Annotated in this window: 35 protein-coding genes, 1 tRNA gene and 2 pseudogenes; 24 read left to right on the top strand and 14 right to left on the bottom strand. The window is 43.0% G+C overall.

Annotated features, from left to right (window positions below):
• Window positions 1–142: 142 nt before the first annotated feature.
• The 9 genes and pseudogenes from malQ to IM485_RS23085 form a co-directional block, all read right to left on the bottom strand.
• Window positions 143–1,645: a 4-alpha-glucanotransferase gene (gene malQ, locus IM485_RS19160; protein WP_104396749.1), complete on the bottom strand. Its 1,503-nt coding sequence runs from the start codon at window positions 1,643–1,645 to the stop codon at window positions 143–145.
• 253 nt (window positions 1,646–1,898) lie between these two features.
• On the bottom strand, window positions 1,899–2,354 hold the full coding sequence (locus IM485_RS19155; protein WP_104396750.1) for a DUF29 domain-containing protein: 456 nt from the start codon (window positions 2,352–2,354) through the stop codon (window positions 1,899–1,901).
• A gap of 262 nt (window positions 2,355–2,616) precedes the next feature.
• Window positions 2,617–2,687, bottom strand: a tRNA-Gly gene (locus IM485_RS19150).
• An 85-nt stretch (window positions 2,688–2,772) separates the two neighbouring features.
• The gene (locus tag IM485_RS19145; RefSeq protein ID WP_104396751.1) at window positions 2,773–3,510 is read right to left on the bottom strand and encodes an HAD family hydrolase; all 738 of its coding nucleotides are present in this window, start codon (window positions 3,508–3,510) and stop codon (window positions 2,773–2,775) included.
• A gap of 454 nt (window positions 3,511–3,964) precedes the next feature.
• Window positions 3,965–6,562, bottom strand: coding sequence for an AAA family ATPase (locus IM485_RS19140; RefSeq protein ID WP_287745028.1), 2,598 nt, complete (start codon window positions 6,560–6,562; stop codon window positions 3,965–3,967).
• 197 nt (window positions 6,563–6,759) lie between these two features.
• Window positions 6,760–8,055, bottom strand: a complete 1,296-nt coding sequence (locus IM485_RS19135) for a S1 family peptidase (RefSeq protein WP_287745026.1) — start codon at window positions 8,053–8,055, stop codon at window positions 6,760–6,762.
• A gap of 9 nt (window positions 8,056–8,064) precedes the next feature.
• On the bottom strand, window positions 8,065–8,370 hold the full coding sequence (locus IM485_RS19130; RefSeq protein WP_271937189.1) for a CU044_2847 family protein: 306 nt from the start codon (window positions 8,368–8,370) through the stop codon (window positions 8,065–8,067).
• 295 nt (window positions 8,371–8,665) lie between these two features.
• Window positions 8,666–8,917 (bottom strand): DUF4926 domain-containing protein, encoded by a 252-nt coding sequence (locus IM485_RS19125; protein ID WP_287745023.1) that lies wholly within the window; start codon window positions 8,915–8,917, stop codon window positions 8,666–8,668.
• Between the two features lie 3 nt (window positions 8,918–8,920).
• A pseudogene (locus IM485_RS23085) lies at window positions 8,921–9,055 on the bottom strand (DUF6883 domain-containing protein); the annotation flags it as partial.
• A gap of 236 nt (window positions 9,056–9,291) precedes the next feature.
• Here IM485_RS23085 and IM485_RS19120 point away from each other — a divergent pair.
• From IM485_RS19120 to IM485_RS19090, 7 genes are all read left to right on the top strand, one after another.
• Window positions 9,292–9,558, top strand: a complete 267-nt coding sequence (locus IM485_RS19120) for a hypothetical protein (RefSeq protein ID WP_287745021.1) — start codon at window positions 9,292–9,294, stop codon at window positions 9,556–9,558.
• 13 nt (window positions 9,559–9,571) lie between these two features.
• A complete protein-coding gene (locus tag IM485_RS19115; RefSeq protein ID WP_287745019.1) occupies window positions 9,572–11,119 on the top strand; it encodes a bifunctional pantoate--beta-alanine ligase/(d)CMP kinase in 1,548 nt (515 codons plus the stop codon).
• Window positions 11,104–11,538, top strand: a complete 435-nt coding sequence (locus IM485_RS19110) for a type II toxin-antitoxin system VapC family toxin (RefSeq protein WP_002773869.1) — start codon at window positions 11,104–11,106, stop codon at window positions 11,536–11,538. Before IM485_RS19115 ends, IM485_RS19110 begins: the two co-directional genes overlap by 16 nt.
• A gap of 17 nt (window positions 11,539–11,555) precedes the next feature.
• On the top strand, window positions 11,556–12,107 hold the full coding sequence (locus IM485_RS19105) for a type II toxin-antitoxin system VapC family toxin (protein WP_002796199.1): 552 nt from the start codon (window positions 11,556–11,558) through the stop codon (window positions 12,105–12,107).
• Between the two features lie 62 nt (window positions 12,108–12,169).
• The gene (locus IM485_RS19100; protein WP_287745017.1) at window positions 12,170–13,993 is read left to right on the top strand and encodes a phosphodiester glycosidase family protein; all 1,824 of its coding nucleotides are present in this window, start codon (window positions 12,170–12,172) and stop codon (window positions 13,991–13,993) included.
• 14 nt (window positions 13,994–14,007) lie between these two features.
• Window positions 14,008–14,331 (top strand): phasin family protein, encoded by a 324-nt coding sequence (locus tag IM485_RS19095; RefSeq protein WP_002746237.1) that lies wholly within the window; start codon window positions 14,008–14,010, stop codon window positions 14,329–14,331.
• 6 nt (window positions 14,332–14,337) lie between these two features.
• Window positions 14,338–14,856: an FKBP-type peptidyl-prolyl cis-trans isomerase gene (locus tag IM485_RS19090; protein ID WP_287636594.1), complete on the top strand. Its 519-nt coding sequence runs from the start codon at window positions 14,338–14,340 to the stop codon at window positions 14,854–14,856.
• Window positions 14,857–14,939: 83 nt separating this feature from the next.
• On the opposite strand, the gene psb28 is transcribed toward IM485_RS19090, so the two are convergent.
• Complete coding sequence (gene psb28, locus IM485_RS19085; RefSeq protein WP_002755988.1) at window positions 14,940–15,278, bottom strand: photosystem II reaction center protein Psb28; 339 nt, start codon at window positions 15,276–15,278, stop codon at window positions 14,940–14,942.
• Between the two features lie 186 nt (window positions 15,279–15,464).
• Here psb28 and IM485_RS19080 point away from each other — a divergent pair, with 186 nt between their 5' ends.
• Window positions 15,465–16,973: a helicase C-terminal domain-containing protein gene (locus tag IM485_RS19080; protein WP_287745015.1), complete on the top strand. Its 1,509-nt coding sequence runs from the start codon at window positions 15,465–15,467 to the stop codon at window positions 16,971–16,973.
• A 241-nt stretch (window positions 16,974–17,214) separates the two neighbouring features.
• On the opposite strand, the gene IM485_RS19075 is transcribed toward IM485_RS19080, so the two are convergent.
• Window positions 17,215–18,762 (bottom strand): FAD-dependent oxidoreductase, encoded by a 1,548-nt coding sequence (locus IM485_RS19075; RefSeq protein ID WP_287745013.1) that lies wholly within the window; start codon window positions 18,760–18,762, stop codon window positions 17,215–17,217.
• A 66-nt stretch (window positions 18,763–18,828) separates the two neighbouring features.
• Window positions 18,829–19,164 (bottom strand): hypothetical protein, encoded by a 336-nt coding sequence (locus IM485_RS19070; RefSeq protein ID WP_002783895.1) that lies wholly within the window; start codon window positions 19,162–19,164, stop codon window positions 18,829–18,831.
• A 176-nt stretch (window positions 19,165–19,340) separates the two neighbouring features.
• Between IM485_RS19070 and IM485_RS19065 the strand changes: the two genes are divergently transcribed.
• The 11 genes and pseudogenes from IM485_RS19065 (at window position 19,341) to IM485_RS19015 (ending at window position 35,522) form a co-directional block, all read left to right on the top strand.
• Entirely contained in the window at window positions 19,341–20,942 is a 1,602-nt protein-coding gene (locus IM485_RS19065) for a 2-isopropylmalate synthase (RefSeq protein WP_287745011.1), read from the top strand.
• A 702-nt stretch (window positions 20,943–21,644) separates the two neighbouring features.
• Window positions 21,645–22,895: an RNA polymerase sigma factor RpoD gene (gene rpoD / locus IM485_RS19060; protein WP_104396765.1), complete on the top strand. Its 1,251-nt coding sequence runs from the start codon at window positions 21,645–21,647 to the stop codon at window positions 22,893–22,895.
• A 207-nt stretch (window positions 22,896–23,102) separates the two neighbouring features.
• Window positions 23,103–23,942, top strand: coding sequence for an Rpn family recombination-promoting nuclease/putative transposase (locus IM485_RS19055; RefSeq protein ID WP_104396766.1), 840 nt, complete (start codon window positions 23,103–23,105; stop codon window positions 23,940–23,942).
• A gap of 69 nt (window positions 23,943–24,011) precedes the next feature.
• Complete coding sequence (locus IM485_RS19050; protein ID WP_287745008.1) at window positions 24,012–25,484, top strand: BCD family MFS transporter; 1,473 nt, start codon at window positions 24,012–24,014, stop codon at window positions 25,482–25,484.
• A gap of 114 nt (window positions 25,485–25,598) precedes the next feature.
• Window positions 25,599–26,036: a pentapeptide repeat-containing protein gene (locus IM485_RS19045; protein ID WP_104396768.1), complete on the top strand. Its 438-nt coding sequence runs from the start codon at window positions 25,599–25,601 to the stop codon at window positions 26,034–26,036.
• A gap of 104 nt (window positions 26,037–26,140) precedes the next feature.
• Window positions 26,141–27,247 (top strand): hybrid sensor histidine kinase/response regulator, encoded by a 1,107-nt coding sequence (locus IM485_RS19040; protein ID WP_104396769.1) that lies wholly within the window; start codon window positions 26,141–26,143, stop codon window positions 27,245–27,247.
• 130 nt (window positions 27,248–27,377) lie between these two features.
• Window positions 27,378–30,164, top strand: coding sequence for a cation-translocating P-type ATPase (locus IM485_RS19035; protein WP_287745005.1), 2,787 nt, complete (start codon window positions 27,378–27,380; stop codon window positions 30,162–30,164).
• A gap of 468 nt (window positions 30,165–30,632) precedes the next feature.
• The gene (locus tag IM485_RS19030) at window positions 30,633–31,037 is read left to right on the top strand and encodes a Het-E N-terminal domain-containing protein (protein WP_287745004.1); all 405 of its coding nucleotides are present in this window, start codon (window positions 30,633–30,635) and stop codon (window positions 31,035–31,037) included.
• Window positions 31,038–31,068: 31 nt separating this feature from the next.
• Entirely contained in the window at window positions 31,069–34,731 is a 3,663-nt protein-coding gene (locus IM485_RS19025; protein WP_287745002.1) for an nSTAND1 domain-containing NTPase, read from the top strand.
• Between the two features lie 381 nt (window positions 34,732–35,112).
• Complete coding sequence (locus tag IM485_RS19020) at window positions 35,113–35,319, top strand: type II toxin-antitoxin system HicB family antitoxin (protein WP_002758550.1); 207 nt, start codon at window positions 35,113–35,115, stop codon at window positions 35,317–35,319.
• Window positions 35,316–35,522, top strand: a pseudogene (locus IM485_RS19015) (type II toxin-antitoxin system HicA family toxin). The gene IM485_RS19020 and the pseudogene IM485_RS19015 overlap by 4 nt, the downstream one beginning before the upstream one ends.
• Window positions 35,523–35,866: 344 nt before the next feature.
• Here the strand turns inward: IM485_RS19015 and IM485_RS19010 are convergent.
• Window positions 35,867–37,507 carry a calcium-binding protein gene (locus IM485_RS19010; protein WP_104396775.1) on the bottom strand — a complete coding sequence of 547 codons (1,641 nt, stop codon included), beginning with the start codon at window positions 37,505–37,507 and terminating at the stop codon, window positions 35,867–35,869.
• 402 nt (window positions 37,508–37,909) lie between these two features.
• On the opposite strand from IM485_RS19010, the gene IM485_RS19005 reads away from it, so the two are divergent.
• The 5 genes from IM485_RS19005 (at window position 37,910) to IM485_RS18985 (ending at window position 41,589) form a co-directional block, all read left to right on the top strand.
• Window positions 37,910–38,398 (top strand): helix-turn-helix domain-containing protein, encoded by a 489-nt coding sequence (locus IM485_RS19005; protein WP_287744999.1) that lies wholly within the window; start codon window positions 37,910–37,912, stop codon window positions 38,396–38,398.
• A gap of 53 nt (window positions 38,399–38,451) precedes the next feature.
• Window positions 38,452–38,637 carry a hypothetical protein gene (locus tag IM485_RS19000; RefSeq protein ID WP_104396776.1) on the top strand — a complete coding sequence of 62 codons (186 nt, stop codon included), beginning with the start codon at window positions 38,452–38,454 and terminating at the stop codon, window positions 38,635–38,637.
• Between the two features lie 481 nt (window positions 38,638–39,118).
• Window positions 39,119–39,334, top strand: a complete 216-nt coding sequence (locus tag IM485_RS18995; RefSeq protein ID WP_104396778.1) for a hypothetical protein — start codon at window positions 39,119–39,121, stop codon at window positions 39,332–39,334.
• Window positions 39,335–39,360: 26 nt separating this feature from the next.
• The gene (locus IM485_RS18990) at window positions 39,361–39,936 is read left to right on the top strand and encodes a hypothetical protein (RefSeq protein ID WP_238142007.1); all 576 of its coding nucleotides are present in this window, start codon (window positions 39,361–39,363) and stop codon (window positions 39,934–39,936) included.
• Window positions 39,937–40,152: 216 nt separating this feature from the next.
• The gene (locus IM485_RS18985) at window positions 40,153–41,589 is read left to right on the top strand and encodes an NADP-dependent isocitrate dehydrogenase (protein ID WP_104396779.1); all 1,437 of its coding nucleotides are present in this window, start codon (window positions 40,153–40,155) and stop codon (window positions 41,587–41,589) included.
• A gap of 617 nt (window positions 41,590–42,206) precedes the next feature.
• On the opposite strand, the gene IM485_RS18980 is transcribed toward IM485_RS18985, so the two are convergent.
• Window positions 42,207–49,181, bottom strand: coding sequence for a Calx-beta domain-containing protein (locus tag IM485_RS18980; RefSeq protein ID WP_287744998.1), 6,975 nt, complete (start codon window positions 49,179–49,181; stop codon window positions 42,207–42,209).
• Window positions 49,182–49,587 lie beyond the last annotated feature (406 nt).

Below are 49,587 nucleotides of genomic sequence, written 5' to 3'. Positions count from 1 at the left end.
GTTGCGGGGATCGGGGGGAAAATTCAGGTACTTTTTCCCTGAAAATTAGGTAATTGACTACCTCAAAATCGGTAAAACCCCACACCCCACACCCCACACCCCACACCCTGCCCCCAGGAAAAGCTTTTTCAGCAAACCCTATTTAACGATTTCTGCCAAAAAGATTGACTAAATCTCGCAATCTATCGCTATATTCTCCGGTTAAAGCTTCCTGACGATAGCGCCATGACCAATTCCCTTCTGCGACACTGGGGGTATTCATACGCGCATCCGATCCTAAACCTAACACATCCTGTAACGGTACGATCGCCTGATTAGCCACGGAACTATAGGCCAGTCGAATCAGATCCCAAGCCACTCCCTGACCACTGGGAGCGCCAAGATATTGATATAGTCGCGCTTTTTCGTAGTCGTTGGCGTTATCCTGAAACCAGCCCACAGTAGTATTATTATCGTGAGTGCCGGTATAAATCACACAGTTGCGTTCGACGTTGAAAGGAAGATAGGGATTACCCGCATCACCCCCAAAAGCAAAGTGGAGAATCTTCATCCCCGGGAAAGCAAAGTGATCGCGAAAATCTAGAACTGCTTGGTCGATATCGCCCAAATCTTCGGCAATAATCGGCAATTTACCCAAACGAGCGCCAATAGTATTAAAGAGATCATAACCCGGGGCCTTGAGCCAATGACCATTAATAGCATTTTCCTGGCCAAAAGCCACCGCCCAATAGGCCTCTAATCCGCGAAAATGATCGATACGGATGATATCGACTAGGGAAAGAACCGCTTTTAAACGGCGTACCCACCAGTCAAAGCCCGTATTTTTGAGATAATCCCAGTTATAAAGAGGATTTCCCCATAATTGCCCCGTTTCTGAGAAATAATCCGGGGGGACCCCCGCCACTTCCAAGGGATTACCGGTTTGCGGATCTAGTCGGAAAACCTGCGGATTTGCCCAAACATCGGCACTATTATGGGAGACATAAATGGGGATATCACCGATAATCTCGATACCGAGGGAGTTAGCATAGCGTTTTAGGGCTAACCACTGCTCAAAAAACTCAAATTGCAGGAATTTGTGCAGAAAAATCTCCTCTTGTAACTCCTGTTTCGGTGTTTCCAACGCACCCCAATGACGTTCGCGAATTTCTGTCGGCCATTCCATCCATGGTTTACCCTGGTAAGCGTGGGATAAAGCCATAAATAGGGCGTAATCCTCTAACCAATCGGCATTGCCAGCACAAAAGCCGGCAAACTGTTTGTAAAGAATTGTGTCAGAACCCTTGACAAAATTGCTCGCCGCCTTTCTAAGTAGGGGAATTTTCCAAGCGATCAATTTATCAAAATCCACTTGATCGAGGGGAAAATCGGGAATATCCTCGAAATCTGCGTCACTAAGCAGGTTTTTCTCCCGAAGAAGATCGAGACTAATCAGGAGATGATTGCCGGCAATGGCGCTAAAACTCATGTAGGGAGAGTTACCGTACCCTGTGGGGCCTAAAGGGAGAATTTGCCAGAGTTTTTGACCACTTTGAGCCAAAAAATCGATAAATTGATAGGCTTCCCTACCTAGTTCTCCAATCCCGTAACGGCCGGGGTGACTGGTGGGATGAAGCAAAATACCGCTAGAACGGCTAAAAGCCATGAAAAAACCCCCTTATCAGTGATTCGGTTAGCAGTTATTAAGTGTTTAAAGCTGAATGCTCACTGCTATCTCCAAGCTAACCCGATCTCGATCGATAACGGCAATACTTAACAACTTTATTAGACCTATAATGTAGGGTCTGCTGAAAAAGTTTGTTGGTGGGGTTAGGGTGTGGGGTTTTATCGATTAAGATTCTTTTGTCTTTGCGAGTGGTTCGGTAAGTCTGATCCAGTGATTAGGTTTTTCAGTATAGTTATTTTCTCTCTTGCCAAAACTTTTCAGTTAACAGAGTATCCACATCCTTCGCAAAAGGACAAACATCAGGAAAACTGGTATCAGGATAATCCTCGCGCACCGACTCCAACGCTTCCCCGTAGGATTCCCCAAAGATCTCGACTAGAAAGCTTTTTAAACTCGGTGAGTATTTAAACTCTTTTTTTAACTCGTTGCGAAAATTCCGGATCTCGATCTCCCATCCCCGATAACAATCCGGGAGAGCGACATAACACCGTTTTAAGAGATGCTCCAGTAAACGAACCAGAAAACTATGAACCGATTTACGCTGACCAATTCCCAAGGATTCCACCTCCTCGATTAAATTGTCCAGATCGATCGCAGCGAAATCTCCGGCTTTTAATCGATCTACTGTTTCGTCGATCCAGAGAGCGAAATCGGTATCGTAGAGCGTTTTCGTGGTTGTTGGTGTCATGCTCACGTCCTCTCGGTATTCTTTCACTATCCTAGCCGAACCGACTCAAAACTTTTTTTAATACTTCCAACTCCTCTAAGATTATAGATATCTTGTGAGAACCAAACTCCGTTTTGCCTTTTGCATGAGTAGAAAACGGGTTTCTCCGAGAAACCCGTTTTCTGTGCGTTACTCACTGAACTTCTCCCATACATATCTACTACAATAGCCGAAAACCCTTATCCATCAGACGACAGATAATCTATCACTGGACAACAACTTAAGCGGGTGAGGGGAATCGAACCCCTATCATTAGCTTGGAAGGCTAGGGTTTTACCACTAAACTACACCCGCATTTTCTTAGCACTTTCGTTAGCATAACACGAATTGCCGATTTTTACAAGTAGGGATTTTCAGCTTGTTAATCGCCCCTAGATGGTTATAAATTGCCTAAAAATCCCGATCGCTCCTTTTTATCCCCGATTTGGCTAAAAGTTTCTTCCACGCGATCGAGGTCTAGTTGGGAGAAATTATCGATCGCCCAGTTGGACACTCTCTGCATAAAATGGAAGGGATAGGTATGAGCGATTCCCACCACCTGCATTCCCGCTCTTTTTGCCGCTTCGCAACCGGCAAAAGTATCTTCAATCACCAGACATTCCCAGGGTTGCAACTGTAGATTAAAATTCCAACGATTGAATCTTTCTACGGCCAGTAAATAACCATCCGGTTGGGGTTTACTGGTGCTGATCTCATCACCGGTGACAATGACACTAAAGTAATCCCAAAGGCCCGTCTGTTGCAAGATTGATTCTACTTCCGAGCGTATTGCTCCCGTCACCAAACCGATTTGTAGATCCCTGGCCTTAACCCGTTTTAAAAAAGAGTATATCTCTTCATAAATAGGAAGTTTCTCTAATTTTCCTAATCTTTCTCGGTATAAACTGGTTTTTTTGTTAATTAACTTAGTCAGATACTCCTCGGTTACTTGACGACCGCGACGGGTGAGAACATTACGCAAACAGACGCGATCGCTTCTTCCCAGACATAACTCCGCAAATTCCGACCCTAGGGGCAGTAAATTTTCCCCGAGCAAGATTTCATTAATTAACTCTTGATGGATCGGTTCATCATTGATGATCACCCCATTAAAATCGAACAGAACAGCCTTTAACATCAATCTTAGACAGAAAAGCTAATAAATACTCAGTGTTCTTGATTATACTAAAGTTTTTCGTCGGGGCCGGGCGGGTCTTGTCCCTGACCCCATCTCAACAAACAATTTTAACCGGAAAATTGCCAAGGCCTTGACAAATTTCCAGATTTGTTCTATTATTTTGTTGTAGTGGGAATCCGTGCTGCCCTGTAACCCCCCTATTTTGGGTTTGCTAAAAAAGTACGGGCGAAGCATTCGGATAGAAAATCTACGGTTTCAGTGATAGGTTATTGCCCGAATGCTTCGCCCCTACAGGACGCGGGCCGATGAAGACGCAAGGTTTTGAAGCACGATTCTCTCCTTGCACCTGTTTCGCAAGACAGACCCCCAAAACCCTTGCCTTGCCTACATTTCACATTTATTAAGCAAGCCCCATTCTGGGCTGAGATATTAGCCAAAAATATAACAAAAGAATTTAGGTCATTGTTTCTTGTTTCGTTTCCGATACCCAACGACGGAATAATTCCACAGCAATCCGATAACGAGAGTCTTGGCATTCGATGACATGATGATTTTCAAGGGTTTTTAGGGCCCAGTCGAGAGTTGTGGCAGTTAATCCGGTGCTGGACAGTAAATCTGCCCGGGTTAATCCTTGCAGATGGGGAGAAAGAACTATTAAAATTTCCTGTTGTCCGGCCGCATCTTGTTTAGCCTGTTTCCAGACACCCGTAAAATAATAATTCCCCCTTTGGAAAAACTCAGCATCGATGGCTTTTTCCACATCTTCCACCTGAAAACGAATATCTTGGGGACGTTGCAACTCAAAGACCTGTTTATTATAAAAACGTACCAGATGAAAGCCGATCAGTTGTACTAAATAGGGTTGACCGTGGGTAAATTGATAAATTTTGTCCAAAGCGGATGGGGTATAGTCTAGGGGAAAATCCTCGTCTTCCCCAACGGGATTAGCGAGGATAACGCGAGTAGATTCAGGAGAGAGGAAACTGACCGGAATCGGGTAAACACTGCCAAAAAAAGGATGAAAATAATCGGCAGTCATCTCCTCTAGGGTATGTAATCCGGCAAAAACAAAAGCTAGACGCGGACTACTCTGGACAAGGGAACGCAGATAGCCGAGGAAATTCCGGGGGAGGGTATTCGCTTCGATTAAATCCTCAATTATCTCGAACTCATCGAGGGCAATAATTAAACCGGTTTTAGCTTTTTCCGGCAGAATCTGGCGCATCAGACGGTCTAAATAACGATTAAAATACATTTCTGGATGTTGGGAGATTTTTTCCTCTTCTGGGGCATCAATTGCCAAAGTTTGGGCGATTTCCTCAGCCATAGTCAGGAGAACTTCGGCTAGGCTGGTTACTGTGGCCAAGCGCTGTAAATTAATGTAGATAACCGAGACATTTGGTGGGAGATAGGCCTCCAGATTGCGTAGAATCGAAGTTTTACCCATGCGACGATGACCATAGAGAACTACGGAGGATAGGTTATCTCCGGACCACATTGACTGAAGTTCCCGCAGGATATCCCCACGACCAACAAAGCGTTTACCGATCACCGGATCACCGATAGTGTAGAGATTAGGAATCTGTTGGGTAATAGTTACCGTTCCCACCGTTTTCGCGATGGATGTGCTAATTTTTGCCCATTTTTCGGCGATAGAAAGGATTAATTCTTTTTCTGCTTGGGGTAAATTGGCCGCCTTTTGGTCGGTTATATCCCTTAATTCCCCGATAATCCGATTAAGAGCGAGGGATCTGGTCTGTTGGGAGTAACTTCCCTGGACTAAAGCTATTTCTGTGATAACTCGATTTAAACTGCTGATAGCTTGCCAAGTTTGCGGACGTAATGACGGTTCTGGGGCAATGGGGGCAACCTCCAGGGAAGCGATACTATCGGGAGTTGCTGCCAGACTAAATCGGTGTAAAGTTTGGGCGAGGCTATACATTTCTTCCCCGTAGGCGAGGGAACGTACCACAGCAAAGGCTTTTTCGGCTTTTTCGGTGTCCTGTTGGTGAAGATACCAAAAACCAGCGGCGGCGGCACGAGCAGGGGTATCTAGACGGATTTTGCTGTCAGTAAGAAAAAACAGTTTCGCGGACGCATATTTTAACAATTGCCAATCGGAGGGATTTTCTGCCAGACGGGACACCCGATAGATAATTTCTGCCTCTGGGAATTGCGATAAAACGCGGTTAATGGCGACAAGGACAGGAATAAACTGGCGGCTGTACCGAAAGTATTGATTGAGGTTATTAATAGCCGTTTCCCAGTCTTGCTGTAACCATTGTTGTAGAGTCGAGGTTAACCCCGGCAGCGGTAGAAAGGTAATACGGGGAAAAAGTCGCCCTTGAGGGCCAGCAAAAAGCCCGATTAGCCAATTATCAGGACGGAAAAAGGCGAATATAAACCCCACGCCGTGCCCCACGCCCAACACCACGCCGTGCCCCACGCCCAACACCACGCCGAACACCACGCCGGACACCACGCTGGACACCACGCCGGACACCACGCTGGACACCACGCTGGACACCACGCCGGACACCACGCTGGACACCACGCTCGACACCACGCCCAACACCACGCCCAACACCACGCCGGACACCACGCCGAACACCACGCCGGACACCACGCTCCACACCACGCCCAACGCCACGCCCAACGCCACGCCCAACACCACGCCGGACACCACGCCGAACCACACGCCGAACACCACGCCGAACACCACGCCGGACACCACGCCCACCCAATTAACAGAAAGTCCTAAATTTGCCGCTATGCTACAGATAATCAGAGGGGTAATTACAGTTAAGAGAAGACCCTGAATCCCTAGACGCAATTGTACGGGATGGTCGCGGAGAAATTGCCTTGTATCGCGCCATGTTTTCTGTTCTTTTAATTTATCGCCGCCGCCTCTCGTTTCCACATACCAGCGCACTGCTTGGGGAAAATAAAACACCCAGTACAACAGCAAAAGATAATCAAAGGGATTCCATAAAGATAAATCGCGTTTGAGTTTAGGAGCGAGATTAATTCTAGGGACGGTGCTTTCCTTCATAATTTTTATCTCTAGCTATTTACCCGGTGATGGTTTATTAAGTAGTTAGGTGTTACTCAAGGTAGGATCAAACCCCCCTTATCAAGGGGGGTAGGGGGGATCAAACCCCCTTATCAAGGTAGGATCAAACCCCCCTTATCAAGGGGGGCAGGGGGGATCAAACCCAAAATTAAATCAACTTATTGTTTAGTTATAACCTAAGTTCGGGATGCTGAGTTATTGACTTTGGTTTGATAAAGTTTAAAACAACTTTGCATCACCTCTCGCGGCTTTCCTTGACTTTGCCTAACAAGAGAACTTATTTCCTCCTCAGTAAAAGTCACTCCAGTTTGAATTAGACGATGACTAATAAACTCTTTAATTTTAGCTTCATCCCATAATTTAATCGGAAATTGTTGACAAATTCCCTCGAAAGGTGAATCACCTCCTTTATTATCAGGAAATAAAACATCAAGGGAACGATTAGCCGCTACTACTAATCTTAAAGGTGGATCGGGACGATTGGCTAACTCTCTTAATTGACTTCTAAGCTGATAGCTGAAATATTTTTGAGTCATATTATCTACCACATCCAATAATAACAGGATTTTATGTTTTTCTAATTCCCTAGTTAATCTAGTTCCTTTGAGCGGTTTATCGTAATTCGCAGCTATACCAATCTGATGACATAATTCATAATAAAAATCCTTATCTCCTGCTAATCCTTCTAAGTTTAGATATAAGGGTTGTCGATGACTAAGCAAATACTCCCTTGCTTGATGGTAAATTCCCCAAAGCAGGGTGGTTTTTCCCGTTCCCCTTTCCCCGATAATAGCAGCACTACTGCCGGAATTTAAAACCTCAAAAATATCTTTAATTTCTTGTTCTCGGCCAAAAATCTGCTGAATTTCTTTAATACCTCCGGAAGTGGGTTTAAAAGGATTATGGGCATTTTTTTGGGGTTGTAATTGCGGAAAATATTTAAAAATAGTCTGAACTGGAATCGCTCTTCCTCCTAAATCACTATACTCATCTCTGGTTATATTCACCACTCCGCACACTTTCCCCGTGCGTAAATTTAACAGAGGTGAACCACTAAAACCGGGTTGTACTTGCCCTAATTTAAACTTGATTAGGGGGTTTTCATCCCCCGTTAAACCTATATACTCAAAGTCACTAGGATCACCGTTCGGATAATCGTTGGTATAGCCGAAAGTGTATAATTTATCTGTTAATTGTAAATCGTGATCAAAATCGACATATTTGTGATCTAAAGACGAGTTTAATTGTAAAAGAGCCAGATCGATCCCATCTAGATTCGGTAAGTTGATAATTTTAGCCCCAGAAATTTGACCTTGCCAAATTATCTCGATAGTCTCGCGATTATCCCGCGCATCTTTCACCACATGAAGACAGGTCAAAATTAACCCTTGTCCCACAAAAAAGCCTGTTCCTGACCCATAGATTAACTTTAACCTGACAGTGTACGGAGGTAGAGATTCCGGGGTAAGCATTTAATCAATTTATCCTCCCCATTCTAGGGTAATTTTTAAATTTCCCTTTCCTTCACCTTCCACAATTAAAGCGGTTAGTTTACCAGATTTTATCCTGACTTCTACCCCAAATTCTACGGTGGCCTTTTTGGGCTGCACTTTACTTATCGTAGCAGCGATCGATTCAGTAACTGCCTCAATTGTATCAGCCACACTTTGAAAGTCAAATATTTGATCGGATACTTCCCGTTCACCACCGAAACTTCTCGCTTCCACTAACATGGTGACATTTTCTTTAACTTTAACTGAAATAATCTCAGATTTAGATTCTGGCATAAGGCTCCTCCAATGACCCGTTTATGGTTTTCTCGATTGCTTCTCGGACAAACTTATAGCGGAAGTAAAAAGGCTTATATATATTTCGGCACGGATTCCCATTATAATAAAAAGTATAGGTCAAATCGAGGAATTTTGTCAAGTCTTTTTTGCCATTAATCTATTTGTGTTATGCAGTGGAGGGGGTTATAAGGAATGAAACCCCGATAGAGACAGACATTGCTGCGATTTTTGTCAATTGTTTTCGCTCTAGAACAAACTAATCAATTAAGTCTCTTGCCAGATAAGGATTTAGTCAATTTATGCCCCCATATCGAACCATACCAAGTAACGAGGAACCTTCTTTTTCCTCTTCTTGAATCGCCGATTTCGGGACAATGACGACGTTAACCGATTCCTCGGCTTCGTTGAATAGTTCTAAAACATATCCTTCCTCACCCCCCTTCGGATGGGGAACTATATCGACAAGAATCGCCGAATCACCCTGCTTAAGATTGTATTCGGGAACGTCGCGGGCTAGGGTCACTTCTTCGTAGAGTTGCGCCATGGTTTATTTTTCCTTTCGGGGTTTGAGGGTGATAAATTGAAATTGATGATCTAGGTTTCGTTTTAGCCAAATCGTGACAACGAATAGGGGAACTTGATTACTGCTGATTAATTCCCCCTCGACTCGATCGAAGGTTCCCTATTCGATTCACCGATCAAGTGTATTAATTGATATTGTTTCAAGTTTTTTTTGGGGTTGTAATTGCATAATTTTTTTTTGAAATAGTCTGGACTAAAAAGGCTTATATATATTTCGGCACGGATTCCCATTATACTAGAAAGTATAGGTTAAATCGAGGGATTTTGTCAAGTTTTTTTTGCCATTAATCTATATAATTTTCGGGCTGCTCACCAGTCATTGTCCTGAAAAAAATTATGCCCCGGTTTGTTAAACAAGCATATATGCAGCGTTTAATCAAGTCAGTCCCGATGAAAAAATTTTCACCCCCACAGATGAAAGAGGTTTCTTTCCCTACACCCCACACCCTACACCCTCTTTCAAGACAGCACAGGAGGCAAAAAACGAGTTATTGGACAGAAAGAGGCGATGGGATGTTATTATTTAAAGCCGATTCCCCGGAAGCAGCCGAATCGATCATCGGGCAGCATCCCCTGGCGAATAGTAGTGGAATAGGCTATTAAAGGAGTGAACCCTGTGCAAATATTCACAACAATCCCTGGTTTACGCACTTTTTTGGCTGATTATCGCCATGATCATAGTATTGCCCTCGTGCCAACCATGGGCGCCCTCCATAAAGGTCATGCTAGTCTAATTCGACGCGCAGTGACGGAAGCGGAGGTAACTGTGGTCAGTATTTTTGTTAATCCTCTACAATTTGGCCCCACAGAGGATTTTTCTCGCTATCCCCGCAGCCTTGACAGCGATCGCCAATTGTGTGAATCTTTGGGAGTTGCTGCTATTTTTGCTCCCAGTGCGGAAACTTTAGGAATTGGTAATTCTGAGGAGATAACCGCAGTTGTTCCCCCGATTTCTCTGACTAGCGGGTTATGTAGTGCTTTTCGTCCGGGACATTTTCAGGGAGTAGCCACAATTGTCACGCGGTTGTTTAATATTATTGCACCGACGATCGCCTATTTTGGCGAAAAGGATGCCCAACAGTTAGCGATTATCCGGCAATTAGTCAGGGATTTAAATTTAGCGATCGAGATTCGCGCTTGTGCTACAGTGCGAGAAACATCGGGATTAGCAGTTAGTTCTCGCAATCAGTATCTATCGGCCGCAGAAAGGGAAAAAGCGACAATTATCGCCCAAAGTTTGCAATTAGCCCTCGAAAGTTTTCGTTTAGGGGAAAGACAAAGGGAAAAATTACTGGCTATTGTGCAAAAAAATCTCGACAGAGTGCCAGAATTTCGCCCTCAGTATCTGGATTTAGTCCATCCCCAGAGTTTACAACCGATCGAGCAGATCGAGACAGGGGGACTGTTAGCGATCGCTGGATCGGTCGGCCAAACCCGTTTAATTGATAATATTATCTTGCGTCAACGTCGGGCAGTTATCGCTATTGATGGACCTGCTGGAGCAGGAAAATCGACGGTAACGCGCTTAGTAGCCGAAAAATTGGGGTTAACCTATCTCGATACCGGTGCGATGTATCGCGCGGTGACATGGTTAGTGGTGAATTCCGGTCTGGATTTGTCCGCAGAAGCGGCCATCGCCGAGTTATTATCTTTAGCGAAGATAGAAATAATCCCGGCCGATAGTCCCGAAAATGTGACTATAGTGAAGATTAACGGGCAGGATGTGACTTTAGAGATTCGCTCTCCCGCAATTACCTCGCAAGTGTCCAGAATTGCCGCTCAAAAAGCGGTGAGAGAGCAGTTAGTCACCCTGCAAAGACAGCTGGGAATGTCGGGGGGAATAGTTGTGGAAGGTCGGGATATTGGTACTAATGTTTTCCCAGAAGCGGAATTAAAGATTTTCTTGACAGCGACACCCGAAGAAAGAGCCAGAAGGAGATTAAAAGACTTAGAAGCGCAGGGAAATGGTGGGATTAGTCTCGCAGAATTAACCCAAGAGATTGAAAAAAGGGATTATTTGGATAGTAATCGCTCCCTAGCACCCCTGCGAAAAGCCACAGATGCGATCGAAGTTAATACCGATCATCTCACTATTACAGAAGTCACGGAAAAAATCATTGCTCTTTATCATCAAGGAGAAGAAAATCAATGGAGAAGCCTCTAGTTTTTTTAGATACTGATGTTTTGATTTCTTATCTACGAGGAGATCTTGCCAGTGTGCATTTATTTGATCGAGAAATACTCGATCGCGTTTGTCTTGCTATTAATGCGATCGTTTTACAAGAGTTATTATTTTTGGCAGAAGTTCGTAATCATCCTGAAATAGTCGATCGGATTCAAGAAAAGGTGACTATCTTGGATTTTGATTTAGTAAAACTTGATCAATATTGGCAAAATGCTAGAGATATTCGCAATATTTTGGTACACTCGAATGATGTTTTAATTTTAAGTAGTGCCGCTAATTGTGATTATTTAGTTACCTATGATCAAAAACTTAAAAAAGCCTCTAGTTATCTATATAACTCTAAACCGATGGTAGTAACACCTGAAGAATTATTAGCTCAACTTGAAAGTAAAGTTTAGTGTAAAGGTTGACAAAATTGAAAATCTATTTAGATACAGGTGTTTTTATTGATTACCTGAGTCCCTTGATCTTGGGAGGAATAAATTTACGTCCTACAAATCGCCGTGGTCGCACTCCTGCTCAACTATCTCAAGATGCCGAAAGTGTACTTAAAAAAATCGCTTCTTCACACTTAGCAGCAACATCCAGTCTGACCTACTATGAAGTCGAAGAAGCACTATTTAAGCAATTTACTTCTGTGACTATAGGGATGGAAAATGCTAGTAACTTTAGGGTTTTAGCTGCTCGTTCAATTGTAGTGCAAACTTTTAATGTAGTGAGGTTTTTCGGAATCACTGCTCTCGATCTTACTTCTACAATCGTAGAATTACAATTAAATTGTTTGGAACTACAAATGAGAGGTATTAGAGCTGCTGATGCGCTCCATGTAGCGACGGCTATTCACTTTAACGCAGAAGTATTTATTTCAGTAGATGAAGATTTGCTGAAACTCAATACATTAATTACTAATAATCAAGGAAATGCTATTAATTTTTGTGATACTGATACGGCTTTGTTACTTATATAATTTTATCAAGTTTGTTTGGGTTCCCTAATGTAAATTCTAGGTGATAATCATCACAAAAACTTATGCTTATAAATTCCCTTACTATCAAATCTATCTGTTTAACGGTAACTTCCTTGATAATTATCGGCAGTCCAGCTATATCTTTAGCCGATCACAGATCACCAATAACTTTAGCTTCTCGGGATTTATCAAACCAGCAACAGGGAAAAAAAATTATTCTTAATGGTCGTTCTTTGCCCGTTTCTTGGCGACAGTGGACAGCAGCAAATAGTACCAGAATCGCCATGGGTGACACGGGAGCAAGACAATTATTCGGCATGGATTTTCTTAGCACAAATGATCCAAAAAAGCAACCGATAAACTGGTTTAATTTACAAACTTTATCAGCTAATTTGATCAATTCCGATCGCTGGCTGGACGTTACAGATATTTTACTAAAAATGGGGGCAACAACCACTATTAATGGTGATAGTTTAACTATTAACTTTCCTGCTCCTCAGATGCAAGATATTCAGCTAGAAAATTATGGAGCAGTACAAAGGATTATTATTCAACTCGATCGCCCGACCTTTTGGCAAGTTAGTCAGGCAAAAAATCAAGCAGTGATTACCCTAGAAGGAAATGCCCAGCAATCCCTTATCTCTAAGTTTCAACCCCAAACTATCAGCAACAGTAATCAAAATAACGATGAAGATGATCTCGGTAACTCCAATAATAACTTAGCCACTCAGATCACTTCCTTAGAAAATAATGGAGTTATCAGTCGTTTAAAAATTAACCTTCCCACTGCCTACGGATTACAGATCAGCAGTGTGGATAATCCTCCCCGAATTATCATTGATTCTCGTCCCGATGCTATGGATGAAAAGCGCATTGTTTGGCAAACAGGGTTAATCTGGAATCAAAAATATATCCAGTTAGACAAAGATTGGTTTCCCGTGACTTGGTTAGAAATCGATCCCAGAAATCCCCAGATAACTATTAAACCAATCACCGCTAATTCCACCTCAATGCGCGGCACTAATCCCCTGATCACGATTAATAGCGAAAGTAACGCAGTAGCGATGATTAATGGCGGCTTTTTTAATCGTAATAATCAGTTACCTTTGGGAGCAATTCGTGTGGATGGCAAATGGTTATCTGGACCAATTTTAAACCGAGGAGCGATCGCATGGGATAATCGTGGTAAAATCAGGATCGATCGCCTCAGTTTAGAGGAAACCCTCATTACTGCCACCGGACAACGTTTTCCCCTAACCCATTTAAATAGTGCTTTCCTAACAGCCGGCTGCAGTCGTTATACTCGCGATTGGGGAAGTAATTATCATCCCCTCACCGAGCGCGAAACCGGGTTAGTCGTCCAAGGCGATCGCGTAACGGAGAAATTAAATAATCTTTCCCCACAGAACAGTATAGACATACCAGAAAATGGCTATTTAGTCATCTGCCGAAAGACAGATATTAATTTAAAGATTGGTGAAAGAGTCAACCTCGATAGCGTCACCCTACCGGGAGATTTTGCTGATTATCCCCAGATTTTAGGTGCAGGTCCCCTATTATTGCAGAATGGACGCATAGTTTTGGATGGAAATGCCGAAAAATTTAGTCCGGCATTCCAAAATCAACAAGCTTCCCGCAGTGCGATCGCAGTTAGCCAAGAAGGAAAAATTTTGCTAGTTGCTATCCATAATCGCGTCGGGGGAAGGGGGGCAACTTTAGGCGAATTAGCCCGAATTTTGCTGTTAATGGCGGCAAAGGACGGTTTAAACCTAGATGGGGGTAGTTCCACCGGGATAGCCTTGGCGGGTTATCTGCTCGATCGCTCTGCCGTTACCGCCGCAAAAGTCCATAATGGAATAGGAATATTTTTATCCCCGTCTCCTTGAAAGGTGTGAAAACAATGGATAATAGCGACTGGATTAAACAATTGCTGCTGATGGGTATTGGCACCACTTCCATGGTGGCAGAAAAGATCAAAGAAGTGAGCGACGAATTAGTCAAAGACGGTAAAATCAATTCTGATCAGGCTAAAAACTTTGTCGATGATCTGATGACACAGATGAAGTCTGAACAGGGGAGCTTCGAGAACAACTTAGAACGCTATATTCGCCAGATTTTGCAGGATTTAGGGGTTCCCCGACAATCGGAAATGGACGAACTGCGGGGAAGGATTGATAGATTAGAACGACAGGTGAGAGACTTAGAGAATAAACTCTGGCGTTAGGGAACTATGAAATCAATGCGCGAAATCTTGCTCAGTTTTGCTATCATTGCGGTTTGTGGCTTATTTTTAATCCTTGCTTCCCTCTTTGGTGGAGGGGAAAAAGCCAATGCGATCGCCGCAGAAATAGATCCACCCGCTATCACTCAAACTATTAATAAGGAAATCATCTCCATGGATTTAGATCAAGCAGTTACCACCGATTCGGGACTAAAATACATCGATATCGTGGAAGGAACTGGAGAAACTCCCCAAAAAGGTCAAAAAGTAACTGTTCACTACACGGGAACCCTGACAGACGGCAAAAAATTCGATAGTTCTAAGGATCGCAATCAACCTTTTACCTTTACCATTGGAGTTGGTCAAGTGATCAAAGGATGGGATGAGGGAGTCGCATCGATGAAAGTCGGTGGGCAGCGTACCTTAATTATCCCCCCGGAATTGGGTTATGGTGCGCGGGGTGCCGGTGGGGTGATTCCTCCCAACGCGACTTTACTTTTCGATGTGGAATTGTTGGGAGTTAAATAGGTTTTTCCTCTGATTTTTCACTTCTACCCGCATCGATCCTGAATGCGGGTTTTTTGACAAATTGCTGGAAGCTAAGGGTAAAATCAGGAAGATTTAGTAAATTCTAGACCGTTTTCGCTACCGTAACGTTCCATAAAACGCATAAAACGATCCCACTCTGCGGGAGAATTAAAAATAACCGTAGCTTCGATCGCCGTGGGTTTACCGTTGATGAATTTGCCTTTTACTTCCCTGGTGACGATTTCTCCTTCTTCATCGACGAGATACATCCCCGTGATTTCCTCGGTTTGTTGATCTCCGAGGATAGTCGGTTGATCAAAATAAAATTTTGCCGATCCCTTCTCTCCCGTTTTAGTGCGACTTAAGCGGATATCGGGAACAACTGGTTCTTTTAACCCCCTGGAAAACTGAATTTCTGCCATTACTTTTCTTTATCCTTCTCATAAAATAGACATTTCTAGATCATCTCACACCAAGTCGCAAGTAAAAAGCAGATGGGACACCATAAACTTAAAGTATCCACGGTAAACTCGCGGGGGTGGGTTTGACTGATGAAAGATCACTTGTAAACCTCTCCCTTCCCACTGATAACCAATAACTGAGATGAGATGGTTTTATTAGAAGCAGCGGTTCATTCTTCCCTACGCGCTTTTTTACGCGAACAAGGACGCTTTTACTGGTCTCATCATCTCACTATGGGGCGACTGGTGGCTAGAGCTTTACGCTTAAAACGGTCCTCTCTGATACAAACTGGAACTACTCTCACCCGTTATTGTCTCAGTTATCTCACCCCGGCTCTTTTGGGTGATACACCTGTTCTGATTGTTGCCCCAGAGTCGGAAGTAAACCTACTGTTAGAAGTGGAAATCCCCCATCTGCAAGCATGGTTACAAACTCAGCGAGATATCCTCAAAAGCGATCGCTTTCCCGCTAATTTTACCGGTTTACTCCTCACCACACCCCAACAATGGTTAGAGGATAAATTGGGCAATCTCGGTCATTTTCCCCAGAATATCGCCACTATAATCGATCGAGCCGAAGATTTAGAAACTTGTCTAGTAGATTATCTCACCGTCACCATTACTCCCGAACAATGGTCTGCTTTAGAGTCAGCATATCCCCAGCATAGAGAGTTTATAGACTTAATTAAAGCACAACTTGGCCAAAGTATTCTTGGTCATCCCATTAATCCCTATAATTGCTATCTTATTGATGCCAAAGAAAAAGAATATATAATTGCTCTCCTGCAACGCTTACATCAAGATTTAGCCACTGATTCTGCTTGGCAACTTTTAGCGGCAAAAATCCCCGAGCATAATTATCTCCTCTGGACATCGGTAGATCGAGATCGAGAAGAATTTACCCTAAAAATCAGTCCTTTGGAGGTGGCTAGTTTTTTCAAACCAATTTGGCAGCAACAACCCTTTGTTTTAATCGGCAGTTTTTTAGATAGCGAAAAATCCGCTAATTTATACCGTCAAAATCAGGGTATCGGAGATATTTTAACTTTAAAGTTTGCAGCTGATCGCGAAAGTGAATATATTCATTTATATCTACCCGATCGCATCAGCGCCCCCAATACCCCCGAATTTCAACCGATGTTATTAAAGCAAGTGCGGGAATTAGTTAGTGCTAATCATACCAGTGAACAACCGATAGTAATTCTGATTGAAGATGTTCCCCTCAAGGCACAAATTGCCACCCAAATGGCAGCCGATTACGGTTCGCGAGTGCAAGTGGAAAAAACCGAGATTAATAGTAATACTATTCTCGTTTGTGGTTGGCAATTCTGGCAAACCCATCAAGAAAAATTTCCGACTCCCAGTTTATTAATTATCGCTACTTTACCCTTACCCTCCCCCGAAAATCCTCTCGTTGCTGGCAAAATTGCTTACTACAAACGACAACATCTCGACTGGTTTCGTGCCTATCTTTTACCCACAGCAGTGAGGGAAATTCAGAAATCTGTTCAGTCTCTCCGGGAGTGTCAGGGTTGTGTGGCTGTCCTCGATAATCGTGTCAATGCCCGCAGTTATGGCCGACAAATTCTCTCCGCTTTAGAACCCTATGCTAAAGTTAATTATCTCGATCAACAATTTTTTCAAGATAAAGATTAAATCAGTTATCAGTTATCAGTTATCAGATGGGGTGCATCTCAATTTTGTAGAAATATCTATATTACATTTGGGCGCACGCAGTGCGCCCCTACCATTGACGCGATAATATTATTGTAGGGGCGAATTGCATTCGCCCTCTTGGAATAACTTCTGCTGCTCACCAATATGTGAGAGAATGTCACCAATAAGAGATGCACCCTATCAGTAATCAGTTCACTGTTCACTGTTTACTGATCACTGATCACTGATTACTGATAAAATCTCCCCCAGAGCCATATTTCCAACTATCCAAATAACGATGATAAAGATATTTTTGCTTGTCGGGTAACTTTTCTAAAACAGGTTTTAAGCTGGTTGCTAAGGGATATAAAGCACTATACAAAGCTAAATTAAAATAATGTCCTGTCCAATCGATAAAAGGACTGATACCCACTTGCGGAATCATCGGTAAAACTAATTGAGGATTAACCAAAGGCAAAGTTTTTGAGAGGGAAGAAAACTGCACCACATCCTGTAAAAATGGTTTTAATACCTCATCTCCCAACTTATCCATTACCCGAAAAACTCCACTCATTAAGTGATTAATTTGATTGGGATTAGGGTTAGCAGACATGGCAACACTCATAGTTTTTTGAAATAGCCAAGTTACCGATATATTCGGTTGATAGGGTTGTAAAAGGGCTAAATCTTCTCGGTTTAAAGCATCGATTTGTAAAGCTTCCTCGATGGCAAAAGTTAGCCTTTTTAAATGCCTAACCATTGCCCCAAAACCGCCAAAACTTACCGGAGATTGACTACCGCTACTATCTCCCACTGCCAGAATTCTTGACCAAGGCATTTTTAAAGGACTTTGACGATAGGCAGGGAAAAAACCCGCTAGAAAACGCTGAAATTTGACCGCTTCTAAATCTACCTTTTGATACTCCGGCAGTAATCTTAAATACTCCTCCATCAAAAATTCTAAACTAAAGCGATCGGGATGGGTATCAAGATAGGTAAATAAATAAGTTGTCCGACCATCCCTAGCGGGAAATGCTTCCCAAAAGTATTGACATTGGTGCAAGATTGGGGTAAAAGAATAAATCAAATCACCAGTTTCATTACTGGGAAAACCCTGACCGCAACTACCCACCACTAAACAAACTCCATCGGGTTTTTCTCCTTTTCTGGCCTGTTTTGCAATTGGCGAAAAATGACCCATGGCATCGGTTAATAAACGGGTTTTTAAAGTTACTTCTCCCGTTTTAACCATTACTCCATCGGGATGAATAATTGCCCCGCTAAACCCCGAATTTTCTAATAACTTTCCTCCCGCTTGCAAAAACTTATTTTTTAAAGTCTCTAGCAAATAAACTGGATCAACACCAATATTTAAAATATCTCTAACCCAAAGCTCATAACCTTGATAAAATCCCACCCTAGCAGGATTATATTCCGTCGCTATCGCTTGATTTAATTCTGCTTCGGTCAATAAATCTAACTCTAAAAAACTGCTTAATTCTAAACGTGAAATATTCCACTCCTGCTCACGACCGCGCAGAATACCTCTTTCTAATAATGCCACACGCCAGCCCCTAGTTTGCAAAGCAGCCCCGATGAAAATTCCCAAGGTTCCCCCCGCAATAACTAGATCAAAATCCGTCTCTCCTAAAGATTCTTGACTTTGATTAATTACCGTGGGAATAACTAGATTTTCTAAACGCAAAGCTTGCCAAGCTCGATCGCTGGCTCGCAATTGTTGTAAACTCTGAGAAGATACTCGATCGAGTAAAGATGCAACTAAAGACATAATCTTATATCAGTTATCAGTTATCAGTTATCAGTGATTAGTTATCACCATATCCAGAGGAGAAAACTACTTAGATTGGAAAAACTTTTTCCCTTCTTCAATGAGTTTATTAATATCCTTGAGAGAAACCCCAAAAATTGCCAAAACTCCCGTAAAAACTAATAAAAAACCGATAAAACTATTCCGATCATAGAGAAATAAACCCACTAAAACGATAAAATAGGGAGAGAGAATTTTACTAATATTTTCAACTACAGTAACCACCTCTGGCGGGGGAGTCTCAACAAGATTAATATCAGTTTTATCCTGATCTGGTTCGAGATTTTGCTTAATTGAAAACATCACCTCCTGTAAGTCTTTTACCTCCGGTGGGTTCGGTTCCTTCGCTGGTTTGCCAAACATTGTTAACTACCTCGCCAATTTATCTATATCCTCTATGGTAGCCAAAAAAAGGGCAAGCCGGAAAAGCGCGAGCAAGTCGAGAAATTCTCAGCGCAATTTTCCTTAACAACCCCCTCGGCCTCGGCTGCTATAATCAGAGGAACAACTCCCAAGTTCGTTAACGGTACAAAAAAACTATGAATACCAGTCCAGACCGTGTGATTATCTTCGATACCACCCTTCGAGATGGGGAACAGTCCCCGGGTGCCGCTTTAAATGTGGATGAGAAGCTAACCATAGCACGCGCACTGGCACGACTGGGAGTTGATGTCATTGAAGCAGGTTTTCCCCACGCTAGTCCGGGGGACTTTGAAGCTGTGCAGAAAATTGCCGCCAGCGTCGGCAGCGAAGCTGATAGCCCGATTATTTGCGGATTAGCCCGCACTACCCAAAAAGATATTAAATCAGCATCCGATGCGCTCAGACCCGCCGCCAAGCCCAGAATTCACACCTTCCTAGCCACATCTGATATACACCTCCAATACAAACTTAAGAAGACTCGTCAGGAAGTTCTTGAGATTGTGCCAGAAATGGTGGCCTATGCCAAATCCTTCCTTAATGATGTGGAATTTTCCCCCGAAGATGCCGGCCGCAGCGATCCGGAATTCCTCTATCAAGTCCTCGAAAGAGCGATCGCCGCAGGAGCCACCACTGTTAATATTCCCGATACCGTCGGTTATACCACCCCTAGCGAATTTGGGGCTTTAATCCGTGGTATTAAGGAAAATGTCCCCAATATCGACCAAGCGATTATCTCCGTCCATGGTCACGACGATCTAGGGTTAGCGGTGGCTAATTTCCTCGAAGCAGTTAAAAATGGCGCTCGACAGTTGGAATGTACCATTAACGGTATCGGTGAGCGTGCCGGTAATGCTTCCCTAGAAGAATTGGTGATGGCTCTTCATGTGCGGCGCTCCTATTTTAATCCTTTCCTCGGTCGTCCAGCAGAGTCCACGGAACCTTTAACCAAGATCAACACCAAGGAAATCTATCGCACTTCTCGCTTAGTTTCTAATCTTACTGGCATGATCGTGCAACCGAATAAGGCGATCGTCGGTGCTAACGCTTTCGCACACGAGTCGGGAATCCATCAGGACGGGGTGTTAAAACATAAACTCACCTATGAGATTATGGACGCAGAATCGATCGGTTTAACTAATAATCAGATCGTTCTCGGTAAACTCTCTGGCCGCAACGCTTTTCGCTCTCGGTTACAGGAATTGGGTTTTGAGCTTTCGGAAACGGAACTTAATAACGCTTTTATCCAGTTTAAGGAAATGGCCGATCGCAAAAAGGAAATCACCGATCGCGATCTAGAAGCTATTGTTAACGATGAAATCGATACGGTTCCCGATCACTTCCGCCTTGAGCTAGTACAAGTGTCCTGTGGAAATAGTGCCAGACCCACGGCCACGGTGACGATTCGCACTCCCGACGGTAGCGAGTTATCCGATGCGGCCATTGGTACAGGGCCAGTAGATGCTCTCTGCAAAGCGATCGATCGAGTGGTGCAGATTCCGAACGAATTAATCTCTTTCTCGGTGCGAGAAGTTACCGAGGGAATCGATGCTTTAGGAGAAGTGACTATCCGTCTCCGTTACGAAGGACGCACCTATTCTGCTCGCGCGGCCGATACCGATATTATTGTCGCCTCCGCTCGTGCCTACGTCAGTGCCTTAAACCGTCTCCACGTCGCACTGCAGCAGAAGGAAAAAACCCCCGAAATGCTACAAGTCTAGATAGGGTGTTAGGGTGTTAGGGTGTTAGGGTGTTACTTGAAATTCCGCCACTACCCCATCACCCCACTTCCCCACTTCCCCCCGCAACGCGCACGCAGTGACCACCCCACTTCATAATTCATAATTCATAATTCCCACGGTGCTGTTGGAGAAAATCTTAAATTTGTCTCGCAAATTTCTAAAATGTTGCTAAGTTAATATTATGAGTTTGCGCTCTATTATCATGGTGCGAATGTACCAAGACCAGATTCGCGTAAAAGCAATGAGGGATGAAATTTATCCGTAAGAATCCGATCAAATTAAATACAATAGCTAAAGACTAAAGGAATTAGCCAAGGCAAATAGGGATTATGTTCCCCTTGCCAGTGGGAACAGTTAACCCACCCCATAATTCCCTTGATACTTAGCTATCTGGTCAACACCGCAGACAAACCCGCGATCGGATTTCAGTCCTCCAGCCATTTACCCAATTTTTGCAGGAGCCAGATTATGAGTTGACCGAGCTAAAACGGCATTCCGTGTCGCTAAAATCGCATCGACACAAGGAAATTTAAGCAAAAATCTTCTCCCATTTGTTGTAATTAAAGCTACAATCGGAAAAGTCTTTCCCCGTCTCGGATTTGAGACACAAATTTGTTCAGTATCACCTAGATTGAGATTCGATCTTCTAGTTTTGCACAGAAGGAGCAAGAGGAAAACGGCATGATGCAGGCCCACGATGTACTAACCCTTACCGAGCCGCCATTGGATTTAGATTTGATTGACCTAGACGAAGACTTCGATGATGAGGATATCGAGTTAGAGCTAGAAGAAACCAGCGATAGCAACGATGGCAAAAAAACCCGCCGCCTTGCCAGCGCTCGTCGTCGCGACGCCGCTAGAAAAAAACCCTATACAGAAGATTCGATTCGGATTTATCTGCAAGAAATCGGCAGGATTCGGTTATTGAGAGCGGAGGAGGAGATCGAATTAGCGAGAAAAATCGCCGATCTACTGAAATTAGAACGCATTCGCGAAGATTTTTGCCTCTATAGCGATGCTGAATGGGGAAAACAGGTTTTCTTGTTCGAGCGCATCGAAAAAATTATCGCCGAAAAATCGGAAAAAGAACCGAAATTATCGGATATTAAGGCTTATTTAGGTAAGACGGAGCTAACGGCTCCCATGGTAGAAGAATGGCTGGCCAAATCAAAGGAATACTTATCGGCCTTTAAGCGTCGTTTGTACCATGGTCGTCGCGCTAAGGAAAAAATGGTACAATCGAACCTGCGTTTAGTGGTTTCGATCGCCAAGAAATACATGAATCGCGGTCTTTCCTTCCAAGATTTAATTCAAGAAGGTTCCCTCGGTTTGATCCGCGCCGCCGAAAAATTCGACCACGAAAAGGGTTATAAATTCTCCACCTATGCCACTTGGTGGATTCGTCAAGCCATCACCCGCGCGATCGCCGATCAATCCCGCACCATTCGTCTTCCCGTCCACCTCTACGAAACCATCTCCCGGATCAAAAAAACCACCAAGATTCTTTCTCAGGAAATGCGTCGCAAACCCACCGAGGAAGAAATCGCCACCAAGATGGAGATGACCATTGAAAAACTGCGTTTTATTGCCAAATCTGCCCAATTACCTATTTCTCTAGAGACTCCTATCGGTAAAGAAGAAGATTCCCGTTTAGGAGACTTTATCGAAGCGGATGGGGAAACCCCAGAAGATGAAGTTTCTAAAAATTTATTACGCGAGGATTTAGAAAACGTCCTCGATACCCTTAGTCCTCGCGAACGCGATGTGCTGCGGCTGCGCTACGGTTTAGATGACGGCCGGATGAAAACACTCGAAGAAATCGGCCAGATTTTCAACGTCACTCGCGAGCGCATTCGTCAAATAGAAGCCAAGGCTCTGCGGAAACTGCGTCACCCTAACCGTAATAGTATCCTCAAAGAGTACATTCGTTAATTTCCCGTCCTTAAAAAACTAGAAACTGAGTCTCCTTGAGGCTCAGTTTTATTGTTATCTGCACCTACCTCGATCGAATTTACAGCAGTTATCTTAATGATGAGGTACAAAGTTTTTCTTTTGGGGAGTCGCTCGTCGATACCAAATTAGGTTAGACTTCATCTTGATGAGAAACACTATAAATATCTCATTGATTAGAATCAAGAAATGTATGATAATGTCTGTAAATTTCTCGCCGAAAATTATAGTCGTGACTTCGCCCAATGGTTATTAGGAGAACCTCTCTCCTTCACCCAATTGAGTCCCTCGGAACTGTCTCTAGAACCGATTCGGGCCGATGCCCTGATTTTGTTAGAATCAGATCAGATGATTCTTCATCTCGAATTCCAGACCGATCCTGACCCAAAAATGTCCTTTCGGATGTTAGATTATCGCACTAGAGTCTATCGTCGCTTCCCCAAAAAAACCATGCGACAAGTGGTAATTTACCTGAAAGAAACCTCATCACCTTTGGTGCAGGAAAACGCTTTTATTCTTCCCAATACCCGTCATGAATACGAAGTGCTTCGTCTCTGGGAAATTGCTGCTGAGAAAATGTTAGGATTATCAGGATTGTTACCCTTGGCCAATCTAGGAAAAACCCCTAATCGTCCCGAAATTCTACGACAAGTAGCCGCAAAAATTGATAATATCGGGGGTAGAACTGAAAAAAGCAATTTAGCCGCCGCTACAGCAATTCTGGCGGGGTTAGTATTAAGTAAGGAAATCATCGGAAGCTTATTAAGAGAAGAAATTATGCGCGAATCAGTTATTTATCAGGATATCCGGGAAAGTGGAAAAGCACAAGGAAGAGAGGAAGGAAGACGAGAAGAAGCGGTTTCTTTGATTCTACGGCTACTTAACCGTCGTTTAGGTGAAATATCCTCGACTTTAGGCCAACAAATCCAAGAACTATCTCTAGAACAATTAGAAACTTTAGGAGAAGCGCTGCTCGATTTTACCAGCTTGACAGATCTGACCGCTTGGTTATTGGAGATAGAAACTTAAATCCCCAGAAGATGTCTGCTCGTCCTGCGTTAAATTTTTAAATACCGGCTTTTTTGTATTGATTTAACTATGGCTACCAGCGATATTCCCTATTCTACTCACTCATCCCCAAAACCCCTGCCAAAACTGGGACTTTTCACCATGTTTCGCTTAGGACTCTTTCAAATGGGACTAGGTATTATGTCCCTGCTGACTTTGGGGGTTCTCAATCGGATTATGATCGATGAGTTAAAAGTTTTACCCTTTCTCGCCGCAGCTGCGATCGCTATGCACCAGTTTGTTAGTCCGGCGCGCATCTGGTTTGGACAAAGATCCGACGGTAAAACTATTTTCGGTCATCATCGCAGCGGTTATGTCTGGATTGGGGCGGCAGTTTTTACCGCTTTAGCTTTTATTGCTTTGCAGGTAGTCTGGCAATTGGGACTTAGTATTCAAACTTCGGGATGGAATACCATTTCCTACGCTTGGATTGCCCTCTTAGCCTTAATTTTCGCCCTCTACGGACTAGCTTTAAGCGCCAGTTCTACCCCTTTTGCTGCCCTCTTAGTGGATGTGTCCGATGAAGATAATCGATCGCAATTAGTTGCTATAGTTTGGTCAATGCTGATGGTGGGAATTGTCGTCGGGGCGATCGTTAGTTCTCGTTTGCTGGATACTCCCAATATCTGCGGTACAAATATTTTGACCTATGATCCGACTCAATCAGCCCCCATAGCCAATATTCCGCAACTACAAGCGACAATTAACCCCGTGTTCACGATTATGCCCGCTATCGTTTTCGTTCTCTGTATTTTAGCGACTTTTGGCGTAGAAAAAAAATATTCTCGTTTTAGTAGTCGGTCCACTCTTGTGCAAAGAGAGGATCAAATTACCTTTAAGGATGCGTTACAGGTTCTCACCGCTAGTCGGCAAACCGGTTTATTTTTCACCTTTCTGCTGATGATGACTTTGAGTTTATTTATGCAGGATGCAATTATGGAACCGTTTGGGGGCGAGGTTTTTGGGATGTGTATCGCCCAAACCACCCAATTAAACGCTTTTTGGGGAACCGGAACCCTTTTTGGTATTGCTGCCACGGGATTTATGCTAATTCCCCGCATCGGTAAACAAAAAACCACTAAATATGGCTGTATTTTTGCAACAATTTGTTTTATTCTCTTGATTTTTGCCGGCTTTTCTGCTGACCAAAGTTTATTAAAATCAAGCTTGCTCTTTTTCGGTTTAGCTTCGGGAATGATTACCGCTGGCGCTACCAGTTTAATGTTAGATTTAACCGCCGCCGAAACTGCGGGAACTTTTATCGGCGCTTGGGGATTATCACAAGCGATCGCCCGGGGATTAGCCACAGTTTTAGGCGGTACGATTTTAAATATCGGTAAAGTTATCTTTTCTAGCCCGGTTTTAGCTTATGGCTTAGTTTTCCTCGTGCAAGCACTGGGAATGATCCTAGCAGTTTGGTTATTAAGTCGCGTCGATGTCAAGGAATTTAAGGAAAATGCCCGAGCAGCGATCGCAACGGTAATGAAAGGAGAGATCGACTAGCAAAAGCAAGCAAAAGTGAGATAACAGGAGAATTAGCCCGATCGGGGGAAGTTAGTTAGCAGCTTTTTTCCTATCCTAAAAGTAGAGAGGAAAACGAAAGAGGAGGCTAAAACGATGAAAAGGACTTTAATGATTGTTCTAGGTTCCCTAGCCTCCTTACTGCTGATTAACCCCGTCGGTGCGGAAAATCCCCAACAGGTGCAACGATTATTGAATACGCGGGAATGTCCGGGCTGTGATCTCCGGGGTGCAGATTTAAGAGGGGCGCATCTAATCGGTGCTGATTTGAGAGAAGCGAATTTACAGGGAGCTAATCTGGAGGAAGCTAACTTAGAGGGCGCAGATTTGACCGATGCTAACCTAGAAGGCGCAAATTTAACCGCAGCTTTTCTGACTAATGCCAGTTTGAATCAAGCTAATCTCAATGGAGTCAATTTCACCAGCGCCATGATTTATGATGCTGATGTGACGGGTGCATCGATGGAGAGAATTAACTTGACAAATGCTCAGATTTATGGTACTGGCATCGCTGTGGGTGGTGAAAGTCCTTAGATGTTCTTGTCCTCAAAATATAGTTAATTTTGTAACAGATGCGAGTGTCGCGTCTGTTTTTTTATACACTTTTACTAAATAGTTTGAGTTATAAAATAACCGGCATGACTCAACTCACATCGCGCCCTAGTGTCTTAATTGTCGATGATTTGCCCAATAATGTGCGGCTATTGTCGATTATGCTCACCGAGAAGGGATATCAGGTACGGAAAGCGATTAATGGACAGATGGCCCTGAATACAGTGCGATCGCTAATTCCCGATCTGATCCTCCTCGATATTAATATGCCCGATCTCAATGGTTATCAAGTTTGTGAACAGTTAAAAGCTGATGAAAAAACCAGAGAAATTCCCGTGATTTTTATCAGCGCTCTTGATGATGTCTTCGATAAAGTCAAAGCTTTTCAAGTGGGAGGTGTCGATTATATTTCTAAACCTTTTCAAGGGGAAGAAGTCATGGCCCGCATCGAAAATCAATTAACTATTTGCCGTCAAAAAAAACAACTACAAAACGAAATTAAAGAACGTCAAAAAACTGAGGAAACTTTAGAAATTTATCTTCATGCTGTCTCTCACGATCTCCGCAATCCCGTGATCGGGATGTCAATGATCTTAAATAATTTAATTAAAAATTCTCAGGGAGAAACTAAAGAAGTATCCCGGAAGATTTTACAACAGATGGCCAACAGTTGCGATCGACAATTAACTTTAATTGATTCTCTTGTCGAAACCCGACAGAATGATCTTTGGGGAGTTTCCCTAGAACTAAAGCCTTTATCTCTCTACGAAATTGGTCAACAGATCGGCCAGGAATGGGAGTTAAGATTAAGGGAAAATCAAGCAACTTTAATTAATAACTTTTCCCCCGATTTACCCTTAGTTAATGCCGATGCTCACCATCTCTGGCGAGTTTTTGAGAATTTATTAGCCAATGCCCTTAAACACAATCCCCAGGGGATAATTATCACTTTCTCGGCTAGACTAGAGGGTAATTATCTCCGGTGTAGCATTGCCGATAATGGGGTAGGAATTAGCGAAACCCAGAGAAAACAATTATTTGATCGCTATCAACGAGGCAATAATAATAATCAGATTAGTTTAGGACTAGGTTTATATCTATGTCGTCAAATTATCCATGCTCACGGGGGCGAAATTGGCATTATGAATAATGACGAAAAAGGTTCACAATTTTGGTTTACTTTACCCTACTAAGCTGTTGACTATCTACATTACTCGTTAAGACTGTCTATGAGCAGGAAGAGCCAGTTTAAACATTTGTTTTTTTCTGTGACTGCGGAAAGAAAGGGCTAAGATCTATCTAGATCAACTATCTTCACTTGCCATGGCCGCTAATGCCGACTATTCTGCCCATTCTAGACTTAACTTGCAACAACCTTGGCATACCTATCCGGTGGAAACCACCCTATCTATCCTCGGTAGTTCAGCTGTTAATGGCCTCAATAGGGAGCAAATCGCCGAAAGAATTAAATATTATGGCAAAAATGAACTACAAGAACGTCCAGGGCGCAGTAATTGGCAAATTCTCCTAGATCAGTTTACCAATATTATGCTCCTCCTCTTAATTGCCGTGGCCATAATTTCCGGAGGACTGGATTTACTGGAATTGCAGCGCGGTCATCTGGCTAAAATTGGTGTTCCCTTCAAAGATACGATCGCTATCTTAACAATTGTCATCCTCAATGGCATCCTCGGCTATCTGCAAGAAAGTCGCGCCGAAAAAGCTCTGGCCGCTTTAAAAAAACTTTCCTCTCCCCAAGTTAATGTTATCCGCGAGGGTCAACGCAGAGAAATAGACGCGGTTAATCTCGTCCCCGGGGATATCATGCTGATTGAAGCGGGAACCCAAATCAGCGCCGACGGCCAAATTATCGAAGCTTTTAACCTGCAAATTCGCGAATCGGCCTTGACAGGAGAGGCAAATAGTGTTAATAAATCCGCCTCCATTGACCCCTTAGACAGGGATACTCCTCTTGGCGATCGCTTAAATTTTGTCTTTACCGGAACAGAGGTACTGCAAGGCCGGGCCAAGGTCATCGTTACCAATACGGGGATGACAACGGAATTAGGCAAAATCGCTCAAATGTTAGCAACAGTCGGCAATGAACCCACTCCTCTCCAAAAAAGAATGACTCACTTGGGTAATGTCCTTGTTGCTGGTTCTCTCATTTTAGTTGCCCTGACTATTACCATCGGCCTGATCAATGCCGGTTGGTCGGCCCTACAGGAATTAGTCGAAGTTTCCCTTAGTATGGCAGTAGCCGTCGTTCCCGAAGGATTACCCGCAGTTATCACCCTAACGCTCGCCCTAGGTACCCAACGCATGGTCAAACGTCAGGCCTTGATTCGTAAACTGCCGGCAGTAGAAACCCTTGGTTCTGTTAATGTGATCTGTTCCGACAAAACTGGGACGCTAACGGAAAATAAAATGACCGTGCAGGAGATAGAGACAATTAATCGCAATTTTTCGGTGACTGGGGAAGGATATAGCCCAAAAGGACAATTTTTAGACTCCAAGCAACGGGCGATCGATCCCAAAACCGATCTAGAATTGCATCATCTCTTAATTGCCAGTGTCCTCTGCAACGATGCCAGTTTAAACCTCGATAACGGTCACGATAGCATTTTAGGCGATCCCACGGAAGGAGCCTTATTAGTTTTAGGGGCGAAAGCGGGCTTAAATTTATCCCTAACCAAGCAAGAGTTCCCTAGAATCGCTGAAATCCCCTTTTCTTCCCAAAGAAAGCGAATGTCGGTCATTTGTCAAGGAGTCAATCGCGTACTATTTACCAAAGGTTCCCCGGAATTAATCCTTGAACAATGTCTCTCCTACCAATCGGGATTAGAAAGTCTTCCTTTTGGGGATAGGGAAAAAGAAAAAGTCTTAGTCGCTAACAATGCTATGGCTAACAGGGGTTTACGAGTCTTAGGATTAGCCTATAAAACACTAATTTATCCGCCAGAATCAACTGAAATAAGCGAAGATGAGCTAATTTGGTTAGGAATGGTCGGTATGATCGACGCAGCGCGACCGGAGGTACAAATCGCCGTGGCTAGGTGTCGAGAAGCGGGAATCCGTCCGATTATGATCACCGGCGATCATCAATTAACTGCTCTAGCGGTGGCTAAAAGTCTTGGTATTGCCCAAGCGGGAGCTTTAGTCATCTCAGGACGAGAATTAGATAAATTATCACCAATTCAGCTAGAAAACATCATTGACAAAACTAACATCTATGCCCGTGTCTCCCCCGAACATAAATTAACCATTGTCCGCGCCTTGCAAAAAAAGGGTAAATTTGTTGCTATGACCGGAGATGGGGTGAATGATGCTCCGGCCCTGAAACAAGCAGATATCGGCATTGCCATGGGAATCGCCGGCACCGATGTCACCAAAGAGGCTAGTGATATGATTCTCCTTGATGATAATTTTGCCACCATCGTCGCTGCCACGGAAGAAGGGCGAGTGGTTTATAACAATATTCGCAGTTTTATTAAATATATTCTCGGCAGTAATATCGGGGAAGTGATTACTATCGCTGCTTCGCCTCTTTTGGGTTTAGTTACTCCCCTAACTCCCCTACAAATTCTCTGGATGAATTTAGTTACTGATGGTTTACCCGCGTTAGCTTTGGCAGTGGAACCCGCTTCTCCTAATATTATGCGTCGCCCTCCTTTTAGTCCCCAAGAAAGTATTTTTGCTCGCGGTTTGGGCAGTTATATTGTGAGAATTGGGATTATTTTTTCGATTATTAATATCACTCAAATGTTAATCGCTGTGCGCTTGGATCCACTTTTTGGTAATACTGGTTCATGGAAAACTATGGTTTTTACTACTCTCTGTTTAGCTCAGATGGGTCATGCCATTTCCGTGCGATCGAGCGATCATCTTACCATAGAAATGAATCCTTTGACTAATCCCTATCTCTGGGTAGCAGTAACCCTGACGACAATTTTTCAACTGATGTTAATCTATGTTCCTGCCCTGCGGGATTTTTTCGGCACTCAATTTTTAACTAAAGAAGAATTATTAATCTGTTTGGGATTTAGTACCTTGTTATTCGTTTGGGTGGAGTTAGAAAAATTATTTACCCGTTGGTATCATCGGCGATAATCAGGGGGCTTTTTTCATTGTTCAGTAAACAGTGAATTGAAAACTCAAATCCCATAACTGATAAACCCCATCCACAGGGAAAACCGTAGTTTGGCTTTTTCGGCTAAGATTCTTATATAGGGTTTGCGGCAAAAAGTACGGGCGAAGCATTCGGATAGAAAATCTACGGTTTCATCGATAGGTTATTGCCCGAATGCTTCGCCCCTACAGGACGCGGGCCGATGAAGACGCAAGGTTTTGAAGTACGATTCTCTCAAAATCTTGCACCTGTTTCCAGAGAAAAGCCAGAAAGCCCCTACCTTGCCTACATTTCACATTTATTCAGCAAATCCTACATAGTAATAATTTTAAGGTTTAGTGCCTTGGCCGTGAAATTCCAGTTCTCTAGCTGATTGCGGTTTAGCTTACTATTAAAAACTGATTTGATCTAAAATTGAGTCAGCAATATTTTATTGAGAGTATCAAACAATGGAACCAGTTTCTCTGATTGTCGCCGCCTTGACTGCCGGTGCGGTTGCTGCGGCTAAAGATACGGCGGAAAAAGGTGTTAAAGATACATATCAAGGTTTGAAAACCTTGATTAAGCGTAAGTTTGCTAATGATGCTTTAGCACAGGCAATGGTAGAGGCAAAACCAGAGGATATCAAGAAAGCTGAAGGTTTGTTAAAAGATAAAATTGTCGAAGCGGGGGTTGATAAAGATAATGAAATCACTAAATTAGCCCAAGATTTACTAGACAAGCTCCAAGAACAACCCGGTGGACAACAAATTATCACCCAAAATATCAGTAATTTTAAATATGCTGCTACCTCTGGCACGGGTAATGCTAGTATTAGCGGCATCACCGAGCATGGCACATCTAAGGATGACTGAGACTGTATTTTAATTAATCAGGATGGTTGATATGTCAGAACCAAGCGAAATTCAACAAAATATTACAGAAGCTCAATATGCTGCTGCCTCTGGGACTGGCAATGCAACCATCACGATTACCAATTACTATTATCGAGAAGAAGCAAGAATAGCACCTGCTGATTCTGCCGATGTTGCCGATGATAAACTGCCCTGTCCCTATCGTGGCTTGTTTCATTTTGGGCCAGGAGATGCAGAATACTTTTTTGGGCGCAAAAGCTTTATCACAAACCTATTTCAGGCAACCCAAACCCGTAATTTTATCCCCCTATTAGGTGCGTCGGGAAGTGGCAAATCCTCGGTAGTTTTTGCGGGATTAGTCCCAAAATTGCAACAAGAAAGTCACTGGCAGTTTACCCATTGTCGTCCTGGTTCTGACCCTTTTCATGCCCTAGCTTTAGCATTAGTTCCCCTTTATACAACTAATTTAAATGAGACAGAACGCCTCGCCCAAGCGCGTCAGTTAGCCAATTATTTGCGTGATGGCGATATTTCTTTAGCTGACGTTGTTGCCCAAATCCAACAGAATTATCCCAGTGAACGGGTGCTGGTAATTGCCGACCAATTTGAGGAACTTTATACCCTCTGTCCTGATGAAACAATCCGTCGTAATTTTCTCGATAAATTAACTACATCCCCTTTTGAAAGGGTAGGAATGGTGTTGGTATTAACGATGCGGGCGGATTTCTTGGGGAATGCTCTTTCCTATCGTCCCTTTGCTGATGTCTTGCAAAATACCGACTTGAAATTGGGGCCGATGAACCGAGAAGAACTCACAGAAGTTATTGAAAAACCGGCGCAAAAATTGGGGGTGACATTGGAAGCGGGACTGGTGGAGCGCATCCTCGATGATGTGGAGAGTGAGCCGGGGAATTTGCCATTACTAGAGTTTGCCTTAACGGAATTGTGGCAGCGGCGACAGGGCAAAGAATTAACCCATCTGGCATATACAGAAATTGGCGAAGTGCAGGGTGCTTTGGCCCGCCATGCCAATGAAGAATATCACAAGTTGAGTGAGGCGCAACGGGAACAGATGCGGCGCATTTTCATCCAATTGGTACGCCCAGGAGAAGGCACAGAAGATACGCGGCGGCTGGCGACAAAAGCGGAATTGGGGGCGGTAAATTGGGCGCTGGTGAAACAATTGGCGGATGCGCGTTTAGTTGTCACCAGTCGCAGTGAAGAGGCACAGGTGGAGACGGTGGAAGTGGTGCATGAAGCACTGATTCGCAATTGGGGGGAATTGCGGGGCTGGATGGACACAGACAGGGTTTTTCGCGCTTGGCAAGAGCGTTTGCGGGGGGCGATGGGGCAATGGCAAAAGACGCAGGGGGATGAAGGCTCATGGTTGCGCGGGGCGGCGTTGGCGGAGGCGGAAGAACAATTGAAGCAACGCCCAGAAGATATCAGCCAAAGTGAACAGGATTTTATCAGGCAGAGTCTCCAAGAGCGAGAACGGATAAAACAAGCCGAAGCAGCCCGCAGGCGGCGCGAAATTAGAACCGCTTGGGGGATTGCGGCGGGTTCCTTGGTAGCGGTGGTGGTTAGTACGGGATTGGGTTTGATGGCTTGGAAACAAACACAACAAGCGGAACTCAATCTGGCAAATGCTCGCGGGTTTTCTTCCTTGTCTTTGTTTGATAGAGGAAAAGAATTAGAGGCTTTTGTTGAAGCGATTAAAGCAGGAAAAACCCTACAAAAGCAGCAGGCATCCGACACGAAGGTGACGAATGCCTTACAGGAACTTCTCAACCGCAAAAGTGAACGCAATCGCTTAGAAGGGCATGGTAGCTATGTCCATAGCGTTAATTTTAGTCCTAACGGCAAGACTTTGGTGAGCGGTAGTGATGACAAAACTATCAAACTCTGGAATGTAGAAACAGGACAAAAACTCCACACCTTCGAGGGGCATGGTGGCCCTGTCTATAGCGTTAATTTTAGTCGTGACGGCAAGACTTTGGTGAGCGGTAGTGATGACAAAACTATCAAACTCTGGAATGTAGAAACAGGCCAAGAAATCCGTACCCTCAAGGGGCATGGTGGCACTGTCTATAGCGTTAATTTTAGTCCTGACGAGGGCAAGACTTTGGTGAGCGGTAGTGATGACAAAACTATCAAACTCTGGAATGTAGAAAAACCCCAAGAAATCCGCACCCTCAAGGGGCATGAAGGCCCTGTCTATAGCGTTAATTTTAGTCGCGACGGCAAGACTTTGGTGAGCGGTAGTGGTGACAAGACTATCAAACTCTGGAATGTAGAAACAGGCCAAGAAATCCGTACCCTCAAGGGGCATGGTGGCCCTGTCTATAGCGTTAATTTTAGTCGCGACGGCAAGACTTTGGTGAGCGGTAGTGGTGACAAGACTATCAAACTCTGGAATGTAGAAAAACCCCAAGAAATCCGCACCCTCAAGGGGCATAATAGCCGTGTCAGAAGCGTTAATTTTAGTCCCAACGGCAAGACTTTGGTGAGCGGTAGTTGGGACAACACCATCAAACTCTGGAATGAGTCAACAGGCCAAGAAATCCTCACCCTCAAGGGGCATGAAGGCCCTGTCTGGAGCGTTAATTTTAGTCCTGACGAGGGCAAGACTTTGGTGAGCGGTAGTGATGACGGGACTATCAAACTCTGGAATGTAGAAATAGTCCAAACCCTCAAGGGGCATGATGACCTTGTCAATAGCGTTGAGTTTAGTCCTTACGAGGGCAAGACTTTGGTGAGCGGTAGTGATGACGGGACTATCAAGCTCTGGGATGTAAAAACAGGCGAAGAAATCCGCACCCTCAAGGGGCATGATTACCCTGTCAGAAGCGTTAATTTTAGTCGCGACGGCAAGACTTTGGTGAGCGGTAGTGATGACAAAACTATCATACTCTGGGATGTAAAAACAGGCAAAAAAATCCACACCCTCAAGGGGCATGGTGGCCTTGTCAGAAGCGTTAATTTTAGTCCCGACGGCAAGACTTTGGTGAGCGGTAGTTGGGACGGGACTATCAAACTCTGGAATGTAGAGACAGGCGAAGAAATCCCCACCCTCAAGCGGCATGATGACCGTGTCAGAAGCGTTAATTTTAGTCCCGACGGCAAGACTTTGGTGAGCGGTAGTAATGACAAAACTATCAAACTCTGGGATGTAAAAACAGGCAAAGAAATCCACACCTTCGAGGGGCATGAGGGTCCTGTCAGAAGCGTTAATTTTAGTCCCAACGGCGAGACTTTGGTGAGCGGTAGTTATGACAAAACTATCAAACTCTGGGATGTAAAAACAGGCAAAGAAATCCACACCTTCGAGGGGCATGAAGGCCCTGTCAGAAGCGTTAATTTTAGTCCTAACGGCAAGACTTTGGTGAGCGGTAGTGATGACAAAACTATCAAACTCTGGAATGTAGAAAAACGCCAAGAAATCCGTACCCTCCATGGGCATAATAGCCGTGTCAGAAGCGTTAATTTTAGTCCCAACGGCAAGACTTTGGTGAGCGGTAGTTGGGACAACACTATCAAACTCTGGAAGGTAGAAACAGACTCGAATTTATTGAATTTAGATGCTTTAATGGGGCGTAGTTGCGATTGGGTGCGGGTTTATTTGCACAATCCTAATTCTGGTGTCAGGGAGGAGGATAGGGGTTTGTGTGATGGCATTGGTACAAAGAATTAATTGTCAGCTAAGTTAGTTCGGACTAAGGAGATTTTGCCATGACTTTCACGAAAGAATAGAGCTAACCAGCTACGGTAAAATTAGGGTTTCGGCTTATCCTCAACTCAGGTTAACTAGGAATAGGCCGATTTATCTTGCTAAGGCTATATTTTGAGCAACTTTTGTCAACTTAGCCACAAACAGAAACATAAATCGTAGGTGCGTTAGCCAAAGCGTAACGCAGCAATTTAATAATCAAGTTGGTGCATGGGGCAGATTATTAATTTGTTTTTTTGTTAGAGATTATCGCCGCAAACACGCACCCTACAAGATCAGGCTTACACAAAAAAACAAGTTTATGTTATTATTAAAATCAATCTCAGTCAATAAAAAATATTTATTATGAATATCAAAGTGGTTGTCTGGCAAGAAGACGATGTTTGGTGTGCAAATGTACCAGCTTTGTCTGGTTGTCATACTTGGGCAGAAAATTATGATGATTTGATGGTCATGGTTAAAGAGGCAATAGAAGGCTGGTTAGAAGTTTCTCATGAAAAAAAATTACTTGATCGAAAAGAGAATCAGCAATTAGTGGAGATTTCTGTATGAAGTCAATCTCAGGTAAAAAATTATGTAAAGTCGTTGAAAGATTTGGCTAGAAATTGGCAAGAATTAAAGGAAGTCATTATATATATACCAAAGAAAATGTTTCTGCAATTATTGTTATACCAACCCATGGAAATCGAGATTTACCGATAGGAACATTAAAAGGTATTCTCAAAGATTCAGGATTAACTGAAGATGATATTTGACAACGTAACGCACCAATTTGATGATAAATTTGGGCGTTACGGCCGATTATTAATTTTAGTTTTTCATCAGAATTAGTAACCGCAAACACGCACCCTACAAGATCGGCGATCGCAGTAGCTTCACAGTTTCAATCAATGTGCATGGTGCGTTCCCCAAAATTGATAGCTGGAGCGATAGGACTGACCTTGGGGAACGCACCCTACGGCTGCCTCTTGCCTCTCCTCATAAGTAGCCTAGGCTCAACGGATTTAGTATGACATCTTCCCAACGCTGATGGCAAACAATACAGCGTGGGAAGTAAATCGCTCCTCACTCCCCTGAAAGGTTAAGGAGAACTTTAATTTTAAGCGATCACCAAGTTATTCGCAGTCTGTAGTAAAGAAACATCTTCAAGGTTCGGTTGAGCAAAAATACTGGCAATCTCTTTAGGAAGAGTTTCAACCGTGAAGACTGAGCCAAGAGATTCGTTTTCCTTCAATTCAGGAAGCTTAACCTGATTTTTCAGCGCGAAATTGAACACTTCGTCTATTGTTTGAAATTGTAGCTGGCTCTCGCTTACAACGTTGGTAGCATCCGATGTGGCGTTTACTACAGTGGCACCAGTTAGTTGACCAGTAGTGGCACCAGTTAGTTTATCAGTCACCAGTGCTGGCTCAATTGCTGTTTCTGGAGCTAAGATACCCTGTGAGGACTTCAAACTGCTTAACGCGGGGGGAACTGGCAAATTTACAGGAGAATTAAACAGGACTCGGGCCAGTAAATCATCTCGGCTGTCTAAACCCTGAAATCTACCAATATTGGCATAGATATCAACACCAAAACCAAATGAGTTAAACAAGTATTGATTGGTGAAGCTTAAAGCCAGTTGATCAGCACCGATAGTAAAGTCGACAATCAAAGCGTAGTCATTGTCCCCGAACGAATCGAGAATTGTACTCTGAGACAAGTAGTAGTCTTTGCTGAAGAAATCTCCAACAATAAAGGAATCCGACCCCGAGCCGCCAACCAATATATCTAACTCGTTTTGACCAGGCTTTAGACTAGTTTCATTAACCCCTCGGATGATATCATTACCCTGCTGTCCGAGGAGAATGTTGTTGCCAGCATTACCTTCAATTGCATCGGAATTTGCTGTCCCTATGACATTGACAAAATTGGCGACCTTAATCGTACCAATTCCTGAAACAGTGAGTGTCTCCTGTGCTAGATCAACATTGAATGAAGTTGTTGTAGTACCAGAAACGCGCCCATCAATAAGATTGCTAAAACCAGTAGCACCAACAATGCGATCAATGCTGGGAGTAAAAATAGTTGGGTTGCCTAGCAGTTGGTCAACACCAGCACTTCCCTTATCAACAATCCCCTGTGCTTTCAGTGTAATTGATTGACCTAATTGGCTGTAATCAACCGTGTCAAAACCAGCAGCACCGCCATCATAAATGTCATGCCCCCGACTGCCAAAAAAGACATTGTTATTTTGATTACCAACAATCTTGTCATTATTGTCAGTACCCCGAACATTATTGAAATTAAAGACTTGGAAATTTAGGGGCGAGGGTGCGCCAGTACCGTTAACTATCAAACTATTCCCGCTTAAGTTCACGTCTAAAGAAGCAGTGCCAGAACCAGAGCCATCAATGGTGTTGACAATACCAACTCCCACATCTCCCACAATCGACTCAATACTGACAAGGAGATCGGAACCACCACTAGCTTTCTGAAGAATTCCCTGTGCCTTCAGCGTAATCGATTCGTTTAAAAAACTATAGTTAACCGTATCAAACTCAGTTCCCCCATCAACAAGGTTACTGCCAGTACGATCTAAAACATAAAAATAGTCATTTCCCTGCTGGCCAAGGGCGGAATCTGTCAGTCCGTCGTTGATCAGGTAAATTGTGTCATTGCCAGCACCAGCCAGAATTACGTCAGCACTGTTTTGGTCGAACAACAAATTATTGAAAGGAGTACCAAAAATAAAAGCCATGATTGCCTCGTTTATCTGTATTGGTTATGGATTTGCCTCGTTTGACCTTCAGTGCTGCTAGAGAAGCACCGACTGAAACCCGCGGCTTGTTAACAATTGCAACATAATATTACGATACGTAAACTTTTGTCAAGCTTTCGTGACGAGAGAGGTCAAGCTTGTTAGTTCAGGTATACTCTTTGTTGGCGAGCGCTACCAATCAGGCGATCACTATCAATCTGGCGCTCACCAGTAACCGTTCGGGGGGGGTGTCATACTAAATCCTGTTATAATAAAATGAGTAAAGACGAGGAAATAAAATGCCCAAGAAAGCTTACTTAGCCGAACATCTAAGTTCAGAGGAACTGTAAAGATAGATACAGAAGCAGTCAAGACTCAGTGGAAACGAGAAGATGGCACTTATTGGGTCAAATATCGTTAGGATGGACAAGCAAAAATGCAGCAGTAGCTGTGGGGTTAGATTATCAATGTAGTTTTAAAATTCTCACGAGATATAATGAATTAGGAGAAGAAGAAGTTAAAAATCTCAAGAAAAAAAGTACGGAACATCAGAGAGGAAGAGAACCTTTATTGAAGGAAGAACAATTTCAAAAATTAAAAGAAGAACTGAAAGAACGTCCTGCGGATGGAGGAATCTGGACAGGCCCGAAGGTAGCCAGATGGATAGAAAAGGAAACGGGGCGAGAAAAAGTTTGGAATCAAAGGGGATGGGATTACTTGAAAAAGTCGAGATATTCTTGTCAAAAACCCAATCCAAAACATAAAAAGGAAGACCCAGTTGAACAAGAAAAATTTAAGCAAAATTTACCAGTAAAAGTCCAAGAATTAAGAGATAAATTTTCCAATTCTCAGATAGAATCTGGTTCTTTGACGAACATCGAGTTGGCTTAAAACCAATCATTAGAAAAGTCTGGGTTCCAATAGGAAAAAGGCCTTCTGCCCTAGTGCATCATCGTTATGAATGGTTATATGTTTACGGATTTGTTGAGCCGAAAACAGGCAAAACACTCTGGTATTTGATCCCAAGAGTTAATCATCAATGGTTAAGTTTAGTCTATCAATCTTTTGGAAAAGATGTCGGGTTATCGGCAGAAAAAATTGTCCTATTAGTACAAGATAATGCTGGGTGACATAGAAGTCAAAAACTTGAAGTTCCCGATGGAATCACGCTCGATTTTCTACTGGCTTATTCGCCAGAACTACAGCCAGCCGAGAGATTGTTGTCTCTAGATAAACCTCTGGTTAATGAGTATTTTGAAACAATTGAAGAAATAGAAGAAATTCTGATAACTCGTTGTCAGTATCTCGAAATAATGACTAATGAAATTAAAAACTTGACTAACTATCATTGGCTAACTTATGACTGATTGTTATCATCTTTTTAAAACAGGATTTAGTATCAGCATACATCTAACTGCTCCATCTTACCTCTCCGTTTATTGCGGTGAGCAGTTACCAATTTTTGTGGTACTGGACTGTTTCAGCTAATTTGGTGTATTAGAAAAATGCTATAAATTCTATAATCTAAGACTTTAAGCCAAAATCTATTGCCCTATTTTAGCTGAAACAGTCCACTAGGTTAAAAACTAACTTTTCCCACGATTTATTCCCATGAAAGAACAAATCAAAGAACGCATCGAACAACTCAAAGCCGAATATGAGTCTGGTCAAAAAATGTTAGCTGATCTAGAAATACAAGAGTCTAATCTAAAAAGTACCATGCTGCGCATCAGTGGTGCGATTCAAGTATTAGAAGAGTTACTCGCTAAAGCTGAGGAAGAAGAAAATCTTGACGACGCTAAAAAAGTAGAAGTTCTCTCTCAATGAAGTAGTTAATATTCCCCAAAACTGCCATGATTCAAAACCTAGTTTTGAGAATAATCAGCCTGCTAGTTGAGACCTTAGCAAGCGTAATTACTGATGCGGCTCAACACATTAAAGCCGGACTGGTTGACTCAAGTAATAGCAGCAATCTCCCGATTATTGTGCTAACTCCGGGTTGCTTTACCATCAGCCAACAACCTGGAGAAAACACCTCTAATCAACCGCGTCCAGAAGAGTTTCGGGAAAAACTGGCTGTCATCCAAGGAAAACCTTTCGGACCATATATCTTAGCCAAAACCCCGCTACAAGGAACGGTTCAGTGTCAAGTTTTCTTTGCTGAAGGTACCTTAACAGAAAAGCAAATTTGGCTTCAGGAAAAACAAGACTTTACCATCAATTATAAAACGCAAGAGTGTAACTTTACCTATGATATATCAAAAGCAAAAAGTATCCTGTTTATCTACTCGTTTGTCGGGATTTTTAGCTTAAGAAACTTTGAACAAGAACTTTTCATAGAGGTACAAGATGCAAGTATTAATAAACTGGAAAAATTTAACGGCTCTCATTGCTGGCTCTATCCTAAACTACCACGACCAATTAATTGAAGCCTATAATCAAGACACTACCTATAAAACAGAATATAATGCAGCTTAAATACGCGGGCAGCTGAAAAGAGTCTTAGCTATAGCAGTTATCTTAATGGTGAGGTACGAAGTTGCTGCCAGCAAGGGAATCTTTAAGAAATTACCCAAAATCCCTGAGTATAGATATTGACGGCGCTAGACTCCCAACGTATAGATAAATACTGTTTCTGGAAGCCCATGACTGTGAGCTACGAAAAAATTACCCCACCGACAACAGGCTCGACAATTACTTTTTCTGAGGGAAAACCTCTAGTTCCCGACGATCCGATCATTCCCTTCATTCGCGGTGATGGTACGGGGGTCGATATCTGGCCTGCAACCGAAAAAGTTATCGATGCAGCGATCGCCACAGCCTACGGTGGTCAAAGGAAAATCCATTGGTTTAAAGTCTATGCTGGCGATGAAGCTTGCGAAATCTACGGGACCTATCAATATCTACCCCAAGATACCTTGACAGCGATTAAAGAATATGGTATTGCCATCAAAGGTCCCTTGACCACTCCCATCGGTGGCGGCATTCGTTCCCTGAATGTGGCTCTGCGGCAGATTTTTGACCTTTATGCCTGTGTTCGTCCCTGTCGTTACTATGCGGGAACCCCTTCCCCCCATAAAACCCCGGAAAAACTCGATGTCATCGTCTATCGGGAAAATACCGAGGATATCTATCTGGGTATCGAATGGAAACAAGGCACGGAAATCGCCGATAAACTGATTAATTATCTCAACACCGAACTAATTCCCGCCACTCCCGAACACGGTAAAAAACAAATTCCCCTCGATGCGGGTATCGGAATCAAACCAATTAGTAAGACAGGTTCCCAAAGATTAGTCCGCCGGGCGATCGAACGAGCGCTGACTTTACCGAAACCGAAAAATCAAGTTACGCTTGTCCACAAGGGTAACATTATGAAATATACCGAAGGAGCGTTCCGGGATTGGGGTTATGAATTAGCTAAAAGTGAATTCCGGGATGTGTGCGTTACCGAGATGGAATCATGGATCCTGAGCAATAAGGAGAAAAACCCAGATTTGAGCATCGAAGATAACGCCCGTATGGTGGAACCGGGTTATGATGCCCTCACGGACGAGAAAAAAGCCAAAATCTGTCAAGAAGTTACCAGTGTTCTCGATGCTATCTGGGAAACCCACGGCCATGGCCAGTGGAAAGATAAAATTATGGTTAACGATCGCATTGCCGATAGTATCTTCCAACAGATCCAAACCCGTCCCGATGAATACTCGATCCTCGCTACCATGAACCTGAATGGCGATTATCTCTCCGATGCGGCAGCGGCGATCGTGGGTGGTTTAGGGATGGGACCCGGGGCGAATATTGGCGATACTTGCGCTATTTTTGAGGCAACCCACGGCACAGCCCCTAAACACGCCGGTTTAGACCGAATTAACCCCGGTTCGGTGATTCTTTCTGGGGTGATGATGTTGGAATACATGGGATGGCAAGAAGCGGCCGATTTGATCAAAAAAGGCATCGCGGCGGCGATCGCTAATCGACAAGTTACCTACGATTTAGCGCGTCTGATGGAACCTCCCGTTAATCCTCCCCTGAAATGTTCCGAATTTGCCGATGCGATTATCTCCCATTTTGCGGATTAATTTTCTGGTTAGGGTAGCCTGAAAACTGCCCTATTTTTCGGAAAATCCCCAAAATAAACCCCGTTTTGCCGTCGAGGTTTTGCTAATGGTTACTTAGGGGCTGCTGAATACAGGTGAAAGCCTTACTAGAAAACGGTTTGGGGACTTTTTTTTCAAGAAAAGTACCGGAAACAAACGTTGAGAAATCGATCCGAGGGACTCATACTAAATCCGGTTATTAAAAACTGATTATTTATTCCCCTTTGCATGAGTGCCTCTCCTCATAACTATCCTGTACTCAACGGATTTAGTATCAAAACCAGGCTCTTCTGGCTTCTGTGTGGAAACGAGGTCTATACTGATAGTTTCTTCGGCGAAATAGTCCTAAAAGTCTTGCTCCATAAGCACTTCAGGATTCCATAAGCAAAAATTATCACACAAAGTCGAGAAGAGCCAAAACCCTGGCACTTTCCTGCGCAATCGCCAGATAAAATTCAGAAACTAAGCGACGAAACTACCATTTTGCCAGTTCTGTGGGTTATAGATCCGCTCTGGGGACTTATTCAGCAAGCCCTACATAGTTTAATATTTCTTAGCGTTTTTCTCAATCCAAACCTTTGGGGGGTTCTACCGCGCTATCAAACTCCAACGATAAAATCACCAGCAGTTAAAGCTAATTGTGGGGAGAGGGTAGCTAACTGAATCGCCATAGCTGTAGTGGCACTACCATCGGCATCGAAGAATAAAGCTCCATTGGTGGAATTATAGATAAAACGATGGTCAGCAGTCGTTGCTGTGGTGGCTCCGGCGCCGATGCGGAATTGACTAGAATCGATAGCTGTTCCCACCGTCAATCCACCCCCAAATTGAGACGCAGAAACCACCAGGGTATCATCGATGACTCTGAAATCGGTAATTGAGTCAATCCCACCACCCGGTGCATTTAAGACAAATTGTTCAAGTCCTGAACCCCCGGTGAGAACATCATTACCATTGCCGCCAACTAGAGTATCATTGCCACTACCGCCTAGCAGGGTATCGTTTCCGTCTAGTCCGGTAAGGGTGTTAGCGGCGTTATTTCCTGTTAGTAGGTTATTGCTGTTATTGCCTGTCCCATCAATAGCTACAGTTCCCGTTAAAGTCAGATTTTCAAAATTAGCGGTGAGAGTATAGGAAGCAAATCCAACTTTGACCGTATCAGTTCCTGCGTTAGCATTTTCTGTGATTGTATCCCCTGCATCAATGGTATAAGCGTCATCACCAGCGCCTCCTTCGAGGGTGTCATTACCGGCTTTTCCATCAAGAGAGTCATTCCCTTCTAACCCAAGAAGAAGATTATTGCCACTATTGCCGTTAAGACTGTTGTTTAGGGTGTTCCCAGTACCGTTAATAGCAGCATTGCCACTGAGGTTGAGGTTTTCTAGGTTGTCTCCCAAAGTATAGGTAAAACTAGCTGTGACAGTATCAGTTCCTTCGTTAAGATTTTCTATCAGGGTATCTCCCCCATCAATGGTGTAGTTATCATTGCCGCTGCCACCCACGAGAGTATCATTACCTAATCCCCCATTGAGGTTATCGTTACCTGCTAATCCTTCCAGTCGGTTATTGCCGTTATTTCCTGTCAGGCCATTGTTACTGTTATTACCGGTGCCGTCAATATTTCCTGTAGCGAGTAAGGTTAAATTTTCTAGGTTATTAGCGAGAATGTAGCTGAAACCCGCTTTTACGGCATCGGTTCCTTCGTTGGCATTTTCAACAATCGTATCACCGGCATCGATGGTATAAGTATCATTGCCAGCACCACCAACGAGAGTATCGTTACCTGCTTTACCATCGAGATTATCGTTACCTGCTAATCCTTGCAGTAGGTTATTACCGTCATTACCAATTAGGGTGTTATTGAAACCATTTCCCGTGGCATTGAGGTTATCTGTTCCTAACAGGGTGATATTTTCTAGATTGGTTGCTGTTAAGTCGAAATTAATCGAAGTTTGAACGGTATCGGTTCCCTCGTTGGCATTCTCGACAATGACATCGTTAAGGTCATCGATGATATAGGTATCGTTGCCTGCATTTCCAATCAAGCTATCAACACCCGCACCGCCATTGAGGGTATCATTGCCGGCATTACCGATAATTGTGTCGTTACCTGCTAGTCCGCCGAGGCTATCATTGCCACTACCGCCGATGAGTTCGTTGTTGTTGGGATCTCCGTCATCATTGCTAATTGTGCCTGTCACGGTTGCGGTTGTGCCAATCGTATAACTTGTGCCACTGGTGAGGGTAATGCCAATGGTTTCATGGGGTTCAACGATATTATCGGCGGTGGGATTGAGGGTCAGGGTAGCTGTGGATGAGCCGGCTAGAAATGTAATCGAACCTGCTGTTGCACTAAAACTATTACCCCCGCTACGGGTGTAGTCATTGCTGAAAGTAGCCGTTCCACTGACGTTGAAGTTAACGGTTAAAGAATTAGTTTTGTCTCCAGTGCGAGTGAAGGTATAGATAAGGTTCGGTGAACCGTTTTCATTGACATTACTGGGATTAACCGCTAGACTGACTTGCGGCAATTCTATAGCGGCAGCAATGAAGACAAAAGCGGCCGAGTTCAGTTCTAAACCAGTAAGATTGGCGAAAATAGCGATAAGTTCATCTGGTTCACCCACCGGCTGGTCTAAGTAGAGATGGGTATCGTTATTGACGGTTTCTAGACGATAATAACTCTTGTCGCCGTGCAGTTGTACGACATCATCTTCGATCGAGCTAAAGTCTTGAATTAGGGCGTAGTCTGTGGCACCATTACTGCTATGATTGCGATCATCGTAACTCCACCAACTTTCATCACCTAGTATAAAGCGATCGCTGCCTGTTCCTCCCGTCATTGTATCAATTTCATTAAGACCCGGGGTGAGGCTATGGCTATCAACTCCTAAAAGAGTGTCATTACCTGCTTGTCCATCGAGGCTATCACTGCCGGTTGTTCCTGCCAAAAAATCTTGATTACTGCCGGTGATTAAGGTTAATCTATCAATGCGAGCATAGCCGACTTGGTTATCAGTGGTGTTGATACTTCCTGAACCATTGCTATAGATTGAGGAGACTGGAGTTGTTAGGCTAGAATAGTCTACAATCAGGTGGTCGATGCCTTCCCCCCCATCTACCGTATCTATTCCTAAACCAGTGTAGATGACATCGTTGCCTGTACCACCTAAAAGGTTATCATTACCGCCGCGTCCTTCGAGGGTGTCGTTACCATCTTGTCCATTGAGGGAATCATTACCATCGTCACCGATGAGGTAGTCGTTACCACCACTTCCGGGTACAATTACGCTTTCTATGCCGGTGATAGTTGCGGGGAAAATGATATTTCCAGAATAACCCGGTGCTATGTCAATGCGATCGTTACCGCCACCGCCGTCAATGATACCAGTATAGGGGCCATAGAAGATAAAGATATCATCCCCATCGCCACCAATAACTGTGCCTGTACCACTCAGGTTAAAGGTATCATCTCCCACACCACCATTGAGGGTGTCATCTCCTGCCCCACCATAGAGGGTATCATTACCTGCGCCGCCATCGAGACTATCATCGCCGTCACCACCAATGAGGTAATCTGCACCACCGTTGCCAAAGATGGTATCGTTGCCAGAGGTTCCGTAAATAGTATCATTGCCACTGCCACCCTGAACGTTCATTGCTTCGATGTTGGTGTAGCTGACGCTGTTATTAGTGGTGGTGATTGTGCCACTTGTACCCGTATTGGTAGAGGTAATATTGCTGGTTAGGGTAGAGTAGTCGAGGAGTAGTAAGTCACTTCCATCGTTACCATTTACGGTGTCGATTCCCAAACCGGGGTTAAGGGTATCATTCCCGATTCCACCCAAGAGATTATCGTTTGCTGCTAGTCCAAAAATCTGGTCATTTCCGCCTAATCCGTCAATGGTATCATTTCCTGGTGTTCCGTAAAGGGTGTCATCTCCTTCGGTAATGGCAGATGTTCCATTGAGAACTTCAATAATTCCCCGATGGAGTCCACCATAACCACTATTAGGTATATCATTCCAACGTCCTGAACTACCCCAATTAAAATGAACATAATCTTCATTTCCATAATTATTGGGTTCACCACTATTCCAATTGGTATAGGTAACAGGTTCACCATTAATCCATTTAAACACACCTTCTTGTGCAACATCATTTAAACCAATCCAAAAGAGTTCTGATCCTCCAAAAGCATTAACTAAAAATTGATTTTCTGCTGCATCATTAATGGTAACTAAATTACCTCCCACTGCTTGCGCTTGTGCTTGTGCATCAGTCCAAGTTGTTGCCGTAGTTAGATAATAAGTGATAGGAGTATCAACAATGGTTAAAATGGCTGTTTTTTGCGTTCCTAATGTTGCGCCATTAGTAGGATTACCGAGGGTTAAATTTACGGTTTCGTTACCTTCATAACCAGTATCTTTGACAATGGGTATAGTGATAGTTTTCTCGGTTTCACCGTCAGCAAATGTTACTGTAATCGGTGTATTATTGTAGTCTAATGGTGAGGTTGCCGTACCATTACTAGGAGTAACAGTAACGCTGACTTGTCCCTGAGTATTAATGCTACGAGTTAGGGTAATTTCGGTGATAGGTGTTCCGTCTTCTTTGACTGTATAAGTAGCTTGACTGAAAGCGATTACACCAGAATCAGCCACATCAATTAGGTTAATATCAAAAGATTGATCGTAGGTTAATCCGCCTTGATCTTGCGTCCGAATAGTGATAGTATGCTTTTGATTAGTTTCGTAATCTAATTTACTGCCATCCGCGACAATTAATTGATTACCATTAATGGCAAAACGTCCCCCTGCATTATCAACTAAGCTGTAAGTAAAGGTATTATTGGGATCGGGATCAGTGGTGGTTAATGTGCCGATAACTGTTCCGTTGGGACTATTTTCATCAATGGTATTCTTGCTTATTTGGATATTTGTTGGTGATTCATTAACATTATTAATAGTAATGTTAAAAGTAGAAATAGGTGGGTCGCTGGTATTAAATTTTTGTACATAGATACCGTTTTCACTACCATCTTGATTTTCTGATGTCCAAGTAATGATAACAGAACTTCCATCTGCTAAGGTTGTTATGGCAGGAAACCATTGATTATTAGCTGTGTATTGATTAATGGCAAATTCATTACCAATCTTATTACAATTAGCGTCAAATTGCTGTCCATAAATACCATAACCACTACCATCTTGATTTTGGGATTGCCAAACAACAACAAATCCACCATTACCTAAAGCAGTTACAGATTGATAAAATTGATTTCCAGTAGTATAAGTATTAATTAGAAATTCACTGCCTATTTTATTACCAGTGGAGTCAAATTTTTGTCCATGAACACCATAACCACTACCATCAATACCATTTCCATTCCAGTTTCCAGATTCGTAAGTAACAACAAATCCACCATCAGTTAATACAGCTATTTTCGGGCCAGAACAATCATAATAAGGACTAGAATGAATTTGAAACTGATTGCCTAGCTTATTACCATTGTTGTCATAACGCTGTCCATAAAGACCCCAATGACCATTATTTTGAGGATAGGATTGCCAAGCAACGATTAAATCACCATTATTTAGGGTTATTGCGGCCGCTTGTATTTGGATTCCAGAAGTATAAGTATTAATTGGGAAATTAGTACCTACTTTATTGCCATTAGCACCATAGCGTTGTCCATAAATATTACCATCAACATCTCCTGATTCAGATGCCCAAGTGACAAAGAAACCACCATCATTAAGAGTTGTTACTGAAGGATAAGGTTCCCACCATTGGGTATCTTGAGTATAGGTACTAATTTGAAATTCACTGCCTACTTTATTGCCATTAGTATCATAGCGTTGTCCATAAATAGGATTACCACTTCCATCTTGTAATTTAGATGCCCAAACCACAACAAAACCGCCACTATTTAAAGCTGTAATTGAGGGGTTATATTGAGCATTTTGAGTGTAGGTATTAATTTGAAATTCACTGCCTATTTTATTACTATTAATGTCGTAACGTTGCCCATAGATTCCCCAATCACTGCCATCTTGTCCTTGGGATGACCAAACAATTACAAAGCCACCATCTTTTAAAGCTGTTGTTGATGATTGATGGTAGTTATCATTAAATCCTTGATTATTAGTTGTATAGGTATTAACCTGAAATTCATTTTTGACATCGGCAAGGGTAAATTTAAAGTTATCAGATGTGGTTTCACTACCGTTATGTTGATAGGTTAAAAGACCATTATCTATATCAGCTTGGCTGAAAGTATCACCTAGTTTTAAAGTTGTACTGGTGGGTACAATTCCAGTAGTCCAAGTTGCACCATAAATTGTGCCATTATTATGATTATTAGTTAAGTCTGTAACCGTATTTCCTGAACCTTCATTAAAGTTCCAATAACCGACTAATCCAGTTTCATTACCTGTTAATTGACGATTGATGTCAGCTTGAATTTCAGCTTGAGTTCTGGCTTTATTCCAGATTCTAACTTCATCAATTAAGCCATTAAAATAATTTGTATATCCTGTCCCTATATAGATAGGATTATTACTCGGTGTTGCTGAATTAAATATGGTGTATGTCTCATTAACTTTTACTCCATTTATATACCAACTAAGTTTTTGATTGCTAAAATCTCTTACAACTGCAAGATGAGACCACTGATTAATATTTAGACTTTGATTAGTATTAAATGCTTGATAATTTATTCCACTACTACCCCAGTCTCTACCAGTGACTCCATAATAGTAATGAACAGTTCCGTCAGCAGCCCAACTCACGTTTCCTTCAAGAGTAAGAGTTCCTTCGCCTCCCCAAGCTTTGTTAAAAGGATTTTGTCTGTAATTAAAATGATTTGGCTTAATCCATAGTTCAATTGTTTGATTTTCAGTAATTTGTAACGCATTAGGATTTCCTAAAGCGATATAGTCATTACTTCCATCAAATGATAATGCTTTACCAGTGGGATTATTGAGAATTAACTGACCGTTATCAGGTAAATCAGTTAAGGTATAGATAATCTCTGTGGGTAACTTATTAGTTTCAACAGCTTTAAGAACAGCATTATTAATCAGTTTTGTTTGTCCTTCATCAAGGATGATTACTTGATTAACTTCGTTGTCAACTATCGTTAAAGTTGCTTTGTCTTGTGTGCCTATTGTTGCGGCACCTGTGGCATTTGTTAGGGTTAAATTAAGGGTTTTATTACTTTCAAATTGGAGATCATCTACAATGGGAATATTAATGGTTTTAGAGGTTTCCCCATTATTAAAGGTGACAGGGATAGAATTATTAGGATAATCATGAGGACGTTTAGCTGTTCCATCACTTAAAGCTATCGTCGCGCCAACTTGTCCATTACTTCCACCTGTACGATCAATGATGACAACATTAACAGGTGTTCCGTCTTCATTAACCGTAAATTGAGCATTACTAAATGCTAAAGTTCCAGGTTTTGGTATATCATCATCAATAATAGCGATTGTGACCGCATTTGAACTATGGGGAATACTTACATAGTCATCAGTCCCATCGAATAAGAGAGAATAATCGTTACTCATAATCTACCCCTTCTCTTAGCTGTGATTCCAAGCAAAACCGAGCGGAGATTAGTCGGAAACTAACCTACAAAAATCACCCACACTTTTACCAGATAATTGTGACTAGAACTGTTATAAAAATGTCGAGCTTGACTACATATACCCAGTCAACGAATCGCAAATTAACTTTTTAGCTGTCCTAACACTATTATAGAAATCCTAGGGACAAAAGTTCAGTATAAATACTCAATCGCAACAAAAAGAAATAAACAATATTTTGATTGTTTATTGGCTCTTCTAGGTTCTGTGTGAGCATGGTATAATAGTAACACAGAACAGGAGGTGGGTTATGTGGATAAATTTTGATCAACTCCTCGATTTACCAAATGTAACAGTGGTCAATTATCAAAAAATTGATGAGACAATT

It is taken from the genome of Microcystis sp. M169S2, from assembly GCF_020245865.1.
GTDB classification, from domain to species: Bacteria; Cyanobacteriota; Cyanobacteriia; order Cyanobacteriales; family Microcystaceae; genus Microcystis; species Microcystis ichthyoblabe_A.
The sequence above is the reverse complement of the archived record's forward strand: the minus strand, read 5'-3'. Positions and strand labels throughout refer to the sequence as shown.

Coding starts and splice junctions, on each gene's coding strand:
- malQ (WP_104396749.1), bottom strand. CDS start 1,645: ATGGCTTTTAGCCGTTCTAGCGGTATTTTGCTTCATCCCACCAGTCAC.
- IM485_RS19155 (WP_104396750.1), bottom strand. CDS start 2,354: ATGACACCAACAACCACGAAAACGCTCTACGATACCGATTTCGCTCTC.
- IM485_RS19145 (WP_104396751.1), bottom strand. CDS start 3,510: ATGTTAAAGGCTGTTCTGTTCGATTTTAATGGGGTGATCATCAATGAT.
- IM485_RS19140 (WP_287745028.1), bottom strand. CDS start 6,562: ATGAAGGAAAGCACCGTCCCTAGAATTAATCTCGCTCCTAAACTCAAA.
- IM485_RS19135 (WP_287745026.1), bottom strand. CDS start 8,055: ATGCTTACCCCGGAATCTCTACCTCCGTACACTGTCAGGTTAAAGTTA.
- IM485_RS19130 (WP_271937189.1), bottom strand. CDS start 8,370: ATGCCAGAATCTAAATCTGAGATTATTTCAGTTAAAGTTAAAGAAAAT.
- IM485_RS19125 (WP_287745023.1), bottom strand. CDS start 8,917: ATGGCGCAACTCTACGAAGAAGTGACCCTAGCCCGCGACGTTCCCGAA.
- IM485_RS19120 (WP_287745021.1), top strand. CDS start 9,292: ATGCCCCGGTTTGTTAAACAAGCATATATGCAGCGTTTAATCAAGTCA.
- IM485_RS19110 (WP_002773869.1), top strand. CDS start 11,104: ATGGAGAAGCCTCTAGTTTTTTTAGATACTGATGTTTTGATTTCTTAT.
- IM485_RS19100 (WP_287745017.1), top strand. CDS start 12,170: ATGCTTATAAATTCCCTTACTATCAAATCTATCTGTTTAACGGTAACT.
- IM485_RS19095 (WP_002746237.1), top strand. CDS start 14,008: ATGGATAATAGCGACTGGATTAAACAATTGCTGCTGATGGGTATTGGC.
- IM485_RS19090 (WP_287636594.1), top strand. CDS start 14,338: ATGAAATCAATGCGCGAAATCTTGCTCAGTTTTGCTATCATTGCGGTT.
- psb28 (WP_002755988.1), bottom strand. CDS start 15,278: ATGGCAGAAATTCAGTTTTCCAGGGGGTTAAAAGAACCAGTTGTTCCC.
- IM485_RS19080 (WP_287745015.1), top strand. CDS start 15,465: ATGGTTTTATTAGAAGCAGCGGTTCATTCTTCCCTACGCGCTTTTTTA.
- IM485_RS19075 (WP_287745013.1), bottom strand. CDS start 18,762: ATGTCTTTAGTTGCATCTTTACTCGATCGAGTATCTTCTCAGAGTTTA.
- IM485_RS19070 (WP_002783895.1), bottom strand. CDS start 19,164: ATGTTTGGCAAACCAGCGAAGGAACCGAACCCACCGGAGGTAAAAGAC.
- IM485_RS19065 (WP_287745011.1), top strand. CDS start 19,341: ATGAATACCAGTCCAGACCGTGTGATTATCTTCGATACCACCCTTCGA.
- rpoD (WP_104396765.1), top strand. CDS start 21,645: ATGATGCAGGCCCACGATGTACTAACCCTTACCGAGCCGCCATTGGAT.
- IM485_RS19055 (WP_104396766.1), top strand. CDS start 23,103: ATGTATGATAATGTCTGTAAATTTCTCGCCGAAAATTATAGTCGTGAC.
- IM485_RS19050 (WP_287745008.1), top strand. CDS start 24,012: ATGGCTACCAGCGATATTCCCTATTCTACTCACTCATCCCCAAAACCC.
- IM485_RS19045 (WP_104396768.1), top strand. CDS start 25,599: ATGAAAAGGACTTTAATGATTGTTCTAGGTTCCCTAGCCTCCTTACTG.
- IM485_RS19040 (WP_104396769.1), top strand. CDS start 26,141: ATGACTCAACTCACATCGCGCCCTAGTGTCTTAATTGTCGATGATTTG.
- IM485_RS19035 (WP_287745005.1), top strand. CDS start 27,378: ATGGCCGCTAATGCCGACTATTCTGCCCATTCTAGACTTAACTTGCAA.
- IM485_RS19030 (WP_287745004.1), top strand. CDS start 30,633: ATGGAACCAGTTTCTCTGATTGTCGCCGCCTTGACTGCCGGTGCGGTT.
- IM485_RS19025 (WP_287745002.1), top strand. CDS start 31,069: ATGTCAGAACCAAGCGAAATTCAACAAAATATTACAGAAGCTCAATAT.
- IM485_RS19020 (WP_002758550.1), top strand. CDS start 35,113: ATGAATATCAAAGTGGTTGTCTGGCAAGAAGACGATGTTTGGTGTGCA.
- IM485_RS19010 (WP_104396775.1), bottom strand. CDS start 37,507: ATGGCTTTTATTTTTGGTACTCCTTTCAATAATTTGTTGTTCGACCAA.
- IM485_RS18995 (WP_104396778.1), top strand. CDS start 39,119: ATGAAAGAACAAATCAAAGAACGCATCGAACAACTCAAAGCCGAATAT.
- IM485_RS18990 (WP_238142007.1), top strand. CDS start 39,361: ATGATTCAAAACCTAGTTTTGAGAATAATCAGCCTGCTAGTTGAGACC.
- IM485_RS18985 (WP_104396779.1), top strand. CDS start 40,153: ATGACTGTGAGCTACGAAAAAATTACCCCACCGACAACAGGCTCGACA.
- IM485_RS18980 (WP_287744998.1), bottom strand. CDS start 49,181: ATGAGTAACGATTATTCTCTCTTATTCGATGGGACTGATGACTATGTA.